The following is a 57,671-nucleotide window of genomic DNA, read 5'->3' on the forward strand; positions in this document are numbered from 1 at the left end:
TTTTCAAATTGGTATCACATCAATATATTAAATTTTGTTTATTAAAATATTTTTTTATAAATCTGTAAATATAAACTTTGTGAATTTTTATTTGCAATTTTTGCTCGCAGAAAACAGTAATAACTTTACATAAAATTCATAAATCCAGTAATCTGAATTATTGTAATATTTTATAGTCTGATAATTCCAAACAAGTAAAACGCAAAAAACAAGAATTGACCGAATGTTTCAATCTGAAAACACGAAAAAAAACTATTCTGAGCCTGAATTGAAAGCTCACGGTAAAATATCTGGTTTGACACAACAAGTGGGTGGTAGCGGTGGTTTTGGTACTACAACCGGATTCCCCATACCTACTACCACTGTGGCTCCTATTTAGTAGTTAAGTAGAAAAAAACACCAAAAGCTCAACTTCACTCGCTGTCATATAAATGATGGCAGGGTAGAGTTAGCAAGTAGGAAAGATTTATTCGGCAATTTTATTGACCTAATAAATCTAGACTAAATACACCTTTCTACTTGCCCTCTTATGAGGCTATTGTTTACACACATAAGGATTCTTCAAATGTCACAATCTGAAAACGCGAAAAAAAATTATTCTGAACCAGAATTGAAAGCTCACGGCAAAATATCTGGTTTGACACAACAAGTCGGTGGTAGTGGTGGTTTTGGTACTACAAGACCCGCACCCATCACTGGTCTTCCGTAATACATTTTACACTTTTTTCTTCCATTGGAGGAAAATTATGTAAGTTTTAGTTTTCAAAAAATCCTGACTTTTTAAATAAGTCGGGATTTTAAAAAATTTGAATTTGCAAATAAAAATAAACACAAATGTCAATAAAAAATGATAATTATTCCTATCAATTTTATGGACTCAACCTATCTATTAATCGACTGCTTCCAGGGTTAGCTACTGTCAATAGCTCTACATCAATAGATGTGGCTATTGACCTAGTTGGCGAACAACAAAGTCAACTACCGTTACTCGAACAGGCTTTTTGGAATGTGCCGCTTGAGTGGTATCAACAAACAGGCTTCCATTTGTGGACAACGCACCGAGATGACGGTACTTACTGGAGGATAAGGTCTTTTGATGGAGTTGATTGCTTGGAATTCATCTTGAATCCTGATGGTAGTGAAGTTTGGGGTTTTTGGTCTAGAGATGCACTATTTACAGATGCGGTATCTTTGCTGCTGGGTTGTGTACTTGGTCATCTGTTACGGCTGCGGGGAGTGACTTGTCTTCATGCCAGTGTGGTTGCGGTTGATGGTAGTGCGATCGCCATTTTAGGACAATCAGGCGCAGGTAAATCAACCACAGCAGCAGCGTTGGCTAGCCGTGGATTCTCCGTATTGGCAGATGATATTGCCGCGCTTATTCCTAATGAAAAAAGGTTTTGGGTACAGTCTGCTTATCCTCGCCTACGCCTGTGGCCTAATTCTGTAAATGCCATTCACGGCTCAATAGAAAATTTACCACTAGTATCAACAAATCTAGATAAACGCTTTATAGATTTGCAAATAAAAGATAGAGAACAGTGGCAGTTTCAACCCCAAGCTTTGCCATTAATTGCTGTATACATATTAGGAGAACGTGACTCAAACCTCACAGCACCTATAATTAACTCTCTTTCTCTGCCTGAAGCCATGAAGCATCTAATGTTCAATTCCTATGGGCGTGCTTTCCTCACTTCTCAACAGTGTAGACAGGAGTTTCAAGAATTAGGTCAATTGGCAAAGACTGTTCCTGTGCGGGAGTTATTACTTCCTGATAATTTGGGAAATTTGGGGCAAATTTATGATGTTATTTTAGAAAACTTGCGCTTGATTCATACTTTGGTTTAGCAACACCAGTAATTTGGATATCTGCCTATATTTACTAAGCAAATTTTTAAATATGCAAGTTTTTGAGCCAACCGTCAGTGTGATTATTCCTACTTACCAGCGCGGCCATATTGTCAGTCAGGCAATTAACAGCGTTTTGGCACAAACCTACAAAGACTACGAAATTATCGTCATCAACGATGGTTCTCAGGATAACACTCCACAAGTGCTGGCTGAATTTAGCGCTCGCCATCACATTACTGTCATTCATCAAGCCAATCAAGGATTATCTGCGGCTCGCAATGCTGGAATTCGCTCTGCTAGAGGGAAGTATATCGCCTTTTTAGATGATGACGATCTCTGGGAACCTCAGAAGTTAGAAAAACAGATTTCCGTGTTGGAAGCCAATCCGCGCATTGGTTTGATCTATTCAGATTCACTCTTTTTTTCCGATCGACAGGGTTTGTTTCCAGGTTCGTACAATACAGCATATCCTACCCCGAATCTTCAGGTATTATGGACTCTTTTTAGATACAACTACATTCCAGTCCTAACGGTTGTTGTGCGTCGAGATTGTTTAGATAAAGTGGGTTTGTTTGATGAAACTCTGAGATGTTGTGAAGATTACGATTTATGGCTGCGCCTGATTGAAAAATTTCCGATTTACTTTTTAAATCAACCCTTAGCGCGTTATCGGGAATCGCCAAATAATCTTTCTCAAGATCGAGAGCAGATGTTAACTAGCCACCTGCGCGTTAAGGAAAAAGTCATCAATCGCAATCCAGAATTCCTAAAAATTCCTGTTAATTTTCTCGATCCTTACTTTTACAATATCTACCTCGGACTTGCCAAGTTACATATTCAAAATCATCAAATCGAGCAAGCACGTAGAGTTTTGCATCGGTATCGAGAAATGCGGGGTGAAACCGCTAAGTATGAGAAATTGCGATTATCTATATCTACTGAGCAAATTTAAGATCATGCATTTTATTGTCACTGGCGGAGCCGGATTTATTGGCTCTCATCTTACAGAACAATTGTTATCAGAAGGTCATCGTGTCACTGTAGTTGATAATCTGACCACTGGACGCTTAGAGAATTTACCCAAACATCCTCGTCTTAGGTTTATACAAAAAGATATTTTGATATGTCAACCAGAAGATTTTACACTTAAAGTTGATGGAATCGCACATTTAGCAGCTATTTCATCGGTGACAGAATCTTTATATCGTCCCCTAGAGGCTCATCACAATAATCTTTCGGCAACCCTAGCTGTGATTCAACTTTGCCAAGCTTTAACTATTCCTAAGTTAGTATTTGCCAGTTCTGCATCTGTATACGGTAATCTTACGCAATTACCGATTTCAGAAGAACAAAAAACCTCTCCTCTATCACCCTACGGCTTACAAAAATTGGTGAGCGAACAATACGCTAGTATCTTTGCTAAACAACTAGGTTTTTCATTTGTTGGCTTACGAATTTTTAACGTATTTGGCCATAGACAAGTTCCTGATTCCAGCTACTCTGGCGTAATTTCTCGTTTTGTTGATATTATGCAACGTGGCTTACCAATTACTATTTATGGCGATGGGAATCAAACCAGAGACTTTATTTATGTTAAAGATGTAGTAAAGGCTTTTTCTCAAGCATTAAAAGCGAATATTACTCCTGGCTCATCCTTAATTTGCAACTTAGGAACTGGAAAATCTACTTCTTTAGTGCAGTTGATTGATATCCTCAAAAATCATTTCCCGCAATGGCAATCAGAAATTAATTTCGTTTCTCCTCGTTTGGGAGATATCCAGCATTCACAAGCTGATATTTCCAGGATATCTTCATGTTTAGACTTTCATCCTCAGTGGTCAGCAGAGTCGGCTATTAATTTTTTTATTGCATCATCTTTGAAAAACAATGATAATTATTCAAAACCACGGTTGACTCTATCTGCTTAAGATTTAAAAAATGAGAACTGCATTATCAATAAAAAAATCATCAAATATTTAAGTAAAAATGAAGCATTTATCTAAGTTCCTCAAATTAGATTATCAAACAAAACAACTTTTAATTAACACTTTTATTGTATTGACATTGGTTAGATTAGGTTTGTGGTTGCTGTCATTTAAAACCTTGCATCAACTTCTATTAAGGCTAAGTAACACCAAACCTAAATGCCAAGAAAAATACCACGTCTCTATTGACAAAATCATCTGGGCTGTTGAAGTTAGCAGTCATTATATGCCTGGTGTCAAGTGTCTAGCGCGTGCCTTGACTTGCCAGTTTTTCATGAGTCGCCACGGTTATACATCTAATCTCTGCATTGGTGTTGCCAAAGGTCAAGAAGGAGAGTTAAAGGCTCATGCGTGGTTAGAAAATCAGGGACAGGTTGTAATTGGCGATGTTGCAGACCTTTCTCATTTTAGCCAACTGGCATCTTTTACAAAAGAGCATATTTAAAAATATGAAAGCAGGCAAAACCTTAAGATATAAAATCCAGCACAGCTTACGCATTCTGCCTGCGTTGCGCCTAGTTTGGAATAGTAGTCCTCGTTTGACTATTGCTTTGGTTGCACTTTTGGTTATTCAAGGTTTATTGCCTCTACTCTCTCTTTACCTCACCAAACTCATCGTAGATACAATAGCCGCCAGTGTTAATGTTGCCGACAAAGGAGCCGCCTTTAATCAAGTATTACTTTTGCTTGGCTTCTTTGTTGCTATCACCCTGGTAACTAACCTGTGTTCTTCCCTGACGGAACTGGTGTATGCCGCCCAATCTCAGCGACTCACCGATTATATGCAAAACGTCCTCCATGCTAAATCAATAGAAGTAGACCTGGAGTATTACGAAAACTCTGAATATTATGATGCCTTGCAGCGAGCGCAAAAAGAAGCTCCTTCTCGACCGGGGCAAATCCTACATCGTTTGGCGTGGTTATGTTTGAGTAGTATCTCTTTGGTGGCGATGCTGGGGTTGCTACTGTCATTGCATTGGGGAATAGGAGTTATCTTATTTGTTGCCGCGATTCCGGCCTTGGTAGTGCGGGTGAGATACTCCGGCATCATGTATCATTGGCAGCGCCGAAAGACAGCCCAAGAACGCCAAGCAGGGTACTTGAGTCGGATACTGACTACAGAACAACACGCTAAAGAAATTCGCTTGTTTGATTTGGGTTCTTTCTTTAGTGAGTGGTATATGCGTGTGCGATCGCAACTATACCAAGAAAACATAGCCATGATTAAAAGACAGTCTGTGGCTAATCTTGGCGCTCAAGCAACGGCGACAACTTTAGTTTTTGCTGCCTATGGTTTCATTATTTATCAAACCATGCAAGGCACTATCCGTTTTGGTGATTTAGTACTCTATTACCAAGCATTGCAACGGGGACAAAACGACCTAAAAAGTCTCTTGGGTGGTCTGTCTGGTTTATATGAAGACAACCTATTTCTCGTAAACTTATATGAATTTTTAGATTTGCAGCCAAAGGTTGTAGAACCATCATATCCAAAACCATTTCCCATACCAATACAACATGGCATTGTGTTTGATCGCGTCAGCTTTCAATATGCAAATACAAAGCGTCAAGCACTCCAGGATATTAATCTGACTATTCGCCCAGGAAAAGTTGTCGCGTTAGTAGGAGAAAACGGCTCCGGTAAGACTACTTTAATTAAGCTTTTGTGTCGCTTATACGATCCCACTTTTGGAAGTATTACCATTGATGGCATAGATTTACGCCAATTTCAAATTGCTACCCTCCGCAGTCAAATTAGCGTAATTTTTCAAGATTATACAAAATATCATCTAACTGCTAAAGAAAACATTTGGATAGCAAATATTAATCTGTCATTTGCCCACGACCAAATCATCGCTGCTGCCCGTCGTTCCGGTGCTGATGATGTCATCAGTAAGTTACCTCAAGGTTACGACACCATACTAGGTAAATTGTTTGAACAAGGAGAAGAATTGAGCATCGGTCAATGGCAAAAAATTGCTTTAGCCAGAGCATTTTTGCGAGATTCACAGTTAATTGTGTTGGACGAACCAACTAGTGCTTTAGACCCGAAAGCCGAAGAAGAGGTGTTTCATAATTTCCGCCAACTTATTAAAAATCAAGCTGCTATCCTCATTAGCCATCGCTTATCAACTGTCAAAATGGCTGACTGTATCTACGTAATGGCAAACGGTTCAATCATGGAAAGCGGCACTCACGAGGAACTGATAAATCTGGGTGGTAGCTATGCAGACTTGTTTGAAATGCAAGCTCAACACTATAAGTGAGTAATTTATGATTACCTTAAACCAGCCTATTATTCAATTACCAATAAAGGTTAAACGTCCAGAAATTGAGCTACTTCTGTGTTGTACCCGAACTCACATAGACTCCGAAACCGCAGAGCGAATTAATACCATACTCCAGCAAAACATAGACTGGACTTTGCTCATAAAAATAGCAACATATCATGGAACAATACCACTGTTATACCAGAGCCTCAATACCACTGTAAAAGAAGCTATTCCCAAAACGGTCTTAACTCAGCTTCAGAATCGCTACCATGCCAATGCTAGCCGTAACTTATTTTTGAGTCATGAATTGGTTAAAATCCTTAAACTTTTTGCAGCTAATAAAATTCCGGCAATTCCTTTCAAAGGACTTGTTTTAGCTGCTTCTGTTTATGGGAACTTAGCCATCAGACAATTTAGCGATTTAGATATTCTGGTAAGACAACAGGATATAGCTAAAGCTCAAGAATTATTGATTGCTCAAAAATATCAATTAGAAGCTGACTACTATGGTTGGCAACATAATTTTGTCCACAGCCAAAAACCAGAAATAGTGGTGGATCTTCACACCGAATTGACTCCTTTATCTTATTTTCCTTTTAAACTTCCCGACTTTGAAACTTTGTGGCAACGAAGCAGATCTTTATCTCTCAATGGTGAATCGATCGTCGATTTATCTTTTGATGATTTGTTGATTATTCTTGCTGTACAAATTGCCAGAGCCGTTAATGAAGGTAGAGAGTCTTTGGTTCAAATTTGCGATTTAGCTGAATTATTGCGTATTCAACAGACATTAGATTGGGAAGAATTATTGCAAAAAGTAAATAATCTGGAACTTAAAAGACCATTTTTTATTAGTCTGTTAATAGTTAATACTCTCCTGAATACGCCTTTACCAGACCAACTCAAGCAGGCTCTTCAACAACAGATCCAAATCGATCCAACAATTGTAATTTATGCTGTACGAATGCAGAAACAGCTTTTCACTGAAGTTAAAACTCCACGATTCATTAAACTTTTTTTTCAACACTTGATGATCGATGGGCCACTTAGCAGAATGCCAGTTCGTGTTTATCTAGTGTGGCAATTTTTGAGTTTTACAACCAGGCTGGTAATCACTAATTCTAATCAAGCAGACAGAGAAGTTTTCCCATTACCATCTGGTCTTTCTTTCCTATACTACTTAATCCGACCAATACGCTTGGTAAGTAGATACATAACTAATAGTACATATAGGTAAACTACCAGAGCAAACGCATCTAAATATTGAAATACGAGAACCATAGAAGCGATCGCTCCCAATACAGTTCGGTTAACAGGTTTATTCCTCAAAGATCCCCCCAACCCCCCGATAAATTGGGGGGCTTACCAAGCCTCTTTTACCCCCTTTTTAAGGGGGTCGCCGTAGGCGGGGGGATCTTAACCGAACCGTATTGCGATCGCTATTACCGCTGTATAAAAAAGAGCAGCGAGCGCATCCAACAGTGCTTGTAATTTATCCGCTGAGATTGCAGATAATTCTTTATTGGTATAAAAATATTTACGGCAACATATCTTAACAAAAAAATATTTGATTGCACATCGGTCTGATGATACATAACTTTTATTGAAAAACAGTTTAGATTTGTAACAGATGACACAGAACTAGGTAAAACACATGGCCAACATAATTGAGACTGCCACTAACAATGGTTCTTTCAACACACTAGTTGCTGCAATCGAAGCGGCTGGTTTGGTAGATACACTCAACAGCGACGGGCCATTTACCGTCTTTGCACCCACCGATGAAGCGTTTAATCAGCTTCCAGCAGGTACAGTAGACGCATTACTTCAAGATATTCCCAAACTCAAGAAAATCTTGACCTATCATGTTGTTTCAGGCAAAGTACTGGCTGCTGATGTGGCTAAACTGAAGACAGCGAAAACAGTTGAAGGTTCAGAAGTGAAAATTGACGCTTCTAATGGCGTTAAGATTAATGATGCGACAGTTGCAGCCGCAGATGTTAATGCTGATAACGGTGTAATCCACGTTATTGACAAAGTTTTGATTCCTGCATAAGCAAACATCAAAATAGCAAATGCTATTTGTGGAGTGGTGACTATTTATAGTTAGTTCTCCATAAAACATCAGCTACGAATAAATCCATCTAGATACTATCTAGATGGATTTGTTGTTTGAACGAGTAGAATCAAATTTTCAACTTTGCCAAACCCAAATAACGGATACCTTCGGGGGAAATATCAAAACGGCAAGGTAGGACTTCTAAACCAACAGCGATCGCTTGCCGCAATAACTTACCATATACTGGATCGGTGCGATCGCCAGGGGAAAACTCAGTACAATCACCACGATTGATAAAATAAAGCATCACCGCACGAGTTAAAGGTAATAGCGCCATTAATTCTCGCAAGTGCTTTTGTCCTCTGGTAGTTTCCGTATCTGGAAATAAAGCTAATCTCCCATCGCAGAAAGTTGTATTTTTCACTTCTAAATAAATTGGGCGTTCCTCAAGGCTTCCTGTTAAGAAAAAATCCACTCGACTTTTGTTATCTAGCCCATAAACCACCTCAGTTTTGATGAGGTTATAATCACCCAATTCTGGAAAAAGATATTTCACCAAAGCTAACTTTACCACCCGATTAGGCAAAATAGTATTCACACCCACCCAAGTCGGCTCATTGTCATTTACCTGAATTAGTTCTAAAGTGTAAGCCAATTTCCGGTTTGGATTTTCACTTTTAGAAAGCTGTACCGCACTTAGGGGAGTCGATACTCCAGTCATCGGCCCTGTATTTGGACAATGTGCTGTCACTATCTCGCCAGAAGCAAGTTGAACGTCCACAAAAAACCGCTTGTAGCGTTTTAGCAGAATACCCGGATACAAAGGCGGGTAACGGTAAAGCCAATCAATCATCATCAAACCTTGTAGCTGTAGTCAATAGACTATCTTGAAAATAACGTTGACAGTCAACAGCCAGCAGGTTTATCAATGGATGATTGCTATACCATGAATTGTCAATTTTTGTAGTCAAATTTACGACAGTTTAATAAAAAGTAGCATATACTAGGTGTCATAACCCTCCCAGTAAAGAAAAATTCGGGAGAAATTCAACGTGCAAGGAGGTAAATCCTATGCAAAAAGTGTGGACAGCAACGGAATTAGAATATGCTTTTCTGTTTACTTTAAGAAAAGTAAATTCAATTAATGTAGAAGGTTTCAAGCCATTTTTTAGGAATCTGCCTATCGATCCTTATATTAAAGGCAACTATCGTTCGAGAAGATTATCTCGATTCATAGTTGCAGAGGATAAATTAATCAAATTACCTCATGGCTACCTCTTCCAAAGTAAAGACTATAATCCGTTATTGGGCGACATTAAAAGAGAATTTGCAGAATTAGAAGATGCACTTATTGAGCTTGATATTTTTAGAAATCTTGTCTTAGCATTTCACGATTCTTGTAAACTTCATCCAGAAGCGGAAATCGGAGTTCATCAAATCAGAACTATTTGTTCGCCAGATAACTTAGGAAATCCTGCACCTGAAGGCATCCATCAAGATGGTACTGATTTTATTGGTATTTTCTCAGTGGATAGAGATAATATTCAAGGTGGAGAAACACATTTGTATGCTGCCAAAAAAGAAAAGCCTGTATTTAGCAAAATTCTAAATCCTGGAGAACTTTTATTGGTCAACGACCATGAATTTTTCCACTTCACAACTCCTATCAAACCAGAGATTGAGGCTCAAGGAAGTAGGGATGTGTTTGTGCTAACTTCTCCTAGCTTGTTAACTGAATAATTTTAATATCAAATTATTTAGCTGCGGAAGTTTGGCTGTAAATATTATCCAATCGAGGACATATAAAAATCCTAGTTAATTTGTAAAAAGTCACAGCGTTCAGATACCCGACTTCTTTAAGAAGTCGGGTATCTAATTTTTCAGGACTACATGTTTGTTAAAGGAATTTCAACCTCTTAATTCTACTTCTGTTAAGTTAGTGTAGATAGAACAGATCGGAGTCTTTGTTATGAAACTGCCAGAAAGCCCGCAAACTCCAAAACTGATACAGCTGCTTCAGTGGATTTTTAACCCTTTGAAACTGATGGAAACATCTGCAAAGGCTTATGGCGAATGTTTTTCGCTACAGCTAACTGGTAATAACCCACTTGTGTTATTTAGTAATCCCCAAGCAATTCAAGAGATTTTTACGGCTCCGCTTGAGGAGTTAGACGCTAAAGGTTCAGCGCAACTTTTAAAATCTTTATTAGGTGACAACTCGTTAATATTGCTATCTGGTGCATCTCATCAACGGCAACGGCGATTATTGACTCCGCCTTTTCATGGCGATCGCATGAAAGCCTACGGTCAAATTATCACTAATATCACTCATGAAGTCATCAGTAAATGGAAAATTGGCGAACCTTTTTCTATCCGTGACTCGATGCAGGAAATCTCCCTGAAAGTAATTCTCCAAGCTGTATTTGGTCTAAATCAAGGAGAACGTTTAACAAAATTGCAAGGACTGTTGCGTTCTGTCTTGGAGTTATCCGGTTCTCCCTTGCGTGCTTCCATAACATTTTTTCCCATACTGCAAGTAGATTTGGGTAACTGGAGTCCTTGGGGGATATTTTTGCGTCAAATGCAGCAAATTGACGAACTCCTCTACAGCGAGATTCAAGAACGCAGAGATCGTCCAGATGCTTCTCGTAGCGATATCCTCTCCTTGATGATGTCAGCACGCGATGTTAATGGCGAACCGATGACTGATGTCGAATTGCGCGATGAATTAATGACTTTGTTAGTCGCCGGTCACGAAACCACCGCTTCAGCTTTGACATGGGCAATTTACTGGATTCACCATTTGCCAGAAGTACGAGAAAAGCTGCTCACTGAGTTAGATAATGTGAATGAGAATGCTGATTGGAATCAAATTTCTCGCTTACCTTATCTAACAGCGGTATGCCAAGAGACACTCCGCATTTACCCGATTGTCATGCTGACTATCCCTCGCATAGTCAAGAAACCGATAGAAATTATGGGCTATGAATTCCAACCGGGGACATTATTAACAGGTTCTATATATTTAATGCATCACCGCGAAGATTTATATCCAGAACCAAACCAGTTTAAGCCAGAGCGATTTTTACAACGCCAGTATTCACAGTATGAATATTTACCCTTTGGTGGCGGGAATCGTACCTGTATTGGTATGGCATTTGCGATGTTTGAAATGAAATTGGTATTAGCAACAGTGCTATCACAAATGAATTTAGCATTAGTTGACAATTATCAAGTTAAACCTACCCGTCGCGGCATAACTTTAGGCCCTTCTGGCGGTAAGTGGTTAATTGCAATCGGTCAGCGGCAAAAGGTGAAAACTCCTGTAGGCGTGTAAATTTAACGAAGGCAGGAGGTAGGGGGCAGGCATTGGTGTCAACTTAAGTGAAACCCTGATGAAAACGTGATGAGCTAATTCTACTCACTTACCATCAAGATTCGGGTTACCCCACCCCGGCTTTGCTGACGCAAAACCTCCCCTCCCCTTGGCAAGGGGAGGGGTTGGGGGTGGGGTAAAACGGCGATCGCTTTTTTAATATTTAAGCATTTGCGCCTAAAACAGAAGAATCATAGTGCTGTAGCAAATCTTCCGGGTCATCATAAATTGCAACAGCTTGAGATAGTTGTTCGTCGCTAAAGCCACCGCAGCGTAAAGCAATCACACCTACCCCTGCTTTACCAGCAGACTCAATATCATAGGGAGAATCTCCTAGCATCACTACTTTATCGGGTGTCAATTGCCCTTTATTCAAAGCGGCTTGTACAATGTCAGGAGCAGGTTTAGATGCTTCGGCATCATCGGATGTGGTGACCTCCGGTAGCAAATCATCTACTTGGGCAATTTTGAGCATAATGTCGAGTTCTTCAGAACTGGCTGAACTACCGACAACCAAACGCAATCCCGATTTTTGCATTTTTAATATTAAGTTTCTGCTACCATTAGCAGCAGTAACTTGTTGTATATATTTGTCAAATAATAGTTTTTTGCGAAACTGAGCGATCGCTTTACCAGTTCCTTCTTCACCATTTAATTCTGGTACTACTTTGGGAATAAGTTGATCTCCACCCATACCCATGAGCGGCCTGACTTTTTCAAATGGCACATCAAAATCATAAGCTGCAAATGCCTCTACCCAGGAATTTGCATGAACATCATTACTTATAACCAGCGTCCCATCAATATCTAAAATTACTCCTTCTAATGCCATGAAAAACCTCGCCTGACGTTTGATTTCATAGCTGATGATGGCATGGCAAATAATTTACTTCATCGTCCCATGAGAAGAGAAGGAGGTTAGAGAAGAAATGGCATTGCCTGAGATAATCTGAGAGAGGGCGTAAATGTAAAGCAGGTGATCGCCAAAATTAAAAACATTACAATATTGGTCATCAACATTACAATATTGGTCATCAACATTACGATGTTGGTCACTAACATTACAATATTGGTCATCAACATTACAACATTGGTTGCAAATGTTTAAATATAGCCGTTCTGAACTGGGAACACTGCGATGCCCTTCAACCGAGAACCGCTTGGCTGTTACTTGATATTGTCGCAGAGATGGCGATCGCTCTCAGTAGTTACATTCCGATTATTCTGCAAATAATCATGTAACCATTCACAGCCACGCACCAGTAAGTTATCTAATTTATCTAGAGAATTTAGCTGTTGCAAATCCCACAAAATCACAGTGTTATCAGCACTGCCTAATGCCAGAGTCTTGTCATTGGGTGAAAAACTGACACTTAATATTTCTTTGCTATGTCCGCTAAGAGTTCTGATGAAAGTACCATTTACCCGCCAAAGTTTTACTGTCTTGTCATCACTGGCAGTAGCAATGATGCGATCGTTAGATGAGAAGCTCACACTTTTAACTTCATCGTTATGTCCGATCAGCTGTTTATAGAAGCGAAACTCACCTTTACTATCTTGCTTCCAAAGAATCGCCGTTTTATCATTACTGGTCGTGGCAATAATTTTGCCATCGTGTGAAAAGCTAACGCTATAAACCCAGCTTTTATGCCCGTTTTCTCCGGTGAGACTTTTGTAAATTTTAAACTTTTGATTGCGATCGCGCTGCCAAAGTTTTATCGTGTTGTCATCACTTGCTGAAGCAACAAATTTACTATCTGGCGACCAAGCTACACTTCTGACCCAATCGCGATGAGCTTTGAGAGTTTGGTAAGGTAGGGTTTCAAACTCACCCTTGCCATCTCGCCGCCAAATTTTCACTGTATTGTCCACACCACCCGCAGCCAGAAGTTGACCGTCGGGTGAAAAACTCACATCTAATATCTTGTCGCTATCGTCAGTTAGAGTTTTAATAAAGCTACCGTCCTGCTTCCAGAGTTTTACAGTTTTATCTCCACTAGCAGAAGCAATTATTTGCCCATGGGGTGAGAAAGTGACACTATTAACCTGATCTTTATGCCCCTCAAGAGTTCTGAACAAGATGCCATCAGCAGATTTCCAAAGTTTCACCGTTTTGTCATAACTAGCTGAGGCAATTATTTTGCCATTAGGTGAGAAACTTACCTTATTAACCCGATCGCTATGAGAATTGAGGGTACTTAGCACACCACTTCCTAGCCGACCACCTTTGATGGTACTGTTAGCGCAACCAGACGCATGTACCAAACTTCCAGCATCAAGCTGCCAAATTTTAATCGTACTGTCAGCACTGGCGGTGACAAGAACGTTGCAATCAGGTGAGAAACGGGCAGCATAAACACCATTAGTATGCCCTAAGAGAGTTGTCAGTAATGTACCACCAAGCTTGTCATCAGACTTTTTATCAAGCTTCCAAAGCTTCACTGTTTTGTCTTGGCTAGCTGAGGCAATTATCTGGCCATCTGGACTAAAACTCACGTTCATCACTCTCTCTCTATGCCCCTCAAAAACTGTTAACTCTCTGCCGTTTAAGTTCCAAACTTTTACCAAGTTGTCCCGGCCCGCAGTAGCAATTGTTTTGCCATCGGGCGACCAAGCTACAGCCCAAACAAAGTCTTTATGGGTATTCTTAAAAGTCCTAATATATGTGCCGTCGCGTGTCCAAAGTTTCACTGTTCTATCCCGGCTACCAGTAGCAATTATTTTGCCATCAGGTGAGAAAGCAACGCTAGTAACTCCATCTGTATGCCCGTGTTTATATACATCTTTATATCCCTCGATTGTTTTTATAGCAGTGCCATCGCTGTGCCAAAGTTTGACAGTGCTGTCTCGACTCGCTGTAGCAAATATCTGACCATCTGGAGAAAAACCTATCCCATAAACTCCGTTGCTATTACCATTTTTGCTATGGTGAGCTGGCAATTCTTTGAACTTTGTAAATTGATTACCGTCACGCTTCCAAAGTATTACAAAACCATCGAAATCACCTGAAGCAATTATCTGATTATCAGGTGAGAAATTAACGCTTAAGACTTTATCTTTATGTCCTTTAATAGTTTGTATTAATTTACCTTCACGATTCCATAGTTTTACCGTGTGGTCAAAACTAGCTGAGGCAATTATTTTACCGTTAGGTGATAAATTCATGCCCCAGATTAGACCTTGATGACCTTCTAAACGATTGCGTTCGACTAACCAGTAAACTGGTTGTTGTAGTGCTGTTACAACTTGTGTAGCAATGTATTCTTTATCCTGATTTTGGATAGCAGACAATTGTTTTAACAATATCCCTGCCTTAATGCCTTCTTTGAGAGCATCAAACCTTTGACCTGAAGCGAAAAGTGCCTCTGAAGTTTTACTAATGGCTATGATTCGGTTCTTTTCTACTTCTCGTTTTTGAGATTCTACTTCTCGTGTTTGAGATTTTGCTTGCACCCAATATTTTACTGAAAAAACTGCCAGAATTGTCATCATAGCAACTCCAGCGATCGCCCAGTTACGTTGACGTTTGAGAACGCGATTTAGCCGTGCTTCAGCTTGTTGTCGTTTTTCCTTTTCCTTTTTACGTTCTTCTAGTTCTCTTGCTTGTTGTGACTGTCTAATGAAAGATACGAGATAGTCATGAACCAGTTGATATAAATTAGTAGGTTTTTCCGGAATATTTAACACCAGACCAGAACCGACTAAAATTTCTAAAACTAAATTTAGTTGTTCTTCATTGGAGATAATATCTGCTGTTTTTAAATCTTCTACTAAATTGTCAGCAGTTTTCAGGGGACGAGTGCGATTTTCGTCTGTGAGTAAATATAAAACTACTCTGGCACAACGTTCATTTTCAAAACCACAGTCTTTAATAACTTCTTCTAAAAATCCCTCGACCAACTTTTCTTTTGTGCCTGCCTGAAGATATTTTTCTAAAGTTGTAATTTTATGTGTTTGGAGTTGCGCTCCCACAATTTGTAACTCAATGGGGCGTACTTCTCCCTGGTCTGATAAATCTTCCAGTAATTTATCAATTAATACAGGTTCTAAATAAAAGTTGGTTTGCTTAGTTAAACTCTGGACAACAGCTTTGGCATCTTCCGAAGATAAATTTTTTAATTCATAACGAATATTCTTATCTAAAATATTATTATTAAGTGCTGTAAAATTAAACAGGCGATCGCATTCCAATAAATAATGCAAATAATCTTCTCTCAAACAAAGAATCACCTTCACAAAAGGAATATCTAAGCAAAGGTACAAAAATTTATAAAATGACTGCCTTTTAGTTTTATCTGTATAAACAAAGAAAAATTCTTCAACCTGATCGAAAATTAAAACTGTTAACAGATTGCGCTCGGCATTTTTATGTAAATTTTCACATATAGATTCTATGGAAATACTAGAAGTAACATTATTCACTAAACGTTTTCCTAATATCCCCATCCAATCTGTATAGACTCTTACGACAATAGGTAATACATCGCGAGCATCAATTGATTGCAGTTGCAGAGCAGGTATTAAACCACCGATCAAAATCGAACTTTTGCCGACACCGGAATGACCGTGAAATACAGTTAATTTATGGTCATTCCGGCTCATTCTTTCTCGTAACCTATCCACATCTTTTTGCCGACCAGAAACAGCAATTTCTTGGGCAACTTTTACTGAATTTTCTACTTGCACTAGAGCCGGATTAATGACCTCATACTGAGGATTTAAATAAGCTGCTCCAATGAATGCGCGAAAACCATATTGATGTTCAATTTGAATTTGTTCTTGTTTAATCTGAAAAGCTTCGAGATATTGAAGTTGTTGATAATAAATTCCTCGTAAACTTTTTAATATAGAAATATAAAGCTCTGGATCGTATTGAGGTTTAGTTTTTTGTTTGGCAGTTTTTAGAGTAATTAAAGCATCTTGTATCTTCTTAAGCTGCTGTTGCGCTCTGGCTAGTGCAAATAAATACCAACCCTGATGATAATATAAGACTAATTCTAAATTAGCATTGGCTTCAGTAGATTGATTAGCAGCTACAACAGAAAGGGCTTGTTCCGCAGCTTGTTTGGCTTTATTCCAATCAGATTTAGCCAGCGCTACCTCAGAAATAAATCCATAAGCTCTAGCTTCTCTAAACCAATCAGGATAAGTTTGATATAGCTTTAAAGCTTTTTGTGCAACCTTTTCTAATTCATTCCACAGTTCGAGTTTTTGCAGTACTTCTCCTAGAGCATTGATAAATTTTGCGATTAAGTCGGGACGATTTGCTTGTTCAAATACCTCCAGACATTTTTGATAATAATCTTTAGCTTGTAAGCAAGCAGGTTGCTCTTCTGTTAAATGTTGCACTGCATAAGTACGCCACCATAACCCCAAATTGTACAGTACACATCCTTGGTGCTCTAATTTAGAAATCTGCTGCCAAAGTGTTAAACTGCGTTCATAATGCTGGCGTGACTGTTCCATCGAAACCGCATCTCGACCGAGAACAAATTCTAAACTAGCTTCTAGTTCTGCATCTAACTTCACACCCCGTATTTGGAGTTCGGCTTGTGCTGATTCCAGTTCCACGCGCTGCGGCGAACCAATTGCGAGATTGAGTGCAGAATTATCAAGAAATTTTCCTGCACCAGCATCTAAAACCTGGTCAAAAACTGACTCAGCAGTTTGTTTAATTAATTTAATTAAATCAGTGGTAGCGATCGCAGTGGAAATTATTGTTGCCCAATTCTCGAAATCTGTTGCTAATCTTATCAACTTTTGTAGAACTTGGTCATTAACGAATAAAATTACCGGAAACGGGAAATTTTTTCTAAACTCCTCTCGTACTTGGTTAGCTGAAGTTAAAACTGTATCAATATCTTTAACCGATTCCAAACCAAAAACCATTAACGCTGGTGGCTGTTCATCTGCGAGTTCTTCACCTATACAGGTGTAAAGAGTTTTGACTGACGTAGGTAAGGTGATTTCACGGATTTTAATAGGAGATAGTTCGTGCAGGCGTTGTACTATATTCTGACGTAAAACTGCATAGTTACAACGCAGTAAAATCAGGGAAAATTCTCCTTGAGAAAGGGTAATTGCTCGCACCAGAGTTTGTAATGAACGTTCATTCTCAACGGTCAAATGTTCTGGCTCGTTCTGATTAGTCATAACCCGAATTCCTTAGCTTCAGCCAAAATAGGATTAATATCAAACCACGAACCTTCCTCATTTCGGTATTCAAATACAAACATACTGCGAAGCAAAAGTTCGTATCTTTCATGACCTCTTAAGCTTTTCTCTTGCGCCACTTCACGCAATACTTCCCATTCATCAGCTGTAATTGCTAAAGTTAGCTCGTTGCAGCGTTGTTTAATCACTCTATTAACGCATTCTTGGGACAGAGGCGGGTCTTGTTGTTGGAGACAGCGAAATAATAACATTAGCAAATTTCGTAAATGACCGCCGCTAACTAAGCACAGCCTTTCTAAAGTGTTAGGACTATCAAAAACTTCAGTTATTAAATGCTGGCTTTGTTCCCAACTGACACCAGGAAAAGCCCTAGCCATGACCATTTGTTGCAGCAGTGTAATTCCTTGGGAAAATTGCGAACCATTCTGTAGTTGTACTGGAACCATCGGCAAAACCTTGGGGTCTACGCCAAAGCGATTTGTTAACCTGCCTAAAGCATTGGAAAAAATCAAGACTAGGGGAATAGTATAAACAACATGACAATTTAGTTGATTTAACTGTTCGCCGCGTTCTACAAACAGATATTCTGGTTGATAATAACCGGAAGGTTTTAAAGAATTATCAACTCGGTCAAGATTATCGACAATTACCACTAGTCCTTTTTTACCTTGCTGCTTGAGTTTTTCTCTCGCAGGCTTGAGTAATTCTTTGTTTATTGATTCTAAAATGCCATTGGTGCGCGGCTCTAAATATTGTCGCAATTGGCCGCGAAGTTTGGGACTATCTTTAGTTTTGGCAGTGATTTTAGCAATACCCACAGATAATTCAGCCTCAACACCAATGTCTAAAGGTGTTTGCAAAAAATCAGAAATTTCATGAAACAGACTTTTAAAGTATCCTGGCTTCAGGTTAATTTTGATTGTTTCCAGACTTTGACTAACTTCACGAGCGATCGCCAGTAAAATATCTGTAACATCAATATCAGCCATATCCAGGCTTTGGCTAGACTCAAAATAAACCGTATGAAAGCCCTGCTGTTCTAACTCTGCCTTTAGCCGCAGTAATTCAGTAGACTTACCACAGCCGATATGTCCGGTAAATAATTGACAGGTAGGTTCTTCCGGTGAAAGGCGAGTAATAGTCCGCCCAAGTTCCTCGATAATTCTGGCACCCCGTACTTTGGAAAAATCAATATAATACTGCCTATCTTCCGGTTTGCTTGTTACCAGAGTCTTGGCAGGGTTGCAAGCCTGAAAAAACCTGACTAAATCTAGTTTCATGACCAATTACCCGATATCACCTTGACACTCTTCCCCATCTCAGTGATTATACAGATCGCAAAGCTGATATTTCGGATAATTAGCCTCATAATTCCCAATCATCTTTGGTGAACCCACATTGGGCAGGCTAGTTAAGAAAGAAGATAATATTTTCGACAAAGAGCACCAAAAAACTGGAGAATCCATTATACATCCTAGTGCCCTCTATACTACTAAAAAAGATTTAGTTTTAAGAAAAGTAGGTAGTCTCAAAGATGAAAAAATTGACAAAGTTATCACTGCAATCATAGAAATTCTCCAAGAACCTCCAAGCTCTCCAACTCCTGCATCTAAAGCTTTAGAGCGTGGTAAACCTCCTAAGAAATAAATTTTGCAATTCTATTTCACGCTCGACCTCATTTAGCAACATCTTATTTTTTATTTTTCGACAATTGCCAAATTTTCCAGATATAACTAGAGATCCAATTCGTCATAATATGAGCAGCGATGGGCACTAATAAGTTGCCACTGAGCAAGGCACTATATCCTAATATCATGCCGACAATGGTTGCCCAAACTACATAGGGCCATTGTTGAGAACCACTCAGGTGTAAGACACCAAAGCAAAGACTAGATACAATAACAGCTAGATGGTCAAAACCTAAAGCTGGCAGCATCACTCCCCGAAATAACAATTCTTCACTCAAACCAGGTAGCAAACCTAACCAAATTAAGTCTGGTAAGGCTAAAGGCTTTAAGATTATTTCTAGATAAAAATCTGCACTTTTGCGGTAGGAACTCCAAAGGCGATAAGTTAAGCCACTTAATGCGGTGATAGCAACCCCTAACCCTACACCTAATAGCAAATCTGTTTGGTTAAAGTTCCAGGAAAATAGAGAAAAGTTGCCAAAGTACAACGATAGTTTGGCGACTATAAACAAAATGATTGCAGTAGCTCCCATAGCTACAAGTACTTGGAAGCGCGTTAGATATGGAATTTCTGGTTCTTGCTTTTGTTGTTCAATCACGGGTTTTTAGAAAATGGGGCATCCCTTCGACTACGCTCAGGGCAAGTGGGCATTGGGCATGGGGCATTGGGCATTGGGTATTGGTTATTCACAAATGACTAATGACAAATGACTAATGACTAATGACCAATAATTACTGGTTGCAAAGACGATAATTTAGGACGAAGAACGCAGGGATCGATGCCTGCTTTATGTGCCACCAATACGCCCACTGCCTCTAAATATGAGTTTACCTGTATGGATTTGATCCCCAACGGTTGGGGAGGAACTTTTATAACAGTTTTATTTTCTTCTACTGTAATTATTTGGCATGGTGTTTGGCTTAAACTCAGTAAGGCGCTACTACCACAAGCATTTGCAGGTACGACAAGAGCATCCACTCCATCTGCCCAAATATCTTCTTGTTTTAATCCTATCGCTTTTCTTTCAACTATAAATTGCGGGGCACGACTCAAACCGACGAGGACGCACGGTAAAAATGTGTAACCCAATTCCTCAGCAGCGGAACGCGGCGATAAGTCCAGTTCTGGAGGTGTGCTAGCAAGAGCTGGTGAATGGGCACAAGGAATTTGAAAGGTTCGTACAATTAAGTGGCTAATTACAGCTTCTGCACCCGCTAGAGAATCAACTCCTTCACCCTGGCGGTATTTTTGTAGTGCCTCTTCATCCATATCATCTGGGAAACGGGCTACAACTGCGATCGCTTCTGCCCCAGCTTTTTTTATCAGTATTTCCGCTGCCCTTAACAAGCTATCGGGCTTACCAATTGTTCCCCAACTTGCACCCGATGAAGTAGTCCGTAATTCTACATTTAATGGTGCATCTGTGATGACATAATCTGTTAAAGTCAATCCCAGAGTCGCTCTAGCTGCGTCGGCTGCTTGTAGGTGTCTTAGCCGTAACTCTGGTTCAATACCTTGATCTAAAAGCAAACCTATCTTGTTATTCCGCACTGGACGCAAACCCCAGCATCCAGCAGCGAATTTGTCAAGTCCGAAACCTTCAACGTAGAAAGCATTGGGGAGATTCCAGTACAAATTTGCGCCATTGAGGACATTGGGGTGAGTAATCAGGCGATCGCAAACCTGTGCTATAAGTTTGGCAATAGGCAAAGCGTCTCCAGCGTAACCGCCAATAGCAGCCCCAACGCCAGTTGGTACAATTAAAATAGCAGTGTATGGATGCATATAATGGGCATAGGGCATGGGGCATTGGGCATGGGTAAGAGAATCGAAGACAAGGAGAAATGGGGAAAAGGGGAAGGAAGAGGATAAAGCAACAAAGGGAAAGACTGATTGCAAGTTTTCTCTGTGTCACCTTACCCTATGCCCTATGCCCTATGCCCTATGCCCAACTCTAACTCTTAGTCGTGACAACAGCTTCAACTGTAGCCTTTTGCTGGGCAACATCTACAGAAGTAACAGCCCAACGTAGCGGTTCGCCTTGTTTCTTTAACTCTGTTTCGATTGTTTTGAGTAATTCTGCGGGAGTCTCTTGCAGGTCGATTTCTGCGGTAATAAAATGAGTTGTCATCGCCCTAAATCCTGTTGATTTTTAGTTTATACAATAGCTTATCAGGTGCGATGAAATACTGATATGATTTTCCAGTTTTTCTAATCATGGTAGTGAACAGTCATTCAGCTATCAATAAATCAACGCTTATACTGATAACTGTTCACTGATACATATTTGCTCAATTATTAGTCTTTGCCAAATTGCAACTGATAAAGTGTGTCTTCTTTTTCAGTCTCAATTTTTAGATCGGAAAGGGGTTTGGCAACACAAAGCAATACGTAACCTTGTTGTTGTAAATGCGGACTAACGCCCATACCATCAGCTTGATCTACCTTTCCCTCGCTGATTTGACCGGCACAAGTCGTACAAACACCTGCATGGCAAGAAGCCGGCAATTCTAAACCAGCTGCCTCGGCAACTGATAAGATGGTTTCATTTTCCGGGACTTGTAAAGTATGAATTTGGCCTTGGTGATGAATTTCTACGGTGTAAGTTTTGGGCATATTCAAAAAAAGTTTTAAGCGACGGGCAAATTTTTTATTATATCGGAATTATTTACAAATCTCCAGATATCACCACGCCGAATATTTTATAGATTATCAGGGTCGATATTTAATTCTCGTAACTTGGCGGCTAGGCGTTCTGCACGCTGCTTTTCTTGTTTTGCTAATTCTTGCGGTGTCGGCACTAACTGTCCTTGCGCTGTAAAATAGCGTAATTGATTGTTCTGCACGCCTAAATACAAATCTAACTGCTGACTCCATAACCAACCTTGGGGGTTTGGTTCTATTGGTTGGTAATTCCCATCTACTAAATGAAACCCTACAAATTCTAAATTATCCGGGTCAAACCAAAAATACTCCGGCGTGCGAAAGATATCTTGGTAAATTTGTTTTTTTAAACCTTTGTCTGTGGTTTTTGTGGAAGACGAAAACAACTCAACAATGATATTCGGATATTTACCATCTTCTTGCCAAATCACCCAACTTTTACGCGGTTTTTTTCGCATCATAACACCACAAAAAAGTCTGGGCCGCGAAATTCTTCTGATTTAAGTTGACGTTGGCTATAGTAAATTGTCAAATTTCCCGCCGCATAAAAATCATTGCGATTTCGTCACTGTAGATATCTCCTAGTGGAAATATTATATCTTATGCTGGTTCTAAATCTTGGGCAACTGATATGACTTTATTAGCGCTAGGGTTAATATTAAGTTTCGATAGTTACTTATCATAAAGTTTATTAATGTAGGTTGGGCTTTCTGTGTGTGAAACCCAAGATAAACAAGGATAAAATGCTGGGTTACCCTACGGTAAGCCTCCCAAAGGGCGTCTACGTTCCTCAAACGTCACTTACTTCTTTTGTGGTTGCCGCTATGCTAATAAGGCTCTTAACCCGTTCAAAGTAGTGGCTCCTTAACCTACAGATATTATAAGTGTTTAAATGAACTTGATATAAGATAATTGGATGAACGGCTGCCTATTGCACTCACTAACAAATTTTAATCATCAATATTGTAATCTGGACTCTTAAAATTGCAACATTAAGGCTTAAAGTTACAACATTAACGATACTTTAAACAAGTTTTGGAAGATTTACGGTGTCTAACTCCCCGACTTATTTTAAAAATCGGGTATATATTTTTTTACGAATGACTATATAATAAAACTTTCTTTGCATTAACCGATAACTTCCGTAAAATTAAAATTGAATGACCCGTTTTATACACGATAAATTCGCCAAAGACTATCTAGAAGAATTATTAAAAAATTACGGAGAAGTCAAAGCATCAGAAAAAGTTTCAGGAGAGATTAAAGAAATAGATGTTTTATTCACTCCTGCCAAACAGCAAAGCTCTAATTTAGAAATATTAGGTTTGTTAGGAAGATTTGCAGAACATCCTGCACTCATAGAACCCTTCCGCAATCCAGCTTCTACTGATGAAATATGCGACTGTATTGTAAAATTATTAGAAGTAAAGGCTCTCTTACGACGAGAAGCTAAAACTAATAAAACTAAACTTCAGGACTCGGAAATTCCTAAATTGTGGGTTCTGACACCTACCGTATCTGCAACTAGGTTGTCTAGCTTTGGAACTATGCAACAAGCAAGTTGGTCACCAGGAGTACATTTTCTGCCAGATGCCTTACGGACAGCAATTGTGGCGATACATCAACTACCGCCAACACCGGAGACTTTATGGTTGAGGCTTTTGGGTAGAGGAAGCGTGCAGTCACAAGCAATTATTGAGTTGCAGACCTTACCATTAGATCATCCATATCAAAAAGCAACCCTGGAATTAGTTTACAACTTGCGTGAAAATTTAAGAGTAAATCAAGAATTAGAAGCAGACGATCGGGAGTTAATTATGCGACTAGAACCACTTTATCAAAGAAACAGAGAACAAGCCAAAGAAGAAGGCAGACAAGAAGGCAGACAAGAAGGAAGACAAGAAGGCAGACAGGAAGGAGAAAGAGATTTAATACTGCGTCTACTTAATCGCCGTATTGGTGAAATTGATGCGTTATTAATTGAGCGAATTACAGGATTATCAATTGAAGAATTAGAAAACTTAGGAGAGGCATTATTAGATTTTTCTAGTATTGCTGACTTAGAAGCTTGGTTAAACCAACAATTAGAATAAATGCTCAGTAAATTAATTAATTTATAACTAAGGTGGAGTTTACAGCAACACTTAGAGGTTGTTTTGAAAGTGCTTAGCTGTGAATTTAGGCACTTATCGATCCCCCTAACCTCCCTTAAAAAGGAAGGAAACAGAACCAAAGTCCCCCTTTTTGAAGGGTGATTTAGGCGAATCTAAAAGTATTTGCTACATCACTAAGGAGTTTTAAAACATCCTCTAAACGAGTTTATTCGGAGTCTATAAAAAGTTAAAAATATTTGAGAGACGAAAACTAAACTTTCAGTATAAAACTAAATTGCTAATAAGCTATTACTAGTAAAGCTTTGAGTAATAAAAGTAAGGTAAACTTTTATAGCAAAGTCTTGCCTAAAAATATTTCATAATTAAGAGTAGAACAGGCCAACGGAGAATACAAAAATGCTAGAACAATACCGTCAACACGTTGTAGAAAGGGCAGCATTAGGAATCCCCCCCTTACCGTTGGATGCGAAGCAAACCTCAGAATTATGTGAATTACTGAAGAATCCGCCCAAGGGTGAAGAAGATACATTATTGCATTTATTGAGCGATCGCGTCCCCCCCGGTGTTGATGCTGCTGCTTATGTAAAAGCTGGATTTCTCACAGCTATTGCCAAGAAAGAAATCACCAGCCCCTTAATTTCCCCCATACAAGCAGTGCAATTGCTGGGTACAATGGTGGGCGGCTATAACGTGCAAGCTTTAATTGATTTGCTGCAATTCGCCACTGTATCGGTTTCAGACTCTTCCGAAACGCCATTGGTGATGGGAGGACAAGGAAAGGAACCCATTGCTGCTTACGCCGCCAATGCCTTAAGCAAAATTTTGTTGGTGTACGATGCATTCCATGATGTTTTGGAGTTATCGAAAACCAATCCTTTTGCCAAACTAGTAGTTGACTCTTGGGCTGAAGCGGAATGGTTTACCGCCCGCCCGACTGTACCGAAAGCAATTACTGTTACAGTTTTTAAAGTCCCTGGCGAAACCAACACCGATGACTTATCGCCCGCCCAAAGCGCCACAACTCGCCCGGATATTCCCTTACACGCCTTAGTGATGTTAGAGTCACGGCAACCGGGAAGTTTACAAACCATTGCCGAACTGAAAAAGAAAGGACATCCCGTAGCTTACGTAGGAGATGTAGTTGGTACGGGTTCCTCCCGCAAGTCTGCTATCAATTCGGTGTTGTGGCACTTGGGAAATGATATACCTTATGTGCCAAACAAACGCGCTGGGGGATATATTTTAGGTGGTGCGATCGCGCCTATCTTCTTTAACACAGCTGAAGATGCCGGTGCTTTACCTATCCAGTGCGATGTCACCAAATTAGAAACTGGCATGGTAATTACCATCCATCCCTACAAAGGTGAAATCACCAACGAAGCAGGCGAAGTCATTTCTACCTTCACCCTCAAACCAGATACCATCCTCGATGAAGTCCGTGCAGGTGGACGCATCCCCCTACTTATCGGGCGTACCCTCACCGATAAAACACGCCTTGCACTGGGTTTACCACCCAGTACCGTCTTTATCCGTCCCCAACAACCCAACGACACAGGCAAAGGCTACACCCTAGCACAAAAAATCGTCGGTAAAGCTTGCGGCTTACCTGGCGTCCGTCCCGGTACATCTTGCGAACCCATCATGACCACCGTTGGTTCTCAAGATACCACAGGCCCCATGACCCGCGACGAATTGAAAGAACTCGCTTGTCTCGGTTTTAGTGCAGACTTAGTAATGCAGAGTTTCTGTCACACAGTAGCTTATCCCAAACCAGTAGACATTAAAACTCACCACGACCTCCCCGACTTCTTTGCCCAACGTGGCGGTGTCGCCTTGCGTCCCGGCGATGGTATCATCCACTCTTGGTTAAACCGGATGCTGCTACCCGACACCGTAGGAACTGGCGGCGACTCCCACACCCGCTTCCCCTTAGGAATTTCCTTCCCCGCTGGTTCTGGCTTAGTAGCCTTTGCTGCGGCGTTGGGCGTCATGCCATTAGATATGCCAGAGTCAGTTTTGGTAAGATTTAAAGGTGAATTACAACCCGGCGTTACGCTGCGGGATATCGTTAACGCCATTCCCTACGTAGCAATTCAAAAAGGTTTGCTAACAGTAGAAAAGCAAAACAAGAAAAATGTCTTCTCCGGGCGAATTTTAGAAATTGAAGGTTTGCCAGATTTAAAAGTCGAACAAGCCTTTGAACTCGCCGACGCCACCGCCGAACGTTCTTGTGCGGGTTCTACCATTAAGCTGAGTGTAGAGACAATTTCTGAATATCTGCGTTCCAACGTTGCACTTTTGAAAAACCTGATAGCACGGGGCTATCACGATGCGCGTACCATCCTCCGCCGCATTGCCAAAATGGAAGAATGGTTAGCAAATCCCGTGTTATTAGAAGCCGACGCCGATGCCGAGTATGCAGAAATAATTGAAATTGATTTGAACGAAATCAAAGAACCAATTGTTGCTGCTCCCAATGACCCCGATAATGTTAAATTATTATCGGAAGTTGCTAACGACCCAGTGCAAGAAGTATTCCTGGGTTCATGTATGACAAATATCGGTCATTATCGAGCAATGGCGAAAGTTTTGGAAGGCGCTGGAGAAGTAAAAACCCGCCTGTGGATAGCACCACCAACCCGCATGGACGAACACCAATTAAAAGAAGAAGGAGTGTACGCCATTTTTGGGGCTGCGGGTGCGAGAACAGAAATCCCTGGATGCAGTTTGTGTATGGGAAATCAGGCGCGAGTTGCTGATGGGACAACAGTGTTTTCAACTTCGACACGCAACTTCAATAATCGCATGGGCAAAGATGCACGAGTGTATCTTGGTTCGGCAGAATTAGCCGCAGTTTGCGCTTTGCTAGGACGCATTCCCACAGTGCAAGAATATTTAGATATTGTGGCGAAGAAAATCGATCCTTTTGCTAATGATTTGTATCGCTATTTGAACTTCGATCAAATTGTCGGTTTTGAGGATGAAGGAAGAGTGATTGCGTTGGAAGATATGCCTAAACTTGAGGATATTTTAGGTATGCCAACAGCGGCGAGGTAGGTAGTTTTTCGCTAAGAGAGTTTGATCCGCCAAGAAGCAAAGCAGGCTAATAAGAAGATAATATTAAGTTCTCTTAAATTCTTGGCGGTTTTTACTTAATCAATATTATTCCTTTAGAGAAGTCATGATCATATGTGTCCTGTAATAACATATACATATATTATCTCTGTGGATTTAAGCAATCTACCAAAACCATTACTATATGCTTCAGTTGCTGTTTTTTTACTTGTTGTAGGTTACGGTGCAGCGAAGCACGTTCCAGGGCTTAACGGCTCAAATGAGCAAAATCCTAACAATCAATCTTCTAAAACTTCAGACTCAAAGAGTGTCAAAGTACTTGTTTTGGATGAAGAATCTCAACAGCCTATAGTTGGTGCAAAAGTAATAATGGACTCTGAAGGTGGTGTTGATTCAGACACAACTGATAATTTAGGTTTTTTTCGAGTTCAAATACCAACTACAGATTATGTAAGAATTAGGTTGAGTAAAGATGGTTGTAAACCTTTTAACCAAAATATTAATTTACTAAGTAACCCTGATAGACCTAAACAACTTATGCTGAAATGTTCCAAAACTAATACATTTAAGCCTAATAAATAACTGATCTAGTATTTCAATGTCATCACTACGCCAGCATTTTCAGCGTATAAAAGAAATAGTAGATTGGAGTTGGACACTAGCGCTGCTATGTCTTATTGGCTATATAACTCTAGGGCAACTGGCCCAATTATACTGGGCAATGCTGTTTTTAGGAGGTGTTGCAGGTAGTTTTGGTCTTTTTTATGAATTTTCTTGTCAAAAATTAGTAGAGCTAGATTTTTTAGATGCATACGAGCTCCAGAAAGCTAACGTTTCAGCTACTGAAGCTCAATTTATACTTAGAAAATTTTCTAACAGAAATCCTAGAATTACAAACCAACATTTAGATTTTATTCGAGCTAGAGAACAAGTAAATAATACTAAAGAAAAGTCTTATACTAGATTTCAAGATATAGTAAATCAACAAAGACATAGAACTCAACAAAAACCATCACAACCATCCCAAAAAACACAAACACCTCCGACAAAACAGCCACCTCTACCAAGCTCAACACAAGCTAGATCGATACCACCTACAACACCAAAATTAACTAGAGCAAGTAAGGCAAGACTTACTCTAGGAGAATATAGGTATATTTCTAATCAAAATGATTATGAATTCGTCCGAGGATACTTAAAAAGAAATGGAACTTGGGTAGATGGATATTATAGACGAAAGCGAAGGAAGTGATAGGGTGTGTTATGCCGAAGGCTAACAGTCAATTAATGCGAAAGAGTGCGGGTTACTGGCTTACTTTATGTCTAGAAAAAGGATTGGTAGGACAAAGGATAACTCAAGAAGTAGCAATCATCAACTTAATCAAATAATGGCTCTTTTTTGCCACTCTATAAAATAATATAAATAATCTTGATTTCTCACATCGTAAGCCCAACCACAACTAAAGAAAACAAACTGTGTTGGTATAATCGAATTATGGTGAACTTTTTTCGCTCGTCTTTGTTGCAATTAATTTAATAAGGAATAATATCCTAATGTCTCAAGCTAATTTATTTAAGGAAGCTGAAGTTAGTAAGAATCCTGAAGAAACTTGTCTGATAGAAATTTTAAGAGAAATCCAAGAAACTCCGAAAGAATACTGGCCAAACTTGCTGGCAATTATACGGGTTTTTCGAGAAAGTGTAACTCTTAAACAAGAATTATTAACTCATCCTCAAAAAGAGTTAGATAAACAAGAACAAGAAATTTTAAATCAACAACATCAAGCACTCAAACAATTAACAAAAGAATGGTTAGAACAAGGAGATGAACAAGAGCAAACAGAAACTTGGGAATATTTGTCTCACACAATTGATGACAATCCATTTTAAATTGTGTCTCAGTTTTTATGAGTAAACTGGTTTTTCTTGATACAAATATTTTAGGAATGGTAACAAATCCGAAAAACTCTAATCCTATTTGTCAGCAGTGTAAAGAGTGGTTAGATGAACTACCGTTAAAAGAATATCAAATAATCTTACCTGAAATTGCTGATTACGAAGTGAGGCGAGAATTACTGAGAGCAGGAAAAACATCAGGTATTAAACGGTTAGATCGACTGAAAACAGCTATTACTTATTTACCCATTACTACTTCTGTAATGCTTTTAGCAGCGAGTTTTTGGGCTGAAGTTAGAAAAACAGGAAAACCAACTGCTGATGCTAAATCTCTTGATGGCGATGTTATTTTAGCAGCACAAGCCAAAATTGAAGAATTAAAAGGGCATCAAGTTATTATTGTTACTACTAATGTTAAACATCTGTCATTATTTGTAGATGCTCGTGAATGGCAAAACATTAATTAAATGGTTCAATAAAGTATAAGTCAAAGTGCGATCGCCCTAAAAGTCCACCATAATACATACTCAAGAACCAACATTTCTTCAGTTTGCAAATACACCTTCTAAAAAAGATATTATTTCAGCCCAAGCAGAAGTAGTGGCGGCAGAATCGTAGCGATAACCGTCGTCGCGCATGAAGGTATGTTCTGCTTCATACAAGAAAACTTGATGTGATATCTTAGCATTCTCTAGAGCTTTAATTATGGTTTGTCGATCGCAATCTGGAATGTGAGGATCGAGTGTACCGAACACCATTAGCATCTCGGCTTTGATTTCATTAACTCGATGGATTGTATCGGCTACGCCTTGCCCTAGTTTGCCACTGGGAATACCAGTAGGATAGCAACAGACACAAGCCTTAATTTCGCTGTTAAATGCTGCACGAAAAGCTAAGTGTCCTCCAATACAAAAGCCGAGAGTGCCTATCTTGCCCGGAGAAACTGCACTTTCTGTTTTGAGGAATTCAATTACAGCACGGCAATCATTATCATAATGCGCGATCGCTGTTCGCCGAGCGTTATCATTACCACGCATCCGACCGAGATCGTTTGGTTCAATAACTTGCCCAATTGGCTCAAGGCGATGAAAAATTTCCGGTGCTGCTACTACATAGCCATATCCTGCCAAGTAGTTAGCTAAACGAATTATCGGCTCCCCTAACTGATAAATATCACTGTAAAATACAATACCTGGGTAAAATCCTGCTGTTTTCGGAGACGCTACATAGACACGCATCAAACTGTCATCTACTCTTAACTCGACATTCCGTTTAGTGATTTGCACTGTTTTATCTCCGTTTGATGTCGGCTTTTATTAGCTTCTGTACAAGTGAATTAACAGTGACAGCAGCTGAGTGCCAGAAAAACTACGTATCCTTTTATTATTTCGCTTTTTAGTGGAACGCGGGAGTTATCCAAGAACAATTTTTAATCTCGTATTAGAGGATGTCATCAAAAAAAGGCTTGTACAAAGTATGACAAGAAGTAGCAATCAACTTAATGAAGCGATCGCCTCTTTTTTGCCAGTCTATAAAATAGAGTAGAGTGAGCTATGCTTACTTAACGTGAGTTCGACAGAAGTAGAAAATGGCAGGAGGTAGTGCAGGCAAATCTTTTGGGTAAATATCAATCGAGGGTTTTTTGGGTAAATAGGTGTAAGCAGCCAAACCAGCCATCAGATTGACTAAAAAGTTAAATACATTACGATGGCGAGAGTGTTCTATTTGACACATATTTTTGAGATGGTCATTGACTGACTCAATTACCGCGCGTTTGCGTAAAAGGATTTTATCAATCAGTTTTATCAAACGGTTTTTCATTTTCTTCTTAGATTTAGTAACTAGCTTTAAACCTCGTTCGTATAACTCTTCAAATAATTTTTGTCAGATATATCCTCTATCTCCAAAAAGTTGAGCCAGTGCGTTGGGCGGCTGTGCCGACTTGTTCGCGAAGCGTCTCGTAGAGAAGCAACTGGCGTTACCGATTAAGTCACGAGTCATATCTGGAACTGGTTTACGGTCATCAACATTTGCCGGAGTTAGTTTGAATGCCAGTAATTCTCCTTTGTCGTTGATAATCAAATGAAGTTTAAACCCAAAGTGCCAACGAAGGTGAATTTTTACCCCATTTCACTAACCCTTTAAAAACTTTATGGGCGTGAGAGCGACAGTTATGACACACATCTATCGGGGTAGAATCTATAAAACTAATCCCTGTAATTTCTCCTGTCCGTGTATCTAAAAAACAACTCTTGGGACATTAAGCACCAAGGCATGAGTCGTTAATGCAGCACCCGCGTACCAAATCCCTGTCGGCGATAATCAAAGTGGGTGACAACATTTTCAATAATCCCGTATGGACGTGCGCCGCGTGTCAAGTTGGGAACAATGGTTAAATTACACGTAGCAACTAACTCACCACCAATGTCGGCAACTATGTAATACAAATGGCGATCGCCCAGAATTTCCTCCCATATGGACTCTAACACGTCGTCAGCAGGTAGAGGTGCATCAACAGGATTGAGATGTTGATACAACGCCAGAAGTTGGGGAAGTTCGTCGCGTGCAATGAGGCGAACGGTAATTAGGGGTTTAGACAAAGCCGTAGTCCACTAGTTATGGCAAAAAGTCTATTTGAGAATTTGCATCTTCACCAAATGTCAAATTACGCGAATTTTAATTCAGTAGATTTAGGGTGTGCAAGGTCTTGTTTAGCTGACCAATCGACGGTTTTAGTGGCTTAACTAACTGTATTCAAAAATTAAAGATGAGTTTTATATGTGTTTTTGAAATACTAGGATATACTGTGCTACGTAATACTTAAGTATATCATCTAATTCTGGTGATATTACTCATTTTACGTAGAAAATATATTTTATGAATTTTTCCCTAAAACCCTTCCTGACACAGTTACACAACCAACTAAGCGCCTTTTCTGATTCCGAAAACTTCTGGAATTTGTTAGATACTGTTTTTGGTAAATACACTAGTACTAGTGCGGAAAAACTGCGATCGCAGTGGCAGACTAGTGATTTTACTGAATTACCTAAAATTGAGGTAATTAATAGTAGTATTCTGGGTAATGCGATCGGGGCTTATGCTGCCAGCAAGAATACAATTTATCTGTCTGATAAATTTGTTGCGAGTGCGTCTAGTGAATCGATTAATGCAGTTTTATTAGAAGAAATTGGACATTATATTGATGCTTACATTAAGAAAAAAGATACGCCAGGGGATGAGGGAGCAATTTTTGCAGCCTTAGTACAAGGTAAATTTCTGGACAGTAAAACCTTACAGGTGCTAAAAACGGAGGATGACCGCGCCACGATTACCCTTAATGGTCAGCAAATTCAAGTCGAAGAAGCGAACTATTTTGGCGACAACAATGCAAATAATCTCGTCGGTGGCATTGACAACGATCTTTTGATTGGTTTTGGTGGCAATGACACCCTCAATGGTGGTGCTGGCAATGATGGACTCTATGGCGACGATGGCAATGACTCCCTGGTTGGTGGCGCAGGCGACGATAATGATAACACCTATTTAGGATTTTTTGATACGAGTCGCTACGGAGGACTCTATGGCGGTGCTGGCAATGATACCCTCAACGGCGGAGATGGCGCTGACTATCTTGACCCAGGTATCGGCATTGATAGTGTCATCGGCGGTACAGGCATTGACACCCTCAACATCGACTATACCGGAGAAACCACACCCCTGATAATTAACTACCTCAACGATACCTCAGCATTAGCCACTGACCAGGTGAAAATTCAGGGAGTGGAAAGCATTTATATCGTTGCTAGTACAGGGAATGATAGCATCAAAATCTCGGCAACCACTAGCAAAGATGTAGTCTTTGGTGGAATTGGCAACGATGCGATCGAAACGGGTTTAGTAAATGACTTACTCGTTGGAGAATACGGCAATGACACCCTCAATGGCGGTGCTGGCAATGATGGACTCTATGGCGACGATGGCAATGACTCCCTGGTTGGTGGCGCAGGCGACGATAATGATAACACCTATTTAGGATTTTTTGATACGAGTCGCTACGGAGGACTCTATGGCGGTGCTGGCAATGATACCCTCAACGGCGGAGATGGCGCTGACTATCTTGACCCAGGTATCGGCATTGATAGTGTCATCGGCGGTACAGGCATTGACACCCTCAACATCGACTATACCGGAGAAACCACACCCCTGATAATTAACTACCTCAACGATACCTCAGCATTAGCCACTGACCAGGTGAAAATTCAGGGAGTGGAAAGCATTTATATCGTTGCTAGTACAGGGAATGATAGCATCAAAATCTCGGCAACCACTAGCAAAGATGTAGTCTTTGGTGGAATTGGCAACGATGCGATCGAAACGGGTTTAGTAAATGACCTACTCGTTGGAGAATATGGCAATGACACCCTTAATGGCGGTGCTGGCAATGATGGACTCTATGGCGACGATGGGGATGATTTGCTCAGAGGTGGTACTGGGGATGATAATGATAGCACCTATTTGGGATTTTTTGATACGAGTCGCTACGGTGGACTCTATGGCGGTGCAGGGAACGACACCCTTTTAGGCGAAGATGGCAATGACGATCTCTTCGGTGGAGCCGGTAATGACAGCCTTGATGGAGGAGTCGGCAACGACTACTTCGACCTTGGCGGCGGACTAGATACCATTATTGGGGGTTCTGGTTATGACACCCTGTATTTAGACAATAGTGGTGGCACGACTAACTTTACTATTGGCTACACCAACGCCAGCGTTTTCTCCACAGGGTTACCCATCAAAGAAATAGAAGTCATCAACCTGGTTTCTGGCAGTGGTAGTGATAGCCTCAATATCAGTGCTGCCATTGGCGATAACACCGTCCAAGGCGGAGCAGGTAACGACAACATTACCACAAGCATAGGTAACGACTTAATTTTAGCGGGAATTGGCAACGATACCGTCACAGCAGGAGCCGGTACTGACGGACTCTATGGCGATGATGGCGATGATTTGCTCAGAGGCGGTACTGGAGATGATAACGATAGCACCTATTTGGGTCTTTTGGGCACTAGTCGCTTCGGGGGACTCTATGGTGGTGCAGGGAACGACACCCTTTTAGGTGAAGATGGCAATGACGATCTCTTCGGTGGAGCTGGCAATGATAGCCTAGATGGCGGAGCTGGTAATGACTATCTCGACTTGGGAGGAGGTGCAGACACCGTTATTGGCGGTTCAGGTTATGACACCCTGTATTTAGATAATGGTGGTGGCACAACTAACTTTACTGTTAGTTACACCGACGCCAGCATTTTTGCTACAGGTGGCGTACCCTTCAAAGAAATAGAAGTCATCAACCTGGTTTCTGGCAGTGGTAGTGACAGCCTCAATATTAGTGCCGCCATTGGTAATAACACCGTCCAAGGCGGAGCAGGTAACGACAACATTACCACAGGCATAGGTAACGACTTAATTTTAGCGGGAATTGGCAACGATACCGTCACAGCAGGAGCTGGCACTGACGGACTCTATGGTGATGATGGCGATGATTTGCTTAGAGGCGGTACTGGAGATGATAACGATAGCACCTATTTGGGTCTTTTGGGCACTAGTCGCTTCGGGGGACTCTATGGTGGTGCAGGGAATGATACTCTGTTAGGCGAAGATGGCAATGACGATCTCTTCGGTGGAGCCGGCAATGATAGCCTAGATGGCGGAGCTGGTAATGACTATCTCGACTTGGGAGGAGGTGCAGACACCGTTATTGGCGGTTCAGGTTATGACACCCTGTATTTAGATAATGGTGGTGGCACAACTAACTTTACTGTTAGTTACACCGACGCCAGCATTTTTGCCACAGGTGGCGTACCCTTCAAAGAAATAGAAGTCATCAACCTGGTTTCTGGCAGTGGTAATGACAGTTTCAATATTACTGCTGCCATTGGTAATAACACTGTTCAAGGTGGAGCAGGCAACGATAACATTACCACAGGCATCGGCAACGATTTGATTTTGGCGGGAATTGGCAACGATACCGTCACAGCAGGAGCTGGCACTGACGGACTCTATGGTGATGATGGCGATGATTTGCTTAGAGGTGGTACTGGAGATGATAACGATAGCACCTATTTGGGTCTTTTGGGCACTAGTCGCTTCGGTGGACTTTATGGCGGTTCAGGCAATGATACTCTGTTAGGCGAAGATGGCAATGACGATCTTGATGGTGGTTCAGGCATTGATAGCCTAGACGGGGGAGATGGCGACGACACTTTAAGACCAGGGACAGGAGCAGATACTATTGTTGGGGGAACAGGTTCAGATTACCTCGAATTAGATCATTCTGACTTATCGACCGCCTTAACCCTGAATTACGTCGATCTTAATGTCTTTGCTACCATTGCTGATAGCACCTTTAAACAAGTTGAAACCATCCGTCTGTTGTCGGGCAGTGGCAATGATAATCTCAATTTAAGTGCAGCCATTGGCAATAATTATGTAGAAGGCAGAAACGGAAATGACACCATTTCAGGAAGTGTCGGAAATGAAGAATTTAGAGGTGGTCTTGGTCAGGATAGTCTTTTAGGACAAACAGGCAATGATAAGCTTTATGGAGAGGCAGGTAATGATACCCTCTTAGGCGGTGCAGGTAATGATTCCCTTTACGGAGGTACAGACAATGATAGCCTCTTAGGTGGAGAAGGCGATGACTATCTCAAACCAGAAGAAGGAGCCGATACTGTTTTGGGAGGAACTGGCTCAGACCTTCTCGATTTAGATCGCTCCGATCGATCTGTTGGTTTGACACTAAACTACACCAATGTCAATACCTTAACTACCATTGCCGATACCACCTTTAAGGAAATAGAAACCATTAGTCTGTTATCTGGAAGTGGCAGTGATAACCTCAATTTAAGTGCAGCCATTGGCAATAACTATGTCGAAGGCAGAGATGGCAATGACACCATCTCAGGAAGTGTCGGAAATGAAGAATTTAGAGGTGGTCTTGGTCAGGATAGTCTCTTAGGACAAGCAGGCAACGATAATGTTTATGGAGAGGCGGGTAATGATACCCTCTTAGGGGGAGAAGGCAACGATAGTCTTTACGGAGGTGCAGGTAATGATAGCCTCTTGGGCGGAGACGGTGATGACTATTTCAATCCCGCCGAAGGAGCCGATACGATTATTGGCGGCAATGGCATTGATACTCTACAATTAGACCGTTCAGGCAATACCATCACAACTAACTTTACTGTTACCTACACCAATGCTAGTGTTTTCGCAGTTTTAAACGATGTCAACTTCAAAGATATCGAATCTATTAACTTCATATCTGGCAGTGGTAACGATGTTTTGAATTTCAGTGCTACTACTCGGCAAGATATTATAGAAGGCGGAGATGGCAACGATAACATTATCACAGGCAGCGGCAAAGATCGCATTTATGGCGATACTGGCAATGATACTGTTTCCGGGCAAGCTGAGAACGATTTGATCTTTGGTGGGGTAGGCAATGACAGCCTCTCAGGTGACGGCGGGTCAGATGGTCTCTACGCTGGGGAAGGAGACGACTACCTCAAAGGTGGCTCTGGTAATGATAGGGATACCCTTCTTTACACAGAATATGTCTTCATTGACAGTAACGGTAATTTTATCGTCGATCCTGGTGAACTGATTCCCATTAATTACTTCGCTGGACTGCGGGGCGAAGAAGGCAATGATACCTTAGACCCCGGACTCGGTGCTGATTATGTAGATGGCGGCACAGAAACTGATTTACTCAAGGTTGACTACTCTACCATTACTGCTGCTGGCATCTCTACTACTGTGGGCAATAATGGCAGTGGCAGCATTTCCGCAGGAGATAGTACTATCTCGTACTTCAATATTGAGCAGTTTGATATTCTTGGCACCTCACAAGCAGATAACTTGAGGGGAGGAAATCTCAGCGATACTCTCCGAGGCGGTGCAGGTAATGATACTCTCAATGGCAGTGGAACTAGCCCCAGTTTAAGCCAGGTAGACATTTTAACAGGAGGTTTGGGAGGCGATCGCTTTGTTTTAGGAGATACAAATACAGTCTTTTACGATGACAATAATCCCCTGACTGCGGGAACAGATAGCTATGCGAGAATCACTGACTTTAGCACCAGTGAAGATATCATTCAACTTCGAGGTGTAAGTACTGATTATCGTTTAGTTATCTCCGGTACTAACACCCAGCTATTTAGAGATAAACCAGGAACCGAACCCGATGAATTGATTGCTCTTGTAGATGCTCAAACTGGGTTGAGTCTAACTAGCGGTTACTTTAATTACTCGTAACCGTTCGCGGTGCGAGCATTGGTCATTTGCTAATTCTAGCAAGGGGCTGGGGACTGGGGACTGGTGAATAGGGGAAAAGGGCAAAGGGCAAGGGGCAAAGGTAAGATCCCCCCTTTTCCCTTTAACCTTTTCCCTTTTCCCTACCCGAAGGGTTTTGACCAATGACTAATGACTAATGACTAAATGTCAGTTCAGTACGAACAACTCCAGCGCGTTCGTGACGGGCTAGCAATTTAACTGTGCTGCCTTGGGTAGCACGTACTAACCATTCCACTTTGGCGCGATCGCTTGTAGGATCGCTTTGTCGCCTATCAGGTGCTGAAGGTTTGTAGGCACGTCCTTCTAATTGACCTAACTCTTCACGGGGTTTACCTGTTACCAATGTTGCATCAGCAGGTAATTCAATTTCACAGATACAACCTCGTACCAGCTTTTTATCCAAAGCTTTTTGGGTGATGTATGTGGGTAACCAGCCTGTATTATGTATAACTAGCCTTACCTGATAAGTATCATTGCCCAAGTTGTCAGCGCTGGCTTCGTAAATTTCTAAACGCGGGGAAATTAATAGATGCCACACCAGCCACTCAGGGAACAGGGCTATTTCCTTTTCCAGAAATTCTGGAGGCGGATTTGTCCAAGCGTACATTGTATTCCAACCGCCGAGTTCAATCTTTCCGAGTTGCGGATGGTCGAAGGAATACCAATCTACATAGCCTTTACCTGCAAGTTTTTCATCACTCCAGCGCAGCAGTTTCAAGTCATCTTCTAGAGGGTGTTCCCGCCGCCAATCAATGTATTTGTAATCAGCGATTCCGGCTTGGCGTTGGGGACTCCATACTTCTACTGTCCAGGCGAATAAACCTTGATATTCATAAGCCCAGTCATCAAATGTACCTGTAATTACGTCTTTGGGGTCGTAGCGAAATTCATGAAAAGCAGAAATCGCTGGGTATTGGGTGAGTTCAGTACCTTTTTCGCCAATGCGTTGGTAGGTGCGGAGGTCATTCACCGGGAATTCGTCATCGGCGAGGTGGGTGTAAGGACGGATGAGGACACCACTGTAGGTATGAAAAGCGATCGCCCCCGTAATATTGGGATGTGTGGTGATAAAATCGACGAGCGATCGCACTTCTGTTTCTGATGTCGGATAGGAACCAGCCCCCGGTTGCTCAAATTCTTGCCGCCACAAAAATGGAAAATTCCGGTTTAAATCTAATTTTTCTTTGGGAGGCTGAATTTTAATTTGAACTCCGTCGTAATTTTCGATCGCTCCTTCTGGCAGTAAGCGATAATACTGACCGCCTGTTTCTGTTGGTTCGCGCCGCACCAACAACCGTGGTTCGCTGGGGCAAACTTTCCAAGCGCCATTGGCATCGGGGATTCGCATCAGCAAAATCCGGCCATCGCCATCGATGTCTGACATGACTAACCCATCGTTAGGTTCTTCATCATGGGGATAAGGACGGGTGCTTGAGCGAATAAATTTTGGCTTGTCAGCTAATGCTAACTCTGCACCATCAGGGTTAACACGGGGACAAATGTAGTAAGTGCGCGTATCCAAACAACGGGTAATTTCTGGGTGGGTGCCGTAGGCTGTAACTAACGTTTGCAAAAAGTAAAGGCAAACACTCGACGGTGCCAGTTCGGTAGCGTGGATGTTGCCGTCAATCCAGAGAGCAGGTTTTTCTACATCTAAACCAATGGCGAAGTTAGTAACTGTTAATAGCCAGATGTCACGTTGTTCGTAACTTTTGCCGATGCTTTCAATGCGTACTAATTGCGGAAATTCCTCAGCAAAACCGTGAAGAATAAGTGTCAGGTCTTCGTAACGGTAGTATTTATCAAATCTAATATCTGGCATAACTAAACCTCACTATGCACCCGTCCTTCGTAAATCTACAATATCACTGACGAATCAAGCATCTGCCCATCGCCAAAGAGCGACCAAAAAAGTGCAAGCGCTAAAAGTGCTGAGTCATTTCAGGCAGAAGAAGCCGATACCCGCCTTGACTCTCAAAATTAAATCGATTTACAGCTTATTTCAGATAAATGAAGTACATGGGTAGGGGCACAATATATTGTGCCCCTACAATTATCTGTACCTCGCAAAGTAGCAATCTGCTGTAATTTCTGCAATTTACCAAGGCAATTCTTAAATAATTATTAAAAATATATATAATCCGGAAATTTATGCCTGAAACTCATTAATAACAGGTTTAACAATTAAAGCTAATTTAGCACTCTCAGCTCGCAAGTGCTAAATTCTAACTAAAATTTAATAATCAATAATTCAGGAGTCATTCTTCAGAACTCTGCAACTTAATTTTGTGCGAATGCTGGATAAATAAGTGAGTTAAAGTCCCTCCCTGATTGCATTATGAGTTTAAAATTCTATTTTAATACCTCCGATATAGACAGGAATTGTACTTTTTCTAGATGGCTAAGGTATTTGTCAGATATTATTTTAAAAATACAAATTTCACTGTAATAATTAAAAATTGTAAGGATTAATATGAAATACACTTTTGATATTGTAGGGGTATCTCCACTTTTACAGTTTTTTAATCATCAACAACAGATTTGGCAAGAACCATCCCGCCAAGGCGTAGAATATTTGGGAATGCATACCTGTACGCTAGATACATTTCTCAAATCTGTAGAATCAGTTCCACCGCAGCGGGGTTGGAATATGGATAGAGTTGTTGATACAGTGATTCAGTTTTGGGTAAATAACTCAGATAGTATTGATTATTGGAAATTATGTTTAACTAATGCTGGCAAAGATAATTTATTAGTCACAAGATTAGCAGATATAACCGCTTTACAAGCTGAATTTGAATCCCTATTAGATAAATAGGCATAACAGTTATAGTTAAGATAAACCCATCTCTTTTTACAAGTGCGATTTAGTCTTGATGGTTGCTGATGATTGTTAACATTCAATAGTGTGAGAGTGTATTCAAGACTTGTCGGGTTTTGGGGAAAAGGGGAAAGAAAAAACCTTTAACCTTTACCCTTTAACCTTTTCCCCAAATCCAATTCCGAGTTAAAAATCTTTAACCGAGCAGTATTGAGAGTGTATTCCCATTGCGGAATGGAATAAAAAAGGCTTTTTTCTAATTCTGGAACAACAAGAACCCCGGCTTATCAAAAAAGTCGGGGTTTTGAACTTTGGGATTTATTCGATATTTCACTACTGATACAGAATTTACTTACGTGTATCGATTCAAGTTGCCGACTAATAGTTGTCTTGACTTTTGGCTTGAGTATTTTTTTATTCTGAAAACTCTTGTACATTCAAGCTTTAAAGTCATAAATACCTGGAATTTAAAACTTTGTTTGTTTCAAATATTGCTCTCAGTATTGACAATTAATAAATAATCGAATAACAAGGTGGCAGCAGCTTAAAAAAAAAGCGTTAGTGCATTCCTACCTAGAAACTAATTAACGTGCTTCATGAAACTTCATACGGAAAAGATAATTATGCCAGAAAATACTGAATACAGAGCTTCTAAGTCAGGAAATCAAAGTATTGCTTACAAAGAACGCCTAAATTCCTGGGCGATCGCTCGTTTGCTTCCTGATACAGAACGCGAAATTGTTGCTCGTTTCCGCAGTCGTTCGGATGCAGATGGTTATATACAACACTTGCGCCAGGAGATTCCCAACGCTTCTTTCGTAGTTGTGTTTGATTGCCAGCGCGAAGAAGCTGTGGTTTAAATTACAGATTATTTTTCAATTTTTGGATGGAGGTTTCCTCCATCCGATAAAATTTTGACTTTTCTGGGTGCTTTCTCTAGCCGGAAAAAAAGTTTAGTGTTGACTGAGAAATACATACTACTGTCGTGTAAACACCAGAATCGTTTTTTGTCCCTTGGCTAAAGGTTTTCACCTATTTTTCTTAAAAACTGCGATCGCAGACAAAAATGCTGGCTAAAATGTCACAACGCTAGATTACAACCCAGGCTTCCCTTCAAAATTCTGGAGTTAATCAAGAAAGAGGACAAAGCAGCACGGAGTCACGGCAAGCCTTTTTAGACCATTAACTGTGACGTTAACAGTTATAGCGGTTCCCAATCACACCAGGTACAGAAAATTTGTAGGGGCGTATAGCTATGCATTGATGTCAACTTAAGCTCAAACGCTTATCCCACAGGGATTTTACCCCACCCCCAACCCCTCCCCTTAGCAAGGGGAGGGGAGGTTTTGCGCCAGCAAAACCGGGGTGGGGTAACGCGGATCTTGATGGTAAATGAGTAGAACTCGCTCATCACCTTTCTATCAGGGTTTCACGTTAAGTTGACACCAATGATAGCTATGCGCCCCTACCTTGTACCTCACGCTTATCGAGAAATGCTATAGCAATCAACAGCAAATCCCACCCCCTTCTTATCTTCTAATAAAGTTTTTGTCAAAAAGACAAGTACTTTACTTCAAAAAAATTCCGTAATTGCCCCCTTGCCATTGATATTTTAGATTACTTAAAAGTGAAAGTTAGCACAAAAAGCCCTGAAAGTGCTGGAGGGTAAAGAAGTGGTCAAACAGCACCAATGTGATTGGTTCAAAGCTGTAAAATTTTGCCGCAAACGAGAATTCCTAGCACTTTTGCTAGGGATTTTATTCTCAATTTGCGTAATCTTACTGTGGCAAAAACTCTCATTGCTAATTGCAGGGTTATTAATACAAATTACAATGATTGCTCGATTCTTCGTTGCTGGATTATTAATTATCAGTACGGTAACATTATCAATTTATTTTACTCTGAGAATACAAGCAAGTAACCAGCAGATAACAGCACTAAGTCAGGAGTTCGCGCACAGAATTTTTGAACAAAAACAGATAGAAATTGCCCTCCGCGAAAGTGAAAACCGTCTGCGGCAGCTTTTGGAAACTGTCAGAGTTATTCCTTGGGAATTAGACTTAAAAACTTGGCGATTTATCTACGTGGGGTCGCAAGCGGTAGAAATACTAAATTATCCCATAGCCCAGTGGTACGAGGAAAATTTCTGGGTCGATCGTATACATCCACACGATCGAGAAAAATCTGTTCGTTTTTGTCAAGAAGCAACTGCTAGGCGCGAAAATCACGAATTGGAATACCGGATGTTAGCAGCCGACGGGCAAGTTATTTGGGTGCGAGACGTTGTTAGCGTAGTTTGCGAAGCCGGAACCCCTACGATGCTGAGGGGGTTTATGTTTGACATTACTGATTTGAAACTGGTTGAAGAAACCTTGAGACTCAGGGAAAGGGCACTTGCAGCTACAAGTAATGGAATTATTATTGCAGATGCGAGACTTGCACATAATCCAGTTATTTATGTCAACCCAGCTTTTGAGGAGATAACAGGTTACAGTGCTACTGATGTAATTGGGCAAAACTGTCGATTTTTGCAAGGCACAGATACCGAACAACCGGCTCTCGACGAACTGCGGTCATCTATTAAAGAAGGAAAAAGTTGTAAAGTGGTTCTTCGCAACTATCGCAAGGATGGGATGTTGTTTTGGAATGAATTGAGTATTTCTCCCATTCATGATGAAAATGGCAAATTAAGTCACTTCATTGGCATTCAAACAGACATTAGCGATGTCTACGACGAGCTTCGCTTACGCAAACTTGCCGAAGCCCGTCTCCGTCACCAAGCCCTGACTTTTGAAACTATCCATGATGGGGCGATCGTTACAGATTTAACAGGAAGTATCATTGACTGGAATCCTGCTGCCGAAACGATGTTTGGCTACACCAAAGCCGAGGTATTGGGTAAAACTCCAAGTATTTTACATAAACCCGAAGTAGTGGCAACATTAAGCACCGAAGTTCTGCAAACAGTCACTCACAAAGGACGCTGGTCAGGAGAAATAAATTTTATTCGCAAAGACGGCAGTCAGGGAATTTGCGAAACAACGGTAGCGGCTTTACAGGACGAACAAGGGCAAATTGTTGCCACTATTGGCATCAATCACGACATTACCGAAAGCAAAAGAGCTAAAGAAGCACTGCAAAGGCAATTACATCGCACCCTACTACTCGAACAAATTACTCAAGAAATTCGCCAAAGTCTGGACACAAGCAAAATCTTTGAGACGGCTGCTACTCAAATTGGCAAAGCATTTCGAGTCGATCGCTGTTTAATTCATTCTTACATTCATGACCCCATCCCCCGAATTCCCCTAGTCGCAGAGTATAACGTTCTCCCTGATTACTGCTCGATATTCAACTTGGAAGTTTTGATACCTAACAATCCCCATACCGAGCAGATGATGGCACAAGAAAGTGCGATCGCCTCCCCAGATGTTTACATCGATCCTTTATTCCAAGGGACTGAGCTTACCTGCCGAAAAATTGGGCTAAAATCCATGCTTTCAATCCGCACATCTTACCAAGGAGAACCAAACGGTGCTATAATTTTGCACCAATGTAGCCATTTTCGCCAGTGGACACAAGATGAAATTGAATTACTAGAAGCAGTGGCAGCTCAGTTGGGTATTGCTTTGGCACAAGCTCACTTACTCGAACAAGAAACCCGCCAACGTGAAGAACTCACTTTGAAAAACTTCGCTTTGGAGCGAGCCAAACGTCAGGCAGAAGCCGCAAATCTCGCCAAAAGCGAATTTTTGGCGATGATGAGCCATGAAATTCGTACCCCCATGAATGCTGTTATTGCCATGACAGGCATGTTGCTGGATACTGAATTGACACCCCAGCAGCAAGACTTTGTGGAAACAGTCCGCAGCAGTGGTGATGCCTTACTCACCATCATCAATGACATTTTAGATTTCTCCAAAATTGAGTCGGGCAAACTGGAACTAGAAGAACAGCCCTTTGATTTGAGAGCTTGTGTGGAACAGGCTATCTACCTTCTAGCCCCAAAAGCTGCCCAAAAAAGTATCGAATTAGCTTACCTAATCGAGCCGCAAGTTCCCACCCACATCATCGGTGATTTAACTCGCCTGCGCCAAGTCTTGATGAACCTACTCAACAATGCCATCAAGTTTACTGAAAAAGGAGAAGTGGTACTTTCTGTAGGATTGGCGACTGGCGATTTAACTCAAGAAACTTCTTCCCACCCCCCAGTCCCCAATCCCCAGTCCCCAATCCAAATTCAATTTGCCATCAAAGATACAGGTATTGGCATTCCACCAGAAAAACTAGAACGCTTATTTCAACCTTTTACTCAGGCTGATGTCTCTATGACTCGCCGATATGGCGGTACAGGACTGGGACTGGTAATCAGCAAGCGGCTTAGTCAGATGATGGGCGGTACCCTTTGGGTAGAAAGTCAGGGGTTTGTTGGTGGGAATCCCGGTACATGGAAAAGTAAAAAATCATCTTCTTACTCTTCCCAAGGTTCAACATTCTACTTCACCATTAAAGCCCAAGTGGCTGCTGTGGCAGAAGAAGCTGAATTTAGCGCTTTGTTAGTGCAGCTAGCCGGAAAGCGGCTATTGATTGTAGATGACAACCTCACCAACCGCACAATTGTCAGCTTGCAAGCAGAGTCTTGGCAGATGCAAACTTATGCTGCCAAATCTGGTGAAGAAGCTTTAGCTCAATTGGCTCAGGGAATGCAGTTTGATATTGCCATTTTAGATATGCAGATGCCAGAAATCGATGGTCTAACCCTGGCTCGACAAATCCGCAAGGAACCTGGCTGTGAAAATTTACCTTTGGTAATGCTGACCCCTTTGGGTAAACTAGAAACTTCCCTTGATTTTGGTGATGTACAGTTTGCTGCTTCTTTGAGCAAACCAATTAAACAATCTCAAGTCTATGATGTTGTTACCCGTGTTTTGGGTAATCAGCCCACTCCAGCCAGTATTTCTCCTTCCCATTTTCCCCTAGTCGATCGGCATTTGGCATATCGATCGCCACAGCGGATTCTGTTAGCAGAAGATACACTAGTCAATCAGAAAGTTACTCTACTCATGCTACAGAAAATGAGCTATCAGGCAGATGTAGTAACTAATGGACTAGAAGTGTTGAAAGCGTTGGAAAAACAGCCTTATGACGTAGTTTTGATGGATGTCCACATGCCCGAAATGGATGGGTTGGAAACAACTCGGAGAATTTATCAACAATGGGAAGTTGGTTTTCGTCCCTATATTATTGCCATCACTGCCAATGCCATGCGGGGCGATCGCGAAGCTTGCCTAGCTGCTGGTATGAATGATTATATTAGCAAACCAGTTCATATCGAGGAGTTAGCCCAGGCACTCAGCAAATGTCCACCCCAAAGAATTAAACAAGATCGAGTAATGTCTTGGGAATTGCAACCACTGGGCAATATGCTCCAGGAGAAACAAAACCAGACATTAAATACTGTTAAGATTGATGCCAAAACTATCAAATCCTTGCGGAATATCCTTAGAGGAGATAATGCGGCATTTGCAGAACTGATTGAGTGCTATCTTACAGAAACTCCGAAACTGGTGCAAAATATCAGCACAGCGATCGCAACTCAAGATCCCCAGACTTTATGGAAAACAGCACATCAACTCAAATCCAGCAGCGCCTCTGTGGGAGCGATGGACCTGGCGCAACTTTGCAAGCAATTAGAAGCGCAAGGACGCAGCAACAAATTCCAAACCAGCCTAGAGGCCATATCACAACTACACCAAGAATATGAACAAGTTAAAACTGCTTTACAAAAAGAACTTGCTAAGGAAGGATAATGAAAGCCAACCCTCAAGAAAGCAAATCATTAGTTTTAATCGTTGATGATGAACCATTCATCCGGATGATTTTACGTAATTTCTTGGAGCGGGAAGCGTATCAAATAGTCGAAGCTCGAAATGGTATAGAAGCTTTAACTATATATAACCAAGTTCGCCCAGACATAGTACTCCTTGATGCCATCATGCCGGATATGGATGGGTTTGAGTGTTGCACTCAATTGCAAATTCTCGATCCTAGTAAGTACACTCCAGTATTAATGATTACAGGCCTTGAAGATGAAGAGTCAGTTGACCGTGCATTTGAAGTCGGGGCAATGGACTATATTACCAAACCAATTCACTGGCCAGTTTTGCGACAACGGGTAAAACGGTTAATTCAACAATCTCAGTTACAACAAAAACTCGAAGCTGTGAATCTGGAATTGCAACGATTAGTTACTATTGATGGATTAACTGAAGTAGCAAACCGCCGGGGGTTTGAGGAGTATTTTTACCAAGAGTGGCAGCGGATGAAACGCGAACAACAGCCACTATCTTTGATTCTTTGCGATGTTGATTTTTTCAAATCATACAACGATACTTATGGTCATCGAGCAGGCGATCGCTGTCTCATCAAAATTGCTCAAGCCATCAAAGATATTGTCAAACGTCCTGGAGATTTAGTTGCTCGTTATGGTGGCGAAGAATTTGCTGTAATTCTACCTAACACAGATACCCAAGGGACGACTCATGTTGCCGAAAAAATTTGCGATGCTGTCCGCCAATTGGCAATTCCTCATCAGAATTCAGAAGTTAGTCATTATGTGACCATGAGTGCCGGGTTTACCACAGTAATTCCTCAAATAAATTCTGACTTGGAAGAAATGATTGCCGCAGCAGACCGCGCATTATATCAAGCAAAAACAGCAGGACGCGATCGCTTTGTGCAAAATATCCCAGCTGCTACTCAAAAGTAAACTACCCCCACAAAACGCAGGGACACACCAGACGCATATTGGTATACTCCTCGATATTCTGCTCCCCATAGCAGTTAATTGTCAATCACTCGATGAGCAATGTTGATTTTTGTCTATATTTGGATTTGGGGTAAAGGTTAAAGGTTTTTTCTTTCCCTTTTTCCCCAAAACCCGACAAGTATTGAAGCCTATCCCCCATTACCTGTTCCCTCCCCCAACAGTTAATTTAGCTTTTCGATTTTAATTTGCTGAAATTATTAACTTAGGTGTCAAAAGATAAAGTAAGATTCACATCTATAACAGTCCCCGTATAATTCCATAAGTCAGGCTCAAAAATAGTCCAGTGCGATGATTAATAAATATACTTTTCAAATATTGTTAAAAAACAAATTATACAATCCTGTAGGGTGGGCGTCTCGCCCGTCCATGATTGCGGGCGGACAAGATGCCCACCCCACAAGAAATAATTGGACATTTTCTGATTGGCAAGTTCCTAATATTGCAATGTTATGGTTATTACCAGTAAGTGCGTTTGTATCTCTGTGTAGCCTCCCTTCTACACCCCTAAAAGCTCAGACTGTTGATACCACACAACTACCAACTAGCAATTCGCTCTTGTCCCAACAAATCCCACCACCACCGCCGCCACAGGATGTACAACCACCTCCGCCTTCTCCACTTCCCTCACCAGAAGTACCACAGCCACTTCCCCCACCAGCAGAACTATTTCCGTCCTCTCCCCCAACACCTGAGCAACCAGTTCTTAACAACTCTCCTCAAACTATTGTCGTTGAACGGTTTGAAGTCATTGGCAGCACAGTTTTCACTCCCCAACAGTTAGCCGAAGCTACTGCTGAATTTACTAAACGACCGATTTCCCTCACCGAAGTCTATCAGGCACGCTCAAAAATTACTGAGCTATACGTCAAAAATGGTTACATTACCTCTGGTGCTTATATCCCACCTCAAACAATCCAATCCGGTGTCGTAAAAATTCAGGTTGTTGAAGGTAAATTAGAAGACATTCAAATAACTGGAACTAGGCGGTTGAACCCCAACTATATCCGCAGCCGACTAGCAATAGCTACATCGCCTCCTCTAAATCGGCAGCGTTTGTTGGAAGCATTACAACTTTTGCAACTTAATCCTTTAATTAAAAATTTGTCTGCGGAACTTTCAGCGGGGTCGCGCACCGGTGTGAGTTTGTTAGAAGTCAAAATTAACGAAGCAAAAACCTTTAGTAGCCAAATAGCTCTAGATAATGGGCGATCGCCTAGTGTAGGTAGTTTCCGACGCCGATTACAATTGAACGAAGCCAACTTATTGGGATTGGGAGATGGTCTGGGCGTAGCTTACACTAATACCGATGGTAGTAATTCCTTTGACGCCAGCTACACCTTACCACTCAATCCCCGCAACGGTACCCTTGCCCTCAACTATGGCATCACGTCGAGTAGTGTCATTGAACCTCCTTTCAAGATTTTAGATATCGAATCAGATTCTCGTTATTACGAACTGACATTTCGCCAGCCAATACTCCAAACTCCCACACGAGAATTGGCCATTGGATTAACAGCTTCCCGACGGGAAAGCGATATTTCGTCCTTATTACAGAGAGAAGGGATACCTGCGTCTGAAATTTCACCTGGAGCTGACGAACAAGGACGCACTAGGGTATCTGCATTACGATTTTTTCAAGAATGGACTTCTCGCAACAGCCGTGAAGTTATCGCCCTCCGCTCTCAATTCAACTTGGGCATTGGTGCCTTGGATGCCACAATAAATGAAAATCCTCCCGATAGCCGTTTTTTTTCTTGGCAAGGACAAGCCCAGTGGGCACGCCTTTTAGCTCCTGAAACCTTACTATTACTGCGTTTAAATACACAATTAGCATCGAGAAGACTTTTGCCCATAGAACAATTTGGGTTGGGTGGACTAGATAGCATTCGAGGCTATCGTCAGGATTATTTGTTAACAGATAATGGCACTTTTGTTTCAGCTGAAGTTCAAATACCGATTCTGCGTTTCTCGCAGATAGATAGTACTTTGCAGGTCGTCCCCTTTGTTGATTTTGGTGTTGGTTGGAACAGTTCTGGTAGAGAGAATCCCGACCCTAATACCCTAGCTGCTGTTGGTTTGGGGTTGCGTTGGTCACAGGGCAATCGCTTCACTGTTCGTCTTGATTGGGGAATTCCTTTAGTGTCTGTTGAATCGGGCGATCGCACATTACAAGAAAACGGTTTGTATTTTAGCTTACTCTATAATCCTTTTTAATTCTGCCCAAGTTGACAATTGGAGTTTTTCAAACAGGGGTAGGTTGACAGAACAGGGAAAAGTGTAGGATTTGGCAATAAAATCCGATTCTGAAATATTAGGGGTTTCAAAGTAGACGCAGTTTAAATCATTTACCAAACAAAGCAAAAATTAAATCAATAAAAAATAGTTAGTAACAACCTTCTAATTTTATTTGTGGAATCAAAAATTGAAGAAGAATTCAGAACTCAGAATTCAGGAGCAAAGCCGGGGACACTCCGCCAAGGCGTCAGAATCAAGATGCTCGGTGCCGTAGGCAAGACTCGGCGAATCGCTATTAGTCGGGGATTCATATCCGCGACTGAATTGTTGCACCACATTTCAAGAAATGTGGTGGGGGTACAAAAACGTCGATTATTTCAGATGCTCCCGGACACGGCGAATCGCTGCTCTATCCGCCAGCCATACAAAATAGACTTCTTGCAGAAGTCGGGAAAAGGGGAAAGGTTTGGTATTTTCCCTTTCCCCTTTAACCTTTTCCCACAAGAATGCAAAAAGCAATTGATTGCAAGAGGTCTAATATCTTTCCTGTATTCTGACTCCTGAATTCTGTTTGATAAAGATTTGTTACTTTCTGAAAAGTCGTTTTGTATCTTTGGAACAGTTTGTCGAAGAAATGCTTCTACTAGGGATTTGATAGGACTGCTGTCAACAAACTCAGCACAACTTCAAGAGGCTTGTTTCCTGTTAAGGGTTCACCTTTGCCTGTTCCCTCCCTACACAAATAATTTTAGAAATTAAACCGGATTCCTATATTTGGAATTTATTATGCTGACGCAGCAATAAACGATAGTTACATACTCTGTGGAGTTTCCGTAATTTAAATATCACTTTAAAAATAAAAATCCGCAAATCTACCAAGTTTTAAATTCTGTGTTTTCTTTTATTTTGGGTATCCTAAAAAAGGAAAGGTTAGATGGTATAGATGGAGGAATAAAGTTGATAAATTATGGGTAACTGGAGAAAACAGCTAGGACTTATATGGCAAAAAATTGTTAAAGAATTAACCATCTCGTTGCAGGAGGTAAATTCTCAAGATAAAAGTCCGTTTGGCTTATTATATAAATTTTTTAATCTATAGATAGCAATAAATTTAATTGAGTAAAATTCCCCAAAGCAGAGCTTAAAAAGCCGAACTTATGGGAGAAATATTTTTCAGACTACAACCCAAAAATATGAAAATTTGAGGAATAATCATGCTAGGAAATGAGCGGGAAAAAATACGCCATCTGTTGGTCATTCAAGACCTACAAGGGCAACGAACTGTCCCTTTGAGAGAGGCTACTTATTCTCTAGGACGGCATCCCGCGAATAACATTGTCCTAGCTTCCCGGTCAGTATCAATGCAACATGCAATTCTATTGCGGGTAACTGTACCAGAAACTGACCAATATGGCTTTCAGATTATTGATGGAAACTATAAAGGAAAAGGAAGTACCAATGGCTTATTTGTGAATGGCGATCGCTGCTTTTCTCACAACCTCAAACATGGAGATATCATTGCCTTTGGGAGCAATCAAGCTCAAGCTAAATATTATGCTATTTCTAATCTCTCAGAACAAGCATTTTCTGAATCTTCTGGCGTTGAAGATTTATCTAGTTTTTTATCAGAGCAAGCCGAGCCTGCCAATCCTTTTCAAACCCTAGCTGTAGATCCCACCTTTGAAGCAGCGACTGAAGCTGCTCTTGCTCGCCTAGCCTCCTTCCCCGAACTAATTCCCAATCCAATTATCGAGATGGATTTAGAGGGAAGAGTAACTTATCTCAATCCAGCCGCAACTCTCAAGTTTCCCAAAATCAGGGAAACTGGGATGAAACACCCAATTTTAAAAGGACTTTTGAGTGCAGCTAACAATTTAGAAAAAAATTCATTTATGCGGGAGGTGGAAGTAGGTACAGAAGTTTTTGAACAATCGGTTCTTTACCTCCCTGAGAGCGATTTAATTAGAACTTTTATTGCCAGGGATATTACAGAGCAAAAACAAGCGACAGCCGAACTACGCCAACGCGATCGCTTGCTCCAAGCGGTTGCAGAAGCAGCCAATTATTTACTGGGCGAAATGAACTACGAAACAGGTATTGAAAAAGCTCTAGCTGTTTTGGGCGAAGCCGCCAAGGTCGATCGCGCTTATCTTTTTCAAAATCATCCCCATCCAGCCACAGGAGAAATAGCAGTCAGTCTGCGGTTTGAATGGACACACTCTTTTATCGAATATACTTACGAGCATTGGCAAAATCAGCCTTATGAAGCTTCTGGATTAACCCGTTGGTATAATGTTCTCTCTACTGGGCAGTCAATTAGCGGACTCACCCGAACATTCCCCGTTGCCGAACAAGAATTGTTGATTCGAGACAGTATTCAATCCCTACTTCTAGTGCCTCTGCGGCTAGAGAACGAGTTTTGGGGTTACCTTGGTTTGGCAGATTGCACCTATGAGCGCCATTGGTCGAGGCACGAAGAATCTGCCCTCTTGACAATGGCTGCCAGTATTATCGGTGCGCGGCAACGTCAGCAAGTAGAAGAACAGATTCGCTATCAAGCCCTCCATGATATGCTCACAGGCTTACCCAATCGTCTACTATTTGACGAGATGCTAAGCAAAGCCCTGCCTAACGCAGCTCGTAACGGGGAAAGTTTAGCCGCGATCTTTCTCGACTTGGATCGCTTCAAAACGATCAATGATACTCTTGGGCATACACTGGGAGACAAACTACTACAAAAGGTCGCCCAAAGATTAAAAGATTCACTGAGAAAGGGAGACACCGTAGCTCGTTGGGGAGGCGATGAATTCACCATTTTACTGCCGCGAGTGAGTAGTATCGAAGAGGTAACCCAAGTAGCCGAGAGAATCTTACAAACCTTAGAAGATGCCTTCTTTCTCCAAGACCACGAACTTTATATCAGTGCCAGTCTTGGTATTGCTTTGCTCGATAACAACAGTCCTGACGCCGAAACACTAATCCAGCACGCAGATACAGCTTTGTATCATGCTAAAGACAAAGGACGAAATAATTATCAATTCTACAGCGCTTCCCTGAGCGCCAAAAATCCCGAACTCCTGACTTTAGAAAAAAGCCTGCGTTATGCCCTAGAACGCAAAGAATTTTCTTTGTACTATCAACCTCGTGTGAACATTGCCACAGGGGAAATTACTGGAATGGAGGCTTTGTTGCGTTGGCATCACCCAGAGATGGGATTGGTTGCGCCTAGTGTTTTCATTCCCCTGGCAGAACAAAGCGGATTAATTATCCCCATCGGCGAATGGGTACTGCGGACAGCTTGTAAGCAAAATAAAGCTTGGCAAAATGCAGGATTACCAGCCCTGATGATGGCTGTAAATCTTTCTCTCAAACAGTTTCGTCAACCTAAATTAGCAGAAACTGTAGCTAAAATTCTCGAACAAACGGGGCTAGAAGCTCACTTTTTAGAGTTAGAAATTACTGAAAGCACAGCCATTGAAGATTTAGACTTCACACGCACCGTATTAGAAGATTTACAGCAAATGGGCGTTCACCTCTCCATTGATGATTTTGGTACTGGTCATTCTTCACTCTCGCGCCTACAGCTTTTACCACTCCACAATTTAAAAATCGATAAGTCTTTTGTCCAAGATTTGACGCGTGATGCCAAAGTTGCCCATATTATCAAAGCCATAGTTACCTTGGGGCGGAGTTTGGGGTTGAGGCTGACAGCCGAAGGGGTAGAAAACGAAGAAGAATTGGAGTTTTTAAAGTCTATCAATTGCGAGGATGTACAAGGTTTTCTATTCTACCGCCCACTTTCTGCCCAGAAGGCAACAGAAGTCCTTGAAAGTAAGCGACCATCGATTTAGCTTAACCAAGAAGTATTGCTCCCTATTTTTCCTGCTAGCGAACTATTGACTTCCAGTAATTATATTGGGAAACTAATAGTTAGTTTTTCTAATTAATTAGGTGCATCGAAACTTGTGACAATAATTACGGGAAAAATCAATCGATCGCAACCTCCCAGCGAGCCAAAATCCCTGATTTTGCAAACTGAGGAACTGACGCGCCGTTTTGGCAAATTCACCGCTGTTAACGACCTGAGCATATCTGTGGAACGAGGTGAAATATTTGGGCTGCTGGGGCCGAATGGGGCAGGGAAAAGTACAGTAATTAAAATGTTGACAACTTTACTGCCTATCACTGAAGGGACAGCAATCTTAGCCGGCTACGATGTGAGTCGTCAATCCGATCCTGTCAGACGCGCCATCGGCTATGTACCGCAGGCGCTGTCTGCGGATGGGAGCCTCACGGGTTACGAAAATCTGTTAATCTTTGCCAAGTTGTATGAAATACCGAAAAAAGGACGCGATCGCCGCATCTGGGAAATTCTAGAATACATGGGTTTGGAAGATGCTGGCAAGCGTTTGGTACGCACCTATTCCGGTGGCATGATCCGCAAGCTGGAAATTGCCCAATCGATTTTGCATCAACCCGAAATTTTATTTTTGGATGAGCCGACTGTGGGACTCGACCCCATCGCCCGCACGCAAGTATGGCAGCTCGTTCAACAACTCTGTAGCGATTACGGCACAACTATATTTTTAACAACCCACTTTTTAGAAGAAGCAGACAGTCTGTGCGATCGAGTGGTAATTATGCAACAAGGCCAAGTCGTGACCACAGGCGCACCGAGCGACTTAAAAGCCTCCTTGGGCAAAGCAAACGCAACTTTGGATGATGTCTTTATTCACTACACAGGCAACCAGTTAACATCAGGAGTCAACTACCGTGACACAGCGAGAACCAGACGCACTGCTGGGCGGTTGGGTTAAAGTACAACTACTACAGCCTACTCGCCGACGTAATTTCATCTCTGCAATTAGCGAGCTAGTTACCAAAACCCTAGCGATCGCGGAATTAGAAGTACGCAAACTCCGCCACGACCCCACTGATTTAATCGTTCGAGCCGTACAACCCAGCTTATGGTTGCTGATTTTTGGGCAAGTTTTCTCCCGGACTCGCGCCATTCCCACAGGCGACTTACCTTATTTGGATTTCATCTCTGCTGGTATTCTGGCTCAGAGCGTTTTATTTGTGGCAATTTTCACTGGTGGAATGACGCTGATTTGGGAACGGGATTTAGGGATTGTCCATAAATTCCTAGCTAGTCCGACACCCCGCGTGGCCATGGTCTTGGGCAAAGCACTGGCGTGTGGGGTGCGGTGCTTATCCCAGGTTGCGGTGATTTACGTTTTAGCATTTTTATTAGGTGTCAAACTCAATCTCCATCCCCTAGCGATTCTGCAAGTGCTACTGTTGGTGATGCTGGCGGCGGCTTGCTTTTGCCTTTTTTCCTTAATCATTGGCTGTTTAGTGAAAACGCGAGAACGGATGACGGGTATTGGGCAATTATTAACGATGCCCTTATTTTTTGCTAGCAATGCCATCTATCCCATCTCGTTGATGCCCGACTGGTTAAAATTTATTTCCCATCTAAATCCTTTGACTTATGAGGTAGACGGCTTACGCGGCACCATGTTGTTGAACGGCAATAGCATCTATGGCTTTGGGCTTGATTGTACAATTCTCTTGTTAACATTAATAATCTTAGCCATCATTGGTGGAAAACTTTATCCACGGGTGGCAATGTAATCAGGAGAACAACAATCCCATGACCTTGGATAAACCAACTCAAGGTACAACTTCCGAAGAATGTGCTGCCAGAGTAATGGAAACAGTTCCATTAGTGATGCGGTTTATCCGAGCGGATATGCGTGCCCACAGTGCCGCTTTTTTATCTATACCTCAGTTGCGATCGCTAGCATTCATCAACCGCAATCCCGGTGCTTCGTTATCTGACCTGGCAGAGCATTTGGGTGTCACCTCTGCCACAGCATCAGCGACCATAGAACGCCTAGTACAACGCAACTTTGTCGAACGCAATGCCGATCCTCAAGAGCGGCGGCGAGTGCTGCTCAATCTCACTGAGGAAGGAAAACAGCAACTCAAACAATCCCAAGATCAAACTCGCGCTCATATTACCGACCTGCTCCAAGGTCTGACAGAAGAACAAATTTCCAACATTGAAGAAGGCTTAACTCTACTAAAAAATGTCTTCGAGCAAACAGAAATCAAATCGCCATAGCCCTCATGTTGCACAGCACGATCCCTTTGCAGCCTTGAGGTTTCGGGACTATCGGTTATTTACCATTGGCCGCCTGCTGCTGTTCGTGGGGTCGCAAATGCAAACCGTAGCCATTGGCTGGGAACTTTATGAGCGTACTGGCTCGGCTCTGGTTTTAGGTGGAGTGGGCTTGGCGCAAGTTTTACCGATGATTGCGCTCACCTTAATTGCTGGAGATGTAGCCGATCGCCGCGATCGCAAACTCACCATGTTACTCTCAGTCATGTTGCTAGCTCTGTGTTCTCTGGCTTTAGCAGTACTTTCCTATACTCAAGGCGTAGTTTTTCTGATTTACGCCTGCTTGGTTTTAACGGGCGTTGCTAGGGCATTCCTCAAACCCGCCAGCGATGCACTGATGTGGCAGTTGATACCTGTAAATGCTTTTACTAACGCTGCTACATGGAATAGTAGTAGCTTTCAGTTAGCGTCAGTTATCGGCCCCGCCTTGGGAGGATTCGGGATTGCGCTGTTGGGAAGCGCCACAGGAGTATATGTTGCAGCAGCGATCGCCGCGTTGCTGTGTTTCATTTTAACCCTGGCAATTACAGAGAAAAAAGGCATCCGCCCCAGCGAACCAATATCAATCAAAGCCCTTGCTGCTGGTGCTAAATTTGTCTGGGAAAACCAGTTAATTCTGGCAGCAATTACATTGGATATGTTTGCTGTATTGTTGGGTGGAGCGATCGCATTACTACCCATCTTTGCCAAAGATATTTTACATGTCGGCCCAGTGGAGTTGGGATATTTGCAAGCAGCGAATTCCATTGGTGCTTTGACTATGGCCATTACCTTAGCGTATTTACCACCATTACGCAAAGCAGGCCCGGCTTTGTTGTGGTCAGTAGTTGGCTTTGGCGTTGTTACAATTATGTTTGGGCTTTCTCGTTCGTTTTGGCTATCTATGTTGATGCTGATACTCGCTGGCGCACTCGATAGTATCAGCGTTGTAATTCGCCATACATTAGTTCAAATCAGAACCCCGGATTATTTACGTGGGCGAGTTGCTGCTATCAATAGCGTGTTTATTAGTGCCTCAAATGAATTAGGAGGCTTTGAATCAGGCTTGACTGCTGCCTTATTTGGCCCGGTGGTTTCCGTTGTTGGTGGCGGAATTGGCACAATACTAGTAGTAATTGCTACAGCAATGATTTGGCCGGGAATTGGCAAGTTAGGCTCTTTGCAGGAGTATAAGGTAAGTGAGTAGAGGTAGGAGGCAGGAGGCAGGAGGCAGAAGGCAGGAGGCAGAAGGCAGGAGCGAAGAGAGTTTTAGTTCAATACGGTTCAGTTAGCTTTTTTTCCTCCCCTGCTCCCCTGCTCCCCCTGCCTCCCCTGCTCCCCCTGCCCCCCTGCCTCCCCTGCTTGCCCAAATGTATCAATCTTCAAGTGAAACGGTATTACTTCTTGCAGTTCCCTACTTAGTTTGTGTAAGTGCGATGACAGCTTGAACTAATTTTTCAGGCTCCAGTGGCTTTGTAACATGTTGTTGAAAGCCACTTTTCAAGGCTTGCTGACAATCCTCTACTCTTGCATAGGCAGTCAAAGCAATTGCTTTTATTTGTCCGCCTTGTTGAGGGGGTAAAGTCCGGATTTTTTGAAGCAGGGAATAACCATCGACTCCAGGCATTCCAATATCGCTGACTAACACATGCGGCTGGAAGGATTCTAAGGTTGCCAGGACTTCAGCCGCGCAGGTAACTGTGATGACTTCTCCTCCGTACTGGGTAAACAGTACTGTTAATAGCTCGCGAACATCAGGATCGTCATCCACCGCTAAGACTCGAATTCCTGTAAGAGCGAGTTCTCCAAGTGACGACGGCTGTTTGTTATTGATTTCTGGTTCAGCATTCAGCAGGGGTAAGCGGACTGTAAAGGTGGTTCCCAACCCTTCTCCTGGACTATCAGCGGCGATGGTACCGCCGTGTGCCTCAACCAATTGACGGACGATCGCCAACCCCAACCCTAATCCGCCATACTTGCGAGCGATGGAGGCATCCTCTTGGCGGAAGGATTCAAAGATGTGGGGCAGGAAGTCTGGGCTGATGCCTTTACCCGTGTCTGTCACTGTAATTTCTGCCTGATTATGGACTTTTTTCAATTCAATGTCTA

General features: G+C 41.6%; 41 protein-coding genes and 2 pseudogenes (1 of these 43 only partly in view). 29 read left to right on the top strand and 14 right to left on the bottom strand.

Features of this window, described 5'->3' with window-relative positions; genetic code table 11:
• Nucleotides 1-223 precede the first annotated feature (223 nt).
• The 9 genes from NSTC745_RS26445 to NSTC745_RS26485 all read left to right on the top strand — a co-directional run bounded on the left by NSTC745_RS26445 (nucleotide 224) and on the right by NSTC745_RS26485 (nucleotide 8,165).
• Entirely contained in the window at nucleotides 224-379 is a 156-nt protein-coding gene (locus tag NSTC745_RS26445) for a hypothetical protein (protein ID WP_445633633.1), read from the top strand.
• Between the two features lie 186 nt (nucleotides 380-565).
• Complete coding sequence (locus NSTC745_RS26450) at nucleotides 566-709, top strand: hypothetical protein (protein WP_445633634.1); 144 nt, start codon at nucleotides 566-568, stop codon at nucleotides 707-709.
• 125 nt (nucleotides 710-834) lie between these two features.
• Entirely contained in the window at nucleotides 835-1,848 is a 1,014-nt protein-coding gene (locus NSTC745_RS26455) for an HPr kinase/phosphorylase (protein ID WP_445633635.1), read from the top strand.
• Between the two features lie 52 nt (nucleotides 1,849-1,900).
• On the top strand, nucleotides 1,901-2,803 hold the full coding sequence (locus tag NSTC745_RS26460) for a glycosyltransferase (protein ID WP_445633636.1): 903 nt from the start codon (nucleotides 1,901-1,903) through the stop codon (nucleotides 2,801-2,803).
• A gap of 4 nt (nucleotides 2,804-2,807) precedes the next feature.
• Nucleotides 2,808-3,779: an NAD-dependent epimerase/dehydratase family protein gene (locus NSTC745_RS26465; protein ID WP_445633637.1), complete on the top strand. Its 972-nt coding sequence runs from the start codon at nucleotides 2,808-2,810 to the stop codon at nucleotides 3,777-3,779.
• Nucleotides 3,780-3,837: 58 nt separating this feature from the next.
• Nucleotides 3,838-4,281, top strand: a complete 444-nt coding sequence (locus NSTC745_RS26470; protein ID WP_445633638.1) for a lasso peptide biosynthesis B2 protein — start codon at nucleotides 3,838-3,840, stop codon at nucleotides 4,279-4,281.
• A 4-nt stretch (nucleotides 4,282-4,285) separates the two neighbouring features.
• Nucleotides 4,286-6,103, top strand: coding sequence for an ABC transporter ATP-binding protein (locus NSTC745_RS26475; RefSeq protein WP_445633639.1), 1,818 nt, complete (start codon nucleotides 4,286-4,288; stop codon nucleotides 6,101-6,103).
• Between the two features lie 7 nt (nucleotides 6,104-6,110).
• The gene (locus tag NSTC745_RS26480; protein WP_445633640.1) at nucleotides 6,111-7,346 is read left to right on the top strand and encodes a nucleotidyltransferase domain-containing protein; all 1,236 of its coding nucleotides are present in this window, start codon (nucleotides 6,111-6,113) and stop codon (nucleotides 7,344-7,346) included.
• A 417-nt stretch (nucleotides 7,347-7,763) separates the two neighbouring features.
• Complete coding sequence (locus tag NSTC745_RS26485; RefSeq protein WP_445633641.1) at nucleotides 7,764-8,165, top strand: fasciclin domain-containing protein; 402 nt, start codon at nucleotides 7,764-7,766, stop codon at nucleotides 8,163-8,165.
• 130 nt (nucleotides 8,166-8,295) lie between these two features.
• Here NSTC745_RS26485 and sfsA read toward each other — a convergent pair whose 3' ends face one another.
• Nucleotides 8,296-9,021, bottom strand: coding sequence for a DNA/RNA nuclease SfsA (gene sfsA / locus NSTC745_RS26490; RefSeq protein WP_445638693.1), 726 nt, complete (start codon nucleotides 9,019-9,021; stop codon nucleotides 8,296-8,298).
• 218 nt (nucleotides 9,022-9,239) lie between these two features.
• Here sfsA and NSTC745_RS26495 point away from each other — a divergent pair, with 218 nt between their 5' ends.
• Both NSTC745_RS26495 and NSTC745_RS26500 read left to right on the top strand, forming a co-directional pair.
• Complete coding sequence (locus tag NSTC745_RS26495) at nucleotides 9,240-9,908, top strand: 2OG-Fe dioxygenase family protein (protein WP_445633642.1); 669 nt, start codon at nucleotides 9,240-9,242, stop codon at nucleotides 9,906-9,908.
• A gap of 229 nt (nucleotides 9,909-10,137) precedes the next feature.
• Complete coding sequence (locus NSTC745_RS26500; RefSeq protein WP_445633643.1) at nucleotides 10,138-11,505, top strand: cytochrome P450; 1,368 nt, start codon at nucleotides 10,138-10,140, stop codon at nucleotides 11,503-11,505.
• Between the two features lie 202 nt (nucleotides 11,506-11,707).
• Here the strand turns inward: NSTC745_RS26500 and NSTC745_RS26505 are convergent, their stop codons facing one another.
• The 3 genes from NSTC745_RS26505 to NSTC745_RS26515 form a co-directional block, all read right to left on the bottom strand.
• Complete coding sequence (locus NSTC745_RS26505; RefSeq protein ID WP_445633644.1) at nucleotides 11,708-12,376, bottom strand: HAD family hydrolase; 669 nt, start codon at nucleotides 12,374-12,376, stop codon at nucleotides 11,708-11,710.
• 335 nt (nucleotides 12,377-12,711) lie between these two features.
• Nucleotides 12,712-17,697 (bottom strand): WD40 domain-containing protein, encoded by a 4,986-nt coding sequence (locus tag NSTC745_RS26510; RefSeq protein WP_445633645.1) that lies wholly within the window; start codon nucleotides 17,695-17,697, stop codon nucleotides 12,712-12,714.
• Nucleotides 17,694-18,998 carry a P-loop NTPase fold protein gene (locus NSTC745_RS26515; protein ID WP_445633646.1) on the bottom strand — a complete coding sequence of 435 codons (1,305 nt, stop codon included), beginning with the start codon at nucleotides 18,996-18,998 and terminating at the stop codon, nucleotides 17,694-17,696. Before NSTC745_RS26515 ends, NSTC745_RS26510 begins: the two co-directional genes overlap by 4 nt.
• A gap of 118 nt (nucleotides 18,999-19,116) precedes the next feature.
• On the opposite strand from NSTC745_RS26515, the gene NSTC745_RS26520 reads away from it, so the two are divergent.
• The gene (locus NSTC745_RS26520) at nucleotides 19,117-19,365 is read left to right on the top strand and encodes a hypothetical protein (protein WP_445633647.1); all 249 of its coding nucleotides are present in this window, start codon (nucleotides 19,117-19,119) and stop codon (nucleotides 19,363-19,365) included.
• Between the two features lie 43 nt (nucleotides 19,366-19,408).
• On the opposite strand, the gene NSTC745_RS26525 is transcribed toward NSTC745_RS26520, so the two are convergent.
• The 5 genes and pseudogenes from NSTC745_RS26525 to NSTC745_RS26545 form a co-directional block, all read right to left on the bottom strand.
• On the bottom strand, nucleotides 19,409-20,005 hold the full coding sequence (locus NSTC745_RS26525) for a CPBP family intramembrane glutamic endopeptidase (protein WP_445633648.1): 597 nt from the start codon (nucleotides 20,003-20,005) through the stop codon (nucleotides 19,409-19,411).
• Between the two features lie 119 nt (nucleotides 20,006-20,124).
• Nucleotides 20,125-21,192 carry a DUF3326 domain-containing protein gene (locus NSTC745_RS26530; RefSeq protein ID WP_445638694.1) on the bottom strand — a complete coding sequence of 356 codons (1,068 nt, stop codon included), beginning with the start codon at nucleotides 21,190-21,192 and terminating at the stop codon, nucleotides 20,125-20,127.
• A gap of 169 nt (nucleotides 21,193-21,361) precedes the next feature.
• Nucleotides 21,362-21,538, bottom strand: a complete 177-nt coding sequence (locus tag NSTC745_RS26535) for a hypothetical protein (RefSeq protein WP_193916200.1) — start codon at nucleotides 21,536-21,538, stop codon at nucleotides 21,362-21,364.
• Nucleotides 21,539-21,705: 167 nt separating this feature from the next.
• The gene (locus NSTC745_RS26540) at nucleotides 21,706-22,023 is read right to left on the bottom strand and encodes a 2Fe-2S iron-sulfur cluster-binding protein (protein WP_096541654.1); all 318 of its coding nucleotides are present in this window, start codon (nucleotides 22,021-22,023) and stop codon (nucleotides 21,706-21,708) included.
• Nucleotides 22,024-22,109: 86 nt separating this feature from the next.
• Nucleotides 22,110-22,636 (bottom strand): annotated as a pseudogene (locus tag NSTC745_RS26545) (Uma2 family endonuclease); the annotation flags it as partial.
• 595 nt (nucleotides 22,637-23,231) lie between these two features.
• Here NSTC745_RS26545 and NSTC745_RS26550 point away from each other — a divergent pair.
• The 6 genes from NSTC745_RS26550 (at nucleotide 23,232) to NSTC745_RS26575 (ending at nucleotide 29,623) form a co-directional block, all read left to right on the top strand.
• On the top strand, nucleotides 23,232-24,164 hold the full coding sequence (locus NSTC745_RS26550; protein WP_445633649.1) for a DUF4351 domain-containing protein: 933 nt from the start codon (nucleotides 23,232-23,234) through the stop codon (nucleotides 24,162-24,164).
• A gap of 417 nt (nucleotides 24,165-24,581) precedes the next feature.
• Nucleotides 24,582-27,242 carry a bifunctional aconitate hydratase 2/2-methylisocitrate dehydratase gene (gene acnB, locus NSTC745_RS26555; RefSeq protein WP_445633650.1) on the top strand — a complete coding sequence of 887 codons (2,661 nt, stop codon included), beginning with the start codon at nucleotides 24,582-24,584 and terminating at the stop codon, nucleotides 27,240-27,242.
• Between the two features lie 168 nt (nucleotides 27,243-27,410).
• Nucleotides 27,411-27,842: a carboxypeptidase-like regulatory domain-containing protein gene (locus tag NSTC745_RS26560; protein WP_445633651.1), complete on the top strand. Its 432-nt coding sequence runs from the start codon at nucleotides 27,411-27,413 to the stop codon at nucleotides 27,840-27,842.
• Nucleotides 27,843-27,858: 16 nt separating this feature from the next.
• A complete protein-coding gene (locus tag NSTC745_RS26565) occupies nucleotides 27,859-28,512 on the top strand; it encodes a hypothetical protein (RefSeq protein WP_445633652.1) in 654 nt (217 codons plus the stop codon).
• A 302-nt stretch (nucleotides 28,513-28,814) separates the two neighbouring features.
• The gene (locus NSTC745_RS26570; protein ID WP_445633653.1) at nucleotides 28,815-29,150 is read left to right on the top strand and encodes a hypothetical protein; all 336 of its coding nucleotides are present in this window, start codon (nucleotides 28,815-28,817) and stop codon (nucleotides 29,148-29,150) included.
• A gap of 17 nt (nucleotides 29,151-29,167) precedes the next feature.
• Nucleotides 29,168-29,623 carry a type II toxin-antitoxin system VapC family toxin gene (locus tag NSTC745_RS26575; RefSeq protein WP_445633654.1) on the top strand — a complete coding sequence of 152 codons (456 nt, stop codon included), beginning with the start codon at nucleotides 29,168-29,170 and terminating at the stop codon, nucleotides 29,621-29,623.
• 78 nt (nucleotides 29,624-29,701) lie between these two features.
• Here NSTC745_RS26575 and NSTC745_RS26580 read toward each other — a convergent pair whose 3' ends face one another.
• The 3 genes and pseudogenes from NSTC745_RS26580 to NSTC745_RS26590 form a co-directional block, all read right to left on the bottom strand.
• Nucleotides 29,702-30,442 carry a dienelactone hydrolase family protein gene (locus tag NSTC745_RS26580; protein WP_445633655.1) on the bottom strand — a complete coding sequence of 247 codons (741 nt, stop codon included), beginning with the start codon at nucleotides 30,440-30,442 and terminating at the stop codon, nucleotides 29,702-29,704.
• Nucleotides 30,443-30,713: 271 nt separating this feature from the next.
• Nucleotides 30,714-31,389 (bottom strand): annotated as a pseudogene (locus tag NSTC745_RS26585) (IS982 family transposase); the annotation flags it as partial.
• A gap of 49 nt (nucleotides 31,390-31,438) precedes the next feature.
• Nucleotides 31,439-31,756 (bottom strand): GNAT family N-acetyltransferase, encoded by a 318-nt coding sequence (locus tag NSTC745_RS26590; protein ID WP_445633656.1) that lies wholly within the window; start codon nucleotides 31,754-31,756, stop codon nucleotides 31,439-31,441.
• Nucleotides 31,757-32,033: 277 nt separating this feature from the next.
• Here NSTC745_RS26590 and NSTC745_RS26595 point away from each other — a divergent pair, with 277 nt between their 5' ends.
• Nucleotides 32,034-37,472: a beta strand repeat-containing protein gene (locus NSTC745_RS26595; protein WP_445633657.1), complete on the top strand. Its 5,439-nt coding sequence runs from the start codon at nucleotides 32,034-32,036 to the stop codon at nucleotides 37,470-37,472.
• A gap of 172 nt (nucleotides 37,473-37,644) precedes the next feature.
• On the opposite strand, the gene NSTC745_RS26600 is transcribed toward NSTC745_RS26595, so the two are convergent.
• A complete protein-coding gene (locus tag NSTC745_RS26600) occupies nucleotides 37,645-39,333 on the bottom strand; it encodes a M14 family metallopeptidase (RefSeq protein WP_445633658.1) in 1,689 nt (562 codons plus the stop codon).
• A gap of 651 nt (nucleotides 39,334-39,984) precedes the next feature.
• Between NSTC745_RS26600 and NSTC745_RS26605 the strand changes: the two genes are divergently transcribed.
• From NSTC745_RS26605 to NSTC745_RS26650, 10 genes are all read left to right on the top strand, one after another.
• A complete protein-coding gene (locus tag NSTC745_RS26605; protein WP_445633659.1) occupies nucleotides 39,985-40,329 on the top strand; it encodes a hypothetical protein in 345 nt (114 codons plus the stop codon).
• 626 nt (nucleotides 40,330-40,955) lie between these two features.
• Nucleotides 40,956-41,192, top strand: a complete 237-nt coding sequence (locus NSTC745_RS26610; RefSeq protein ID WP_096539704.1) for a hypothetical protein — start codon at nucleotides 40,956-40,958, stop codon at nucleotides 41,190-41,192.
• An 813-nt stretch (nucleotides 41,193-42,005) separates the two neighbouring features.
• Entirely contained in the window at nucleotides 42,006-46,142 is a 4,137-nt protein-coding gene (locus tag NSTC745_RS26615) for a PAS domain S-box protein (RefSeq protein WP_445633660.1), read from the top strand.
• Nucleotides 46,142-47,101: a GGDEF domain-containing response regulator gene (locus NSTC745_RS26620; protein WP_445633661.1), complete on the top strand. Its 960-nt coding sequence runs from the start codon at nucleotides 46,142-46,144 to the stop codon at nucleotides 47,099-47,101. The genes NSTC745_RS26615 and NSTC745_RS26620 overlap by 1 nt, the downstream gene beginning before the upstream one ends.
• 504 nt (nucleotides 47,102-47,605) lie before the next feature.
• Nucleotides 47,606-49,375 (top strand): ShlB/FhaC/HecB family hemolysin secretion/activation protein, encoded by a 1,770-nt coding sequence (locus tag NSTC745_RS26625; protein WP_445638695.1) that lies wholly within the window; start codon nucleotides 47,606-47,608, stop codon nucleotides 49,373-49,375.
• Nucleotides 49,376-50,610: 1,235 nt separating this feature from the next.
• Nucleotides 50,611-53,247, top strand: a complete 2,637-nt coding sequence (locus tag NSTC745_RS26630) for an EAL domain-containing protein (RefSeq protein ID WP_445633662.1) — start codon at nucleotides 50,611-50,613, stop codon at nucleotides 53,245-53,247.
• Between the two features lie 114 nt (nucleotides 53,248-53,361).
• Nucleotides 53,362-54,213, top strand: coding sequence for an ABC transporter ATP-binding protein (locus NSTC745_RS26635; RefSeq protein ID WP_445633663.1), 852 nt, complete (start codon nucleotides 53,362-53,364; stop codon nucleotides 54,211-54,213).
• Nucleotides 54,170-55,033, top strand: a complete 864-nt coding sequence (locus NSTC745_RS26640) for an ABC transporter permease (RefSeq protein WP_445633664.1) — start codon at nucleotides 54,170-54,172, stop codon at nucleotides 55,031-55,033. Before NSTC745_RS26635 ends, NSTC745_RS26640 begins: the two co-directional genes overlap by 44 nt.
• Before the next feature lie 19 nt (nucleotides 55,034-55,052).
• Nucleotides 55,053-55,526, top strand: coding sequence for a MarR family winged helix-turn-helix transcriptional regulator (locus NSTC745_RS26645; protein ID WP_445633665.1), 474 nt, complete (start codon nucleotides 55,053-55,055; stop codon nucleotides 55,524-55,526).
• Nucleotides 55,492-56,769, top strand: coding sequence for an MFS transporter (locus tag NSTC745_RS26650; RefSeq protein WP_445633666.1), 1,278 nt, complete (start codon nucleotides 55,492-55,494; stop codon nucleotides 56,767-56,769). The genes NSTC745_RS26645 and NSTC745_RS26650 overlap by 35 nt, the downstream gene beginning before the upstream one ends.
• A gap of 207 nt (nucleotides 56,770-56,976) precedes the next feature.
• Here NSTC745_RS26650 and NSTC745_RS26655 read toward each other — a convergent pair whose 3' ends face one another.
• Nucleotides 56,977-57,671: the final stretch of a PAS domain S-box protein gene (locus NSTC745_RS26655; RefSeq protein WP_445633667.1), read on the bottom strand. The gene runs 4,051 nt beyond the window's last position; only the last 695 of its 4,746 coding nucleotides appear in the window; its start codon lies beyond the right edge, outside the window; it ends in the stop codon at nucleotides 56,977-56,979.

The sequence above is a fragment of the Nostoc sp. DSM 114161 genome (assembly GCF_052692665.1).

What these genes read in the sequence shown, in the direction of transcription:
- NSTC745_RS26480 (WP_445633640.1), top strand. Translation starts at nt 6,111, where the DNA reads ATGATTACCTTAAACCAGCCTATTATTCAATTACCAATAAAGGTTAAA.
- NSTC745_RS26510 (WP_445633645.1), bottom strand. Translation starts at nt 17,697, where the DNA reads ATGACTAATCAGAACGAGCCAGAACATTTGACCGTTGAGAATGAACGT.
- NSTC745_RS26505 (WP_445633644.1), bottom strand. Translation starts at nt 12,376, where the DNA reads ATGGCATTAGAAGGAGTAATTTTAGATATTGATGGGACGCTGGTTATA.
- NSTC745_RS26570 (WP_445633653.1), top strand. Translation starts at nt 28,815, where the DNA reads ATGTCTCAAGCTAATTTATTTAAGGAAGCTGAAGTTAGTAAGAATCCT.
- NSTC745_RS26455 (WP_445633635.1), top strand. Translation starts at nt 835, where the DNA reads ATGTCAATAAAAAATGATAATTATTCCTATCAATTTTATGGACTCAAC.
- NSTC745_RS26540 (WP_096541654.1), bottom strand. Translation starts at nt 22,023, where the DNA reads ATGCCCAAAACTTACACCGTAGAAATTCATCACCAAGGCCAAATTCAT.
- NSTC745_RS26600 (WP_445633658.1), bottom strand. Translation starts at nt 39,333, where the DNA reads ATGCCAGATATTAGATTTGATAAATACTACCGTTACGAAGACCTGACA.
- NSTC745_RS26530 (WP_445638694.1), bottom strand. Translation starts at nt 21,192, where the DNA reads ATGCATCCATACACTGCTATTTTAATTGTACCAACTGGCGTTGGGGCT.
- NSTC745_RS26445 (WP_445633633.1), top strand. Translation starts at nt 224, where the DNA reads ATGTTTCAATCTGAAAACACGAAAAAAAACTATTCTGAGCCTGAATTG.
- acnB (WP_445633650.1), top strand. Translation starts at nt 24,582, where the DNA reads ATGCTAGAACAATACCGTCAACACGTTGTAGAAAGGGCAGCATTAGGA.
- NSTC745_RS26515 (WP_445633646.1), bottom strand. Translation starts at nt 18,998, where the DNA reads ATGAAACTAGATTTAGTCAGGTTTTTTCAGGCTTGCAACCCTGCCAAG.
- NSTC745_RS26625 (WP_445638695.1), top strand. Translation starts at nt 47,606, where the DNA reads ATGTTATGGTTATTACCAGTAAGTGCGTTTGTATCTCTGTGTAGCCTC.
- NSTC745_RS26450 (WP_445633634.1), top strand. Translation starts at nt 566, where the DNA reads ATGTCACAATCTGAAAACGCGAAAAAAAATTATTCTGAACCAGAATTG.
- NSTC745_RS26645 (WP_445633665.1), top strand. Translation starts at nt 55,053, where the DNA reads ATGACCTTGGATAAACCAACTCAAGGTACAACTTCCGAAGAATGTGCT.
- NSTC745_RS26605 (WP_445633659.1), top strand. Translation starts at nt 39,985, where the DNA reads ATGAAATACACTTTTGATATTGTAGGGGTATCTCCACTTTTACAGTTT.
- sfsA (WP_445638693.1), bottom strand. Translation starts at nt 9,021, where the DNA reads ATGATTGATTGGCTTTACCGTTACCCGCCTTTGTATCCGGGTATTCTG.
- NSTC745_RS26650 (WP_445633666.1), top strand. Translation starts at nt 55,492, where the DNA reads ATGTCTTCGAGCAAACAGAAATCAAATCGCCATAGCCCTCATGTTGCA.
- NSTC745_RS26565 (WP_445633652.1), top strand. Translation starts at nt 27,859, where the DNA reads ATGTCATCACTACGCCAGCATTTTCAGCGTATAAAAGAAATAGTAGAT.
- NSTC745_RS26575 (WP_445633654.1), top strand. Translation starts at nt 29,168, where the DNA reads ATGAGTAAACTGGTTTTTCTTGATACAAATATTTTAGGAATGGTAACA.
- NSTC745_RS26500 (WP_445633643.1), top strand. Translation starts at nt 10,138, where the DNA reads ATGAAACTGCCAGAAAGCCCGCAAACTCCAAAACTGATACAGCTGCTT.
- NSTC745_RS26495 (WP_445633642.1), top strand. Translation starts at nt 9,240, where the DNA reads ATGCAAAAAGTGTGGACAGCAACGGAATTAGAATATGCTTTTCTGTTT.
- NSTC745_RS26610 (WP_096539704.1), top strand. Translation starts at nt 40,956, where the DNA reads ATGCCAGAAAATACTGAATACAGAGCTTCTAAGTCAGGAAATCAAAGT.
- NSTC745_RS26535 (WP_193916200.1), bottom strand. Translation starts at nt 21,538, where the DNA reads ATGACAACTCATTTTATTACCGCAGAAATCGACCTGCAAGAGACTCCC.
- NSTC745_RS26620 (WP_445633661.1), top strand. Translation starts at nt 46,142, where the DNA reads ATGAAAGCCAACCCTCAAGAAAGCAAATCATTAGTTTTAATCGTTGAT.
- NSTC745_RS26485 (WP_445633641.1), top strand. Translation starts at nt 7,764, where the DNA reads ATGGCCAACATAATTGAGACTGCCACTAACAATGGTTCTTTCAACACA.
- NSTC745_RS26630 (WP_445633662.1), top strand. Translation starts at nt 50,611, where the DNA reads ATGCTAGGAAATGAGCGGGAAAAAATACGCCATCTGTTGGTCATTCAA.
- NSTC745_RS26460 (WP_445633636.1), top strand. Translation starts at nt 1,901, where the DNA reads ATGCAAGTTTTTGAGCCAACCGTCAGTGTGATTATTCCTACTTACCAG.
- NSTC745_RS26475 (WP_445633639.1), top strand. Translation starts at nt 4,286, where the DNA reads ATGAAAGCAGGCAAAACCTTAAGATATAAAATCCAGCACAGCTTACGC.
- NSTC745_RS26550 (WP_445633649.1), top strand. Translation starts at nt 23,232, where the DNA reads ATGACCCGTTTTATACACGATAAATTCGCCAAAGACTATCTAGAAGAA.
- NSTC745_RS26595 (WP_445633657.1), top strand. Translation starts at nt 32,034, where the DNA reads ATGAATTTTTCCCTAAAACCCTTCCTGACACAGTTACACAACCAACTA.
- NSTC745_RS26465 (WP_445633637.1), top strand. Translation starts at nt 2,808, where the DNA reads ATGCATTTTATTGTCACTGGCGGAGCCGGATTTATTGGCTCTCATCTT.
- NSTC745_RS26470 (WP_445633638.1), top strand. Translation starts at nt 3,838, where the DNA reads ATGAAGCATTTATCTAAGTTCCTCAAATTAGATTATCAAACAAAACAA.